This is a genomic window from Halorubrum rutilum (genome assembly GCF_042665015.1).
GTDB lineage: Archaea > Halobacteriota > Halobacteria > Halobacteriales > Haloferacaceae > Halorubrum > Halorubrum rutilum.
Genome location: NZ_JBHTBL010000004.1, coordinates 47,422 through 101,866, shown reverse-complemented (window position 1 = coordinate 101,866; position 54,445 = coordinate 47,422). Strand labels below are relative to the sequence as shown.

Annotated in this window: 58 protein-coding genes and 1 pseudogene (1 of these 59 cut by a window edge); 28 read left to right on the top strand and 31 right to left on the bottom strand. The window is 72.5% G+C overall.

Translation table 11 applies throughout. The annotated features are described in order from the left end of the window. A protein-coding gene (gene pyk, locus ACFQMF_RS04765) for a pyruvate kinase (RefSeq protein WP_256408701.1) crosses the window boundary here: on the bottom strand, nt 1-405 show its start. The gene continues 1,353 nt to the left of window position 1, outside the view; only the first 405 of its 1,758 coding nucleotides appear in the window; it begins with the start codon at nt 403-405; its stop codon lies off the left edge, out of view. A 515-nt stretch (nt 406-920) separates the two neighbouring features. Then, nucleotides 921-1,856: a sulfide-dependent adenosine diphosphate thiazole synthase gene (locus tag ACFQMF_RS04760; RefSeq protein ID WP_256408702.1), complete on the bottom strand. Its 936-nt coding sequence runs from the start codon at nt 1,854-1,856 to the stop codon at nt 921-923. Between the two features lie 443 nt (nt 1,857-2,299). Between ACFQMF_RS04760 and ACFQMF_RS04755 the strand changes: the two genes are divergently transcribed. The 7 genes from ACFQMF_RS04755 to ACFQMF_RS04725 all read left to right on the top strand — a co-directional run bounded on the left by ACFQMF_RS04755 (nt 2,300) and on the right by ACFQMF_RS04725 (nt 4,591). Continuing rightward, nucleotides 2,300-2,566, top strand: a complete 267-nt coding sequence (locus tag ACFQMF_RS04755) for an eL43 family ribosomal protein (protein ID WP_086220860.1) — start codon at nt 2,300-2,302, stop codon at nt 2,564-2,566. Nucleotides 2,567-2,570: 4 nt separating this feature from the next. Beyond that, nucleotides 2,571-2,705, top strand: coding sequence for a DNA-directed RNA polymerase subunit P (locus ACFQMF_RS04750; protein WP_094534055.1), 135 nt, complete (start codon nt 2,571-2,573; stop codon nt 2,703-2,705). Between the two features lie 21 nt (nt 2,706-2,726). Beyond that, entirely contained in the window at nt 2,727-2,978 is a 252-nt protein-coding gene (locus tag ACFQMF_RS04745) for a KEOPS complex subunit Pcc1 (protein WP_256408703.1), read from the top strand. Between the two features lie 167 nt (nt 2,979-3,145). Next, the gene (locus ACFQMF_RS04740; RefSeq protein WP_256408907.1) at nt 3,146-3,532 is read left to right on the top strand and encodes a prefoldin subunit beta; all 387 of its coding nucleotides are present in this window, start codon (nt 3,146-3,148) and stop codon (nt 3,530-3,532) included. 7 nt (nt 3,533-3,539) lie between these two features. Then, complete coding sequence (locus tag ACFQMF_RS04735; protein ID WP_256408704.1) at nt 3,540-3,782, top strand: DUF3194 domain-containing protein; 243 nt, start codon at nt 3,540-3,542, stop codon at nt 3,780-3,782. Between the two features lie 163 nt (nt 3,783-3,945). Beyond that, complete coding sequence (locus ACFQMF_RS04730; RefSeq protein ID WP_256408705.1) at nt 3,946-4,143, top strand: HVO_0649 family zinc finger protein; 198 nt, start codon at nt 3,946-3,948, stop codon at nt 4,141-4,143. A gap of 22 nt (nt 4,144-4,165) precedes the next feature. Beyond that, complete coding sequence (locus ACFQMF_RS04725; RefSeq protein ID WP_256408706.1) at nt 4,166-4,591, top strand: universal stress protein; 426 nt, start codon at nt 4,166-4,168, stop codon at nt 4,589-4,591. Nucleotides 4,592-4,644: 53 nt separating this feature from the next. Here the strand turns inward: ACFQMF_RS04725 and ACFQMF_RS04720 are convergent, their stop codons facing one another. The 5 genes from ACFQMF_RS04720 to ACFQMF_RS04700 form a co-directional block, all read right to left on the bottom strand. Continuing rightward, nucleotides 4,645-5,199, bottom strand: a complete 555-nt coding sequence (locus ACFQMF_RS04720) for a GMP synthase subunit A (RefSeq protein ID WP_256408707.1) — start codon at nt 5,197-5,199, stop codon at nt 4,645-4,647. A 144-nt stretch (nt 5,200-5,343) separates the two neighbouring features. Further along, nucleotides 5,344-6,810, bottom strand: coding sequence for a tRNA pseudouridine(13) synthase TruD (truD, locus tag ACFQMF_RS04715; RefSeq protein WP_256408708.1), 1,467 nt, complete (start codon nt 6,808-6,810; stop codon nt 5,344-5,346). Then, complete coding sequence (gene pth2 / locus ACFQMF_RS04710; RefSeq protein ID WP_256408709.1) at nt 6,811-7,149, bottom strand: peptidyl-tRNA hydrolase Pth2; 339 nt, start codon at nt 7,147-7,149, stop codon at nt 6,811-6,813. A gap of 124 nt (nt 7,150-7,273) precedes the next feature. Further along, nucleotides 7,274-8,074, bottom strand: coding sequence for a bacteriorhodopsin (locus tag ACFQMF_RS04705; RefSeq protein WP_256408908.1), 801 nt, complete (start codon nt 8,072-8,074; stop codon nt 7,274-7,276). A 202-nt stretch (nt 8,075-8,276) separates the two neighbouring features. Then, the gene (locus ACFQMF_RS04700) at nt 8,277-9,800 is read right to left on the bottom strand and encodes a phytoene desaturase family protein (protein ID WP_256408710.1); all 1,524 of its coding nucleotides are present in this window, start codon (nt 9,798-9,800) and stop codon (nt 8,277-8,279) included. A gap of 136 nt (nt 9,801-9,936) precedes the next feature. Between ACFQMF_RS04700 and ACFQMF_RS04695 the strand changes: the two genes are divergently transcribed. The 6 genes from ACFQMF_RS04695 to ACFQMF_RS04670 all read left to right on the top strand — a co-directional run bounded on the left by ACFQMF_RS04695 (nt 9,937) and on the right by ACFQMF_RS04670 (nt 16,254). Then, nucleotides 9,937-10,695: a helix-turn-helix domain-containing protein gene (locus ACFQMF_RS04695; protein ID WP_256408711.1), complete on the top strand. Its 759-nt coding sequence runs from the start codon at nt 9,937-9,939 to the stop codon at nt 10,693-10,695. A gap of 119 nt (nt 10,696-10,814) precedes the next feature. After that, on the top strand, nt 10,815-11,243 hold the full coding sequence (locus ACFQMF_RS04690) for a plastocyanin/azurin family copper-binding protein (RefSeq protein ID WP_256408712.1): 429 nt from the start codon (nt 10,815-10,817) through the stop codon (nt 11,241-11,243). 86 nt (nt 11,244-11,329) lie between these two features. Next, entirely contained in the window at nt 11,330-12,178 is an 849-nt protein-coding gene (locus tag ACFQMF_RS04685; protein WP_256408713.1) for a sulfite exporter TauE/SafE family protein, read from the top strand. A 22-nt stretch (nt 12,179-12,200) separates the two neighbouring features. Then, nucleotides 12,201-14,822 (top strand): heavy metal translocating P-type ATPase, encoded by a 2,622-nt coding sequence (locus tag ACFQMF_RS04680; RefSeq protein ID WP_256408714.1) that lies wholly within the window; start codon nt 12,201-12,203, stop codon nt 14,820-14,822. A gap of 92 nt (nt 14,823-14,914) precedes the next feature. Next, nucleotides 14,915-15,337 (top strand): hypothetical protein, encoded by a 423-nt coding sequence (locus ACFQMF_RS04675; protein WP_256408715.1) that lies wholly within the window; start codon nt 14,915-14,917, stop codon nt 15,335-15,337. Between the two features lie 128 nt (nt 15,338-15,465). Continuing rightward, entirely contained in the window at nt 15,466-16,254 is a 789-nt protein-coding gene (locus ACFQMF_RS04670; RefSeq protein WP_256408909.1) for an aldo/keto reductase, read from the top strand. A gap of 7 nt (nt 16,255-16,261) precedes the next feature. Here the strand turns inward: ACFQMF_RS04670 and ACFQMF_RS04665 are convergent, their stop codons facing one another. Both ACFQMF_RS04665 and ACFQMF_RS04660 read right to left on the bottom strand, forming a co-directional pair. Then, the gene (locus ACFQMF_RS04665) at nt 16,262-17,656 is read right to left on the bottom strand and encodes a PAS domain S-box protein (RefSeq protein WP_256408716.1); all 1,395 of its coding nucleotides are present in this window, start codon (nt 17,654-17,656) and stop codon (nt 16,262-16,264) included. 72 nt (nt 17,657-17,728) lie between these two features. Then, nucleotides 17,729-19,612, bottom strand: a complete 1,884-nt coding sequence (locus tag ACFQMF_RS04660) for a S9 family peptidase (RefSeq protein ID WP_256408717.1) — start codon at nt 19,610-19,612, stop codon at nt 17,729-17,731. 123 nt (nt 19,613-19,735) lie between these two features. Between ACFQMF_RS04660 and ACFQMF_RS04655 the strand changes: the two genes are divergently transcribed. Then, entirely contained in the window at nt 19,736-20,785 is a 1,050-nt protein-coding gene (locus ACFQMF_RS04655) for a glycosyltransferase (RefSeq protein ID WP_256408718.1), read from the top strand. Between the two features lie 60 nt (nt 20,786-20,845). Here the strand turns inward: ACFQMF_RS04655 and ACFQMF_RS04650 are convergent, their stop codons facing one another. Next, nucleotides 20,846-21,481: a halocyanin domain-containing protein gene (locus ACFQMF_RS04650; protein ID WP_256408719.1), complete on the bottom strand. Its 636-nt coding sequence runs from the start codon at nt 21,479-21,481 to the stop codon at nt 20,846-20,848. Nucleotides 21,482-21,662: 181 nt separating this feature from the next. On the opposite strand from ACFQMF_RS04650, the gene ACFQMF_RS04645 reads away from it, so the two are divergent. The 5 genes from ACFQMF_RS04645 (at nt 21,663) to ACFQMF_RS04625 (ending at nt 25,423) form a co-directional block, all read left to right on the top strand. Continuing rightward, nucleotides 21,663-22,172 (top strand): hypothetical protein, encoded by a 510-nt coding sequence (locus tag ACFQMF_RS04645; protein WP_256408720.1) that lies wholly within the window; start codon nt 21,663-21,665, stop codon nt 22,170-22,172. An 88-nt stretch (nt 22,173-22,260) separates the two neighbouring features. After that, entirely contained in the window at nt 22,261-23,199 is a 939-nt protein-coding gene (gene mch, locus ACFQMF_RS04640; protein WP_256408721.1) for a methenyltetrahydromethanopterin cyclohydrolase, read from the top strand. Between the two features lie 44 nt (nt 23,200-23,243). Beyond that, entirely contained in the window at nt 23,244-23,792 is a 549-nt protein-coding gene (locus ACFQMF_RS04635; RefSeq protein WP_256408722.1) for a hypothetical protein, read from the top strand. 72 nt (nt 23,793-23,864) lie between these two features. Continuing rightward, a complete protein-coding gene (locus ACFQMF_RS04630; protein ID WP_256408723.1) occupies nt 23,865-25,070 on the top strand; it encodes a potassium channel family protein in 1,206 nt (401 codons plus the stop codon). Further along, a complete protein-coding gene (locus tag ACFQMF_RS04625) occupies nt 25,067-25,423 on the top strand; it encodes a nuclear transport factor 2 family protein (protein WP_256408724.1) in 357 nt (118 codons plus the stop codon). The genes ACFQMF_RS04630 and ACFQMF_RS04625 overlap by 4 nt, the downstream gene beginning before the upstream one ends. Nucleotides 25,424-25,483: 60 nt before the next feature. Here ACFQMF_RS04625 and mfnA read toward each other — a convergent pair whose 3' ends face one another. The 5 genes from mfnA to ACFQMF_RS04600 form a co-directional block, all read right to left on the bottom strand. Continuing rightward, the gene (gene mfnA / locus ACFQMF_RS04620; protein WP_256408725.1) at nt 25,484-26,551 is read right to left on the bottom strand and encodes a tyrosine decarboxylase MfnA; all 1,068 of its coding nucleotides are present in this window, start codon (nt 26,549-26,551) and stop codon (nt 25,484-25,486) included. A 79-nt stretch (nt 26,552-26,630) separates the two neighbouring features. Next, entirely contained in the window at nt 26,631-28,985 is a 2,355-nt protein-coding gene (ppsA, locus tag ACFQMF_RS04615; RefSeq protein ID WP_256408726.1) for a phosphoenolpyruvate synthase, read from the bottom strand. Nucleotides 28,986-29,257: 272 nt separating this feature from the next. After that, nucleotides 29,258-29,983 (bottom strand): DUF8116 family protein, encoded by a 726-nt coding sequence (locus ACFQMF_RS04610; protein WP_465261786.1) that lies wholly within the window; start codon nt 29,981-29,983, stop codon nt 29,258-29,260. 31 nt (nt 29,984-30,014) lie between these two features. Continuing rightward, complete coding sequence (locus tag ACFQMF_RS04605; protein ID WP_256408727.1) at nt 30,015-30,743, bottom strand: DUF8054 family protein; 729 nt, start codon at nt 30,741-30,743, stop codon at nt 30,015-30,017. Continuing rightward, entirely contained in the window at nt 30,740-31,507 is a 768-nt protein-coding gene (locus tag ACFQMF_RS04600; protein WP_256408728.1) for a nucleotide-binding protein, read from the bottom strand. The genes ACFQMF_RS04605 and ACFQMF_RS04600 overlap by 4 nt, the downstream gene beginning before the upstream one ends. 163 nt (nt 31,508-31,670) lie before the next feature. Here ACFQMF_RS04600 and ACFQMF_RS04595 point away from each other — a divergent pair, with 163 nt between their 5' ends. Continuing rightward, complete coding sequence (locus tag ACFQMF_RS04595; protein ID WP_256408729.1) at nt 31,671-32,984, top strand: MBL fold metallo-hydrolase; 1,314 nt, start codon at nt 31,671-31,673, stop codon at nt 32,982-32,984. A gap of 27 nt (nt 32,985-33,011) precedes the next feature. Here ACFQMF_RS04595 and ACFQMF_RS04590 read toward each other — a convergent pair whose 3' ends face one another. The 6 genes from ACFQMF_RS04590 to ACFQMF_RS04565 form a co-directional block, all read right to left on the bottom strand. Continuing rightward, nucleotides 33,012-33,296 (bottom strand): hypothetical protein, encoded by a 285-nt coding sequence (locus tag ACFQMF_RS04590; RefSeq protein WP_256408730.1) that lies wholly within the window; start codon nt 33,294-33,296, stop codon nt 33,012-33,014. Nucleotides 33,297-33,303: 7 nt separating this feature from the next. Beyond that, nucleotides 33,304-33,576, bottom strand: coding sequence for a DUF7385 family protein (locus ACFQMF_RS04585; RefSeq protein WP_049906210.1), 273 nt, complete (start codon nt 33,574-33,576; stop codon nt 33,304-33,306). A gap of 58 nt (nt 33,577-33,634) precedes the next feature. Continuing rightward, a complete protein-coding gene (locus ACFQMF_RS04580) occupies nt 33,635-34,558 on the bottom strand; it encodes an endonuclease V (protein WP_256408731.1) in 924 nt (307 codons plus the stop codon). Then, nucleotides 34,559-35,548: a rhomboid family intramembrane serine protease gene (locus ACFQMF_RS04575; RefSeq protein WP_256408732.1), complete on the bottom strand. Its 990-nt coding sequence runs from the start codon at nt 35,546-35,548 to the stop codon at nt 34,559-34,561. Between the two features lie 488 nt (nt 35,549-36,036). Then, nucleotides 36,037-36,744 (bottom strand): type I 3-dehydroquinate dehydratase, encoded by a 708-nt coding sequence (locus ACFQMF_RS04570; RefSeq protein ID WP_256408733.1) that lies wholly within the window; start codon nt 36,742-36,744, stop codon nt 36,037-36,039. Between the two features lie 78 nt (nt 36,745-36,822). After that, nucleotides 36,823-37,797: a transcription initiation factor IIB gene (locus tag ACFQMF_RS04565; protein ID WP_092562164.1), complete on the bottom strand. Its 975-nt coding sequence runs from the start codon at nt 37,795-37,797 to the stop codon at nt 36,823-36,825. Between the two features lie 257 nt (nt 37,798-38,054). Between ACFQMF_RS04565 and ACFQMF_RS04560 the strand changes: the two genes are divergently transcribed. From ACFQMF_RS04560 to ACFQMF_RS04550, 3 genes are all read left to right on the top strand, one after another. Next, entirely contained in the window at nt 38,055-38,837 is a 783-nt protein-coding gene (locus tag ACFQMF_RS04560; RefSeq protein ID WP_256408734.1) for a cobalamin-binding protein, read from the top strand. A 65-nt stretch (nt 38,838-38,902) separates the two neighbouring features. Beyond that, a complete protein-coding gene (locus ACFQMF_RS04555) occupies nt 38,903-39,457 on the top strand; it encodes a DUF84 family protein (RefSeq protein ID WP_256408735.1) in 555 nt (184 codons plus the stop codon). A gap of 166 nt (nt 39,458-39,623) precedes the next feature. Then, nucleotides 39,624-39,878 carry a DUF7123 family protein gene (locus ACFQMF_RS04550; RefSeq protein ID WP_256408736.1) on the top strand — a complete coding sequence of 85 codons (255 nt, stop codon included), beginning with the start codon at nt 39,624-39,626 and terminating at the stop codon, nt 39,876-39,878. Nucleotides 39,879-39,922: 44 nt separating this feature from the next. Here ACFQMF_RS04550 and ACFQMF_RS04545 read toward each other — a convergent pair whose 3' ends face one another. The 4 genes from ACFQMF_RS04545 to ACFQMF_RS04530 form a co-directional block, all read right to left on the bottom strand. Further along, nucleotides 39,923-40,540, bottom strand: a complete 618-nt coding sequence (locus tag ACFQMF_RS04545) for a winged helix-turn-helix transcriptional regulator (protein WP_256408737.1) — start codon at nt 40,538-40,540, stop codon at nt 39,923-39,925. Nucleotides 40,541-40,629: 89 nt separating this feature from the next. Then, a complete protein-coding gene (locus tag ACFQMF_RS04540; RefSeq protein ID WP_256408738.1) occupies nt 40,630-41,769 on the bottom strand; it encodes an SPFH domain-containing protein in 1,140 nt (379 codons plus the stop codon). Nucleotides 41,770-41,901: 132 nt separating this feature from the next. Then, nucleotides 41,902-42,351 (bottom strand): SRPBCC family protein, encoded by a 450-nt coding sequence (locus ACFQMF_RS04535; protein ID WP_256408739.1) that lies wholly within the window; start codon nt 42,349-42,351, stop codon nt 41,902-41,904. Nucleotides 42,352-42,371: 20 nt separating this feature from the next. Next, entirely contained in the window at nt 42,372-44,375 is a 2,004-nt protein-coding gene (locus ACFQMF_RS04530; protein ID WP_256408740.1) for a bacterio-opsin activator domain-containing protein, read from the bottom strand. Nucleotides 44,376-44,494: 119 nt separating this feature from the next. Between ACFQMF_RS04530 and ACFQMF_RS04525 the strand changes: the two genes are divergently transcribed. Then, the gene (locus tag ACFQMF_RS04525; protein ID WP_256408741.1) at nt 44,495-45,538 is read left to right on the top strand and encodes a Brp/Blh family beta-carotene 15,15'-dioxygenase; all 1,044 of its coding nucleotides are present in this window, start codon (nt 44,495-44,497) and stop codon (nt 45,536-45,538) included. A 99-nt stretch (nt 45,539-45,637) separates the two neighbouring features. Next, nucleotides 45,638-46,390, top strand: a complete 753-nt coding sequence (locus tag ACFQMF_RS04520; RefSeq protein ID WP_256408742.1) for a protein sorting system archaetidylserine synthase — start codon at nt 45,638-45,640, stop codon at nt 46,388-46,390. A gap of 124 nt (nt 46,391-46,514) precedes the next feature. Here the strand turns inward: ACFQMF_RS04520 and psmB are convergent, their stop codons facing one another. Continuing rightward, nucleotides 46,515-47,246 carry an archaeal proteasome endopeptidase complex subunit beta gene (psmB, locus tag ACFQMF_RS04515; protein WP_256408743.1) on the bottom strand — a complete coding sequence of 244 codons (732 nt, stop codon included), beginning with the start codon at nt 47,244-47,246 and terminating at the stop codon, nt 46,515-46,517. Nucleotides 47,247-47,439: 193 nt separating this feature from the next. Further along, nucleotides 47,440-47,613 (bottom strand): hypothetical protein, encoded by a 174-nt coding sequence (locus ACFQMF_RS04510; protein ID WP_256408745.1) that lies wholly within the window; start codon nt 47,611-47,613, stop codon nt 47,440-47,442. 337 nt (nt 47,614-47,950) lie between these two features. On the opposite strand from ACFQMF_RS04510, the gene ACFQMF_RS04505 reads away from it, so the two are divergent. Then, nucleotides 47,951-48,622 carry a uracil-DNA glycosylase family protein gene (locus ACFQMF_RS04505; protein WP_256408746.1) on the top strand — a complete coding sequence of 224 codons (672 nt, stop codon included), beginning with the start codon at nt 47,951-47,953 and terminating at the stop codon, nt 48,620-48,622. A gap of 374 nt (nt 48,623-48,996) precedes the next feature. Here the strand turns inward: ACFQMF_RS04505 and ACFQMF_RS04500 are convergent, their stop codons facing one another. From ACFQMF_RS04500 to ACFQMF_RS04485, 4 genes are all read right to left on the bottom strand, one after another. After that, the gene (locus ACFQMF_RS04500) at nt 48,997-50,214 is read right to left on the bottom strand and encodes an asparagine synthase C-terminal domain-containing protein (RefSeq protein ID WP_256408747.1); all 1,218 of its coding nucleotides are present in this window, start codon (nt 50,212-50,214) and stop codon (nt 48,997-48,999) included. Between the two features lie 6 nt (nt 50,215-50,220). Beyond that, the gene (locus tag ACFQMF_RS04495) at nt 50,221-50,904 is read right to left on the bottom strand and encodes a PHP domain-containing protein (protein ID WP_256408748.1); all 684 of its coding nucleotides are present in this window, start codon (nt 50,902-50,904) and stop codon (nt 50,221-50,223) included. A 438-nt stretch (nt 50,905-51,342) separates the two neighbouring features. Beyond that, nucleotides 51,343-51,609, bottom strand: coding sequence for a DUF7513 family protein (locus ACFQMF_RS04490; RefSeq protein WP_256408749.1), 267 nt, complete (start codon nt 51,607-51,609; stop codon nt 51,343-51,345). After that, the gene (locus ACFQMF_RS04485) at nt 51,606-53,228 is read right to left on the bottom strand and encodes a Na+/H+ antiporter NhaC family protein (protein WP_256408750.1); all 1,623 of its coding nucleotides are present in this window, start codon (nt 53,226-53,228) and stop codon (nt 51,606-51,608) included. Before ACFQMF_RS04485 ends, ACFQMF_RS04490 begins: the two co-directional genes overlap by 4 nt. Nucleotides 53,229-53,590: 362 nt before the next feature. Here ACFQMF_RS04485 and ACFQMF_RS04480 point away from each other — a divergent pair, with 362 nt between their 5' ends. Continuing rightward, nucleotides 53,591-54,061 (top strand): 30S ribosomal protein S15, encoded by a 471-nt coding sequence (locus tag ACFQMF_RS04480; protein WP_256408751.1) that lies wholly within the window; start codon nt 53,591-53,593, stop codon nt 54,059-54,061. Between the two features lie 78 nt (nt 54,062-54,139). Continuing rightward, nucleotides 54,140-54,445 (top strand): annotated as a pseudogene (locus ACFQMF_RS04475) (exonuclease RecJ); the annotation flags it as partial.

Below are 54,445 nucleotides of genomic sequence, written 5' to 3'. Positions count from 1 at the left end.
CGACTCGCCGTCGACCCGCTCGACGCGACACTCGATCCGCCCGTCGTCGAGGAGGATCGTGTCGCCCGGGGTCGCGGCCCCGATCGAGTGCGTGAGTCCCACGCGCTCGGGCGTGGCGTCGTCGCCCTCGGCGAACGTCACTTCCGAGTCCGTGGCGAGCCGGATCGGCTCGTCGAGCTCGGCCGTGCGGACCTCCGGCCCCTTCAGGTCGACCATCACCGCGAGCGGGTCGTCGATCGCGTCGTCGACCGCGCGGGCCCGTTCGATGACCTTCTCGCGGTGGGCCGTCGTCCCGTGGCTGGCGTTCAGCCGGACGACGGACATCCCCGCGTCGGCGAGGGCGCGGATCGCGTCCCGCCCGTCCGAGGCGGGACCGATCGTACAGACGATCTTGGCGTTGCGCATACCGCCGGGTTCGACGCACGCCCGCAAAAAGGCACACGGTTGAGTCGGGAGCGAGTGAACGTTCGTGAGGGACGGTTACGATGCGGGTTCCGGGCTCGGAATGCTGCGACCGTTCACAGATTACCACGCGGTCGGCGCGTACCTGCGAGCGGCCGAAGGCCGCGAGCCAGCACGCGCGAGGGACGCGGCGAACGCGAGCGGCGTAGCCGCGAAGCGTGAGCCGCGAGGCTGGGGAGGCGTGAGGTGCGGTTGCGGTGCTGTGCGGGGTGGGACTCAAAGGGGCAGCCGCGAGGGCGAAGGCGCGCGACGCAAGCACCGCAACGAGGGAGCGGAGCGACCGAGTGAGGAGCACAGCGAGCGCACCGAGCCCTCGCGGCTGGGGCTTTGACGGTGTTCTGGTCAGCAGCGATCACGTACCACCGAGCGACTGAGGCTTCGGAGGGCTCCGGTGCCGGAGCGTCAGCGGTAATTCCCCGATAGGCGACCGAAATTTCGACTCTTCGTCTATTTCCGTCTCAGTCGTCTGCGGGCGCCGGCGCGCCGCCGGTCGACAGCTCGACGTCGGGGCCCTCGACGCCGAGCTCGTCGAGCGCGGCCTGTGCCGCGCGCTTCCCGGAGACGAGCATCGCGCCGAACGTCGGGCCCATCCGCGGGAGGCCGTGGGCGGTCGCGACCGCCATGCCGGCGGCGATCAGGCCGTCGTGGACGACGCCGGTGTGCTCGACGACCTGGTCCTCGCTCTCGCCGACCCACATCGAGTCGTGGCCGGGCGAGTCGTGGCCGGGGGCACCGTACTGGTCGTCGCCCGTCTGGTCCATTCCGGTGTTGTGCTCCTTCGCGTGCTCGATGCCGGGCGCCGAGAGGACGCCGCGCTCGTCGAGCTTGCTGATCGCGACCGCGTCGTGGCCGGTCGCGTCGATGACGAGGTCGGACTCGACCGCGATCGGGTCGACGCAGGTGATCTCCCGCGGGAGCGCGTGGACCGGCGTCCAGTTCATCACGATCCCGCCGACCTCGTGGTCGTCGCGGACGACGAGGTCGGTGAACTCCGTCATGTTCTGGACGCGCGCGCCGGCGTCGCAGGCGGCCTTGATCAGCCCGGAGCAGGCCTCCGGGCCCGCGGCGGTGTAGAGCCCGTCCACGTCCTCGACGGGGTCGTAGTCCACGTCGAGGTCGTCGAGGATCTCCTGGGCCGGGTCGCGTACGGTGACCGTGTTCATCAGGAACCCGCCGAGCCAGAAGCCGCCGCCGAGGTAGTTGTTCTTCTCGACGATCATCACCTTCACGCCGCGCTCGGCCAGCTCCTTGGCGGCCATCAGCCCGGAGGGACCGCCGCCGAGGACGATCACGTCCGAGTCGGTGAAGTCGAGGAACCCGTCCGTCCACTCGTTGCCGATCGCCTTCGTCACGTCGGTCTCGCTCACGTCGCTGAAGCCGTCGAATCCGTGCATACAACTTAGTAGTATTACTTGGTTGTGAAATGCGTTGCGGTCGAGACCGAGTCGTATCTATGCTGGCTGTCGGTAGATCGACGGTGAACACCTCCAAAGCCCCAGTCGCGAGGCGGGCGCACGCTCGCTGTGCTCCTCGCTCAGTCGCTGCCGCTCCTTCGCTGCGGTGCTTACTTCGCCTGCGCCCGCCTCGCGACTGCCCCTTCGAGTCCCACCCCGCACAGCACCGCAACCGCACCTCACGCCTCCCCAGCCTCGCGGCTCACGCTTCGCGGCTGCGCCGCTCGCGTTCGCCGCGTCCCTCGCGCGTGCGACTCGCGCCCCGCGGGCGCTCGTCGGCACGCGCCACCCCTTCCGTCATCCGTGTTCCATCGTCACCGGACCGCTTCCGACCGCCGCAACTCGCAGCCTTTTTACCCGCGCTGGCGGTAGACGGACTTACTATGGCTGAGGACAAGGCACGAAGCACCGGTAGTGCGGGCCGATTCGGCGCTCGCTACGGCCGGGTCTCCCGCAAGCGGGTCCAGGACATCGAAGAGGAGATGCGCAACGCGACCGTCGACGGCGACGACGTCACGCGCAAGGGCACCGGCATCTGGGTGAACGAGGAGACCGGCGAGACGTTCACGGGCGGGGCGTACCGCCCCGAGACGCCCGGCGGCCGCACCGTCCGCCGCTCCATCCGCGCCGCGCTCGCCGACGAGGAGTAGGACGATGAGCTACAAGTGCTCCCGCTGTAAGCGCGACGTCACCCTCGACGAGTACGGCGGCGTGCGCTGCCCGTACTGCGGCCACCGCGTCCTCCTGAAGGAGCGCGGCGGCGACGTGAAGGAAGTCGACGTCGAGTAACGTCGGCTGGTTTTCCCGACCGTGACGGCGTCCCGCGCACACGAGACGGTCCTCTCGTTCGCCTACCCCTCGGAGCGGCGCGCACGGCTCGTCGCCGACGCGCTCGCCCCCGAGGTCGGCGAGATCGACGACGCGCGCTCGGCCGCGACCGTCTCCCGCGACGGCGACGCGGTCCGGGTCCGCGTCGCCGCGGACGACCTCGTCGCCCTCCGCGCCGGGATCAACAGCTGGTCCCGGCTGGTCGAGGTCGCGGAGCGGGTCGGGACCCGGTGAGGTCGCGGGGCGAGCCGAGGCCGGACCCGCGCGCTGGGACCGTCGATTCGGTTCGACCATCCGGCGGGAACGGTCCGTTCACGGCTCCTCACGGCCGTTTGGTCCGAGAGGCGAGAAGACGTGGGTTTTTCCGTCCGGGTCGCCTCGCTTCGCCCATGCAAGGGAACATGCCGCCCGAGGCACAGGAGAAGATCGAGGAGCTCCAGGAGCTGCAGGAGACCGCACAGCAGGTCGCCGAGCAGAAGGAGCAGGCGCAGGCCGCGCTCAACGAGTCGAAGACGGCGCTCGACGCCCTCGAAGACGTCGACGAGGACGCCGGAATGTACCGCGAGATCGGCGAGGTCCTCGTCGAGACGGACTACGAGTCCGCCTACGACGACCTCGAGAACAAGGTCGACTCGCTCGAAGTCCGCGTCGAGCAGCTCCAGAAGCAGGAGGAGCGCGTCGAGGAGCAGTTCGACGACCTGCAGAGCGAGCTCCAGCAGATGCTCCAGGGCGGCGCCGGCGGCGGCGGTCCGATGGGTCCGGGCGGTCCGGGCGCGGGCGGCGCGTAAGCGGTCGATGAGCGACGAGCCGACGGACGACGAAGTGGTCCGCACCGCGGCCGAGGCGGCGGAGGGCGTCGTCTTCGCCCGCTACGACCAGTCGGCGGTGACCGACCTCGACGTCACGGTGACGTTCGAGGAGGGCGTGCTCGACGTCGACGTCTACCTGAACGCCCCGGAGGACCCCGACCCCGACGCGGTCGCCCGCGAGGCGGCCGAGGCCGCCGGCGAGGCGGTCGACGAGCTGTTCGCGGAGTAGGCGTCGGCTCCTCCCGATTTTTCGACGGGTCCGGCGACCCTAGCGACGGCTCCGACCGGCGCGACGCCGACGCGCGGCTCGGGTCCGGGGGCGACGGTCGGGAGCGGCGCGGCGCGAGTCCCCACCGATAGCTATTAATCGAAGCGTTGTGAACTGTTACCGCATGTCACGAAGCCACGGCGGAACGTCGGCCTTCGAGCGGCTCCGCGCGCGGCTCGACGAGGGGTCGGACGCCTGCGAGGAGTGCGGGTTCGTCGACGACGCCGGCGAGTGGGAGGCGGTCACCACGGGGGCGACCGTCGAGTACCGCCGGGAGTGTCCGAGCTGCGGGACCGAACGCGTCCGGCGGTACCGGCTCTGAGCCGGGGTTGGAGTCGGTATCGATGTACGACGAGATCCTCTGTCCGACTGACGGGAGCGGCGGGAGCGACGCCGCCGTCGAGCACGCGTGCTACCTCGGGGAGCTGGCGGACGCGCGAGTCCACGCGCTGTTCGTCGTCGACGAGGGGATCGCGGGCGCCGACGGCTGGGACGTAGTCGTCGAGCGCGAGGAGGCGCGCGGCGAGCGCGCGCTCGACGCCGTCGCCGCGGCCGGCGCGGAACGCGGCGTCCCGGTCGAGCGGCACCTCCGGCGCGGCCGCCCGCACGAGGAGATCCTGGACGCGGCGGCCGACTACGGGGTCGACCTGATCGTGATGGGGACCCACGGCCGGACCGGCGTCGGCCGGTTCCTCGCGGCCGGATCGGTCGCCGAGCGGGTCGTGCGACACAGCGAGGCGCCGGTGTTGACCGCGCGGTTGGAGGAGTGACGCGGGCGGCCCGGAGAGCGGCGCGGGCGGTTCAGAGAGCGGCGCGGGCGGTCCTACGCCGACTCGCAGATCGCGACGAAGTTCTCGAAGACCTCCTCGCCGCGCTCGGTGTGCGCGACCTCCGGGTGCCACTGGACGCCGTACAGGTCGGCCTCGGGGTTCGACATCGCCTCGATGCCGCAGACGTCGGAGGTGGCGGCCCGGGTGAACCCCGCCGGGAGCGACTTCACCTCGTCGGCGTGCGAGGCCCAGACGCGGGTCTCCGGCGCGAGCGACCCCACGAGGGGGTCCTCGTCGTCGACGATCTCCACGTCGACGTCGGCGTAGCCGCCGTAGTCGCCGCCGCCGACCTCGCCGCCGAGCTCGGCCGCGATCAGCTGCATCCCGAGGCAGATGCCGAAGACGGGCACGTCGAGGTCGAGGTAGTCCGGCGCGTTGCCGACGCGGTCCATGTCGGGGCCGCCCGAGAGGACGACCCCGTCGGCGTCGACCTCGTCGGCCGGCTCGTCGGCCGAGACGATCTCGGTGTCGACGCCGATGTCGCGGAGCGCGCGCCGTTCGAGGTGCGTGAACTGGCCGTGGAGGTCGATAACGACGATCCGGGTCATGGCCTCGATTGCGGGCACCCGCACAAAAACGGCTCGGAACGGGACACAGTAATGTGGTGGTTTCGGGGCGCCCGGACGCTCGATGATACACGAACGCGGATCATACCGGCGGCCGCCGGGCGCAGGAGGCGCCGTCCGCCGCGGTCACAGGTCGAGCGGTCCCCGCTTGAGGAACTCCCGGAGCAGCACGGTCGCGTACGACCCGCTCGGGAGCGCGAACGCGAACCGCGGGTCGCCGCCGTCGACCGTCGCGTCGAGGTCGGTGCGCAGGAGGATCGCCCGCCGGGTGCCGGCGGAGTCGAACTCGCCGGGGAGCGCGAAGTCGCCGGGCTCGATCCCCGCGTCGGCGAGGACCTCGCGCTCGATCTCGCCGGGCTCGCCGCCCCCGAGCTCGGTCTCCGTGCCGACCAGCGGCGCGGTGACGAACGCCCGGCCGCGCTCGCAGTGGCGGGTGACGGTGTCGACCCGTCCCTCGTCGACGCGCTGGAGCCGATCGGTGTCGGGCGCGTACAGGTCGTCGGGGGCGTCGCCGTCGGCGAAACAGACCACGTCGCCGGCGACGGGGCGGTCGAAGGGGAGCCCGCGGCGGAGCCGCTCGCTCAACACGCGGTTGAAGAGGAACGACTGCGCGGCGTTGACGAACAGCCGCCGGAGGTTCGACGGCACCGCCTCCAGCGCGTGCCACCAGTCCTCGTCGTCGGGCGGCGCGTCGGGGGCGACGCCACGGTCGGCGAGCCGGTGGACCATCGAGCGCTCGAACCGGAGCTTGCCGGGGATCGCGTCGAGGCAGGCGGCCCAGTCGCCGTCGCCGGTCCCGTCGGCGGCAGGGTCGAGATTCCCCGTCACTCCGAACGCCGCGTCGACGCGGTCGCGGGCGGCCCGCGTGTCGTCGGGCTCCGTCTCGGCCGGGTTGCCCGCGTACAGCCGCACCGCCTCGCGCGGGTCGTTGCGGGCGATCGCGAGCCCGACGACGTGGGTAACGGGGCGCCGGCTCCCGAAGCGCTGCTGGCCGAAGTAGTTCGGGACGCCGACGGGCGCGCCGATCGCGAGGTCGCCGTCGGCGCCCGCGGCGTCGGCCGACTCGCCCCCGGCCCCCGCGAACGCCCGGAGGTCGCGGACCGTCTCGGCGACGCGCTCGGGCGCTTCCGCGACCGCGTCGGCGACGCGGATCTCGAAGGCGTTGCCGGCGAGGTCGCCGAAGGAGAGCCGCCGGCCCGCCCGGCCGAGCGGCTCGATCTCGGCGCCGCGGATCGTCGGGAGGTCGTCGGGGTCGACCTCGCGGAGGGTGAACAGCTGCGTGGTGACGGCGCGCTTGTCCTTCGTCCCGGCCCAGGAGACGCGCTCGCGGCTAATCTGTAGCGCGTCGGAGATCCGGCGCGCGAAGTCGTTCGTGTCCCAGTCGCGCAGCGTGACGCGGACGACGAGCTCGGGGTAGCTCCCGCGGTCGGCGCCGAGCGGCTCCGCGTCGAACGCCTCCAGCTCCCGGACCCGGAAGTCCTCGGGGGACTCCCGGAGCCGGCCGCCGATCCCGTCGGCGTCGCTGACGTAGTACGCCACGCCGACCGCGCGTTCCGTGGGATGCGCCTCGCGGAGGGTGTGTTCGGCGACCATCTAATAGAGCGAGAGGTCGCCGGTCACGCGGTCGACGCTGTCGTCGCGGCCGGGGCCGACCGCGAGCGCGGTGACGGTCCCCGGCTCCAGCTGCGTGTGGCCCGCGTCCCGGACGATGGCGTACGGGAGTCCCTCCGTCTCCGCCTTGTCGGCCAGCGCGAACAGCTGGCTCTCGGAGTCGCCCCTGAGCACGACCTTCTTCTGTCCCTCGCCCTGCCACTCCTTCCGGGCGCGCCGCGACGCGTCCTGGTACGCCGACAGCGACGCGTGCGCGACCTGCGCGGCGAGCTTCCCCTCGCCCATGCCGATGTCCGTCCGGGCGACGATGGCCTGTTTCATGTTCCGATTCACCGCCGCCGCGGGTTTAGCGCTTCGCTCTCGGCGGCCGTGCCGGGGGCTGGCGGCGTGAGAACGCGCGAAAAGAGAGTCGCGGAAGAGAGCCGTGACGCGGTCGCCGTCGGCCTCAGTCGTCGGCCGGGGCCGCGCCGCCGCGGGAGGCCGAGCCGAGCCCGGACGCGATGTCGGCGATCGTCCGCTCGTTGTCGACGACCCAGCGCAGCAGGAGGAACGCGAAGAGGTACTTCGCGATGATGTCCATCCCGCTGTAGGCCCACGAGGTGATCGCGACGTCGAGCACCGCGAGGCCCTCGGCGCCGAGGGCCCAGAAGATCGGGTAGCCGAGCCAGAGGACCACGGTGAGCACCTTCAGCGTGTTGAAGATCTCCGCGGTGCCGGCGGCCTCGGCGTCCTCGGCCCACTCGGCGAGCAGGATGTAGAGGACGACGACGAAGAACGCGCAGCTGATGACGTACCAGACCCAGCGCAGCATGTAGGAGGAGGTCGTCAGGGCGGCCGCGAGGCCGGTGACGCACATCCCGATGTCGGCCACGACGGCCGTGAACAGCTTACTCAGGTTCGTTCCGGCGAGGAGGCCGAGCGAGATGAGGATCATCGGCGTCGACAGCGCCCACGTCAGATACCGTCCCCACGGGGTGAGCACCTCCTGCCCGGCCAGCGCGTGACCGGGCGGCATCTCGAGGAAGCTCACCGTGAGCCCGGAGACGAGGCCGGTGTAGCTGGAGATGGACACCAGCGGTACCATCAGCGCGGCGACGAAGATCAACTGCGCGCGCGGGTCCTGCACGTCGCGACCCATGTAGACGAACAGGAGGATCGCCAGGCCCGCGAGGGCGATGTTTATCCAGAGCGACGCGCTCAGGAGCGCGTCGGACTGGATCGCTTGGAATATCTCGGTCTGCGTCATTTCGAGCGGGACTGTGCCGCCGGCGAGTACGTCAGCCGCTGCTGTTTCGATCATGCGACACCGGAGGGTATGTGTCTATCTTATTAAAGGTGCTAACCTGACAGGTAAGGGTTTTCTGACGGATTTCGATCTCGGACGGGATTATTTGAGATGTTCCGATTATGCGAGAGAGAAGTGGACGCTAGATTTCGTATCTGGCGTGTCAACGCCCGATCATCGGGAACCGGTCGAGCGGCCCGCGAGCGACGTCGGCGGCGACCGCCTCGGCGCAGTGTTCGCCGCTCAGCAGGCACATCGGGACGCCGATCCCGGGGTTGCTGCTCCCGCCGACGTAGTAGAGCCGGTCCACCCCGCGGACCCGCGGGCCGGGGCGGAGCGGCCCCGTCTGCGTCACCGTGTGCGCGAGCCCGAGCGCGCTCCCCCCGGGCCGGTCGAACCGGTCCGCGAAGTCGGAGACGCACGCCGACTCCTCGACGACGATCCGGTCGCGGAGCTCCGTCCCGGCGTACGACGCGACCGCGTCGAGGACGCGCTCCCGGAACGCGGCCCGGCGGTCGGGGCCGTCGTCGAGCCCGGGCGCGAGCGGGACGAGCGTCACGACCGCCTCGTGGTCCTCCGGCGCGACGGAGGGGTCGGTGCGCGAGGGGACGTTCACGTACACCGTGGGGTCCTCGGGCCACGCGGGCGACTCGAAGATCGCGTCGAAGTGGGGCTTCCAGTCGGTCGGCAGCGCGAGCGTGTGGTGCGCCAGCGAGTCGAGCGACCCCTCGACGCCGAGGTACAGGAGGTACGCGCTCGGGCCGTACGTCCGGCGGTCCCAGTAGTCGCCGAACCGCGACACCGCGCCGTCGGGGAGCAGCTCGCGCTCGACGTGTTCCGGCGGCGCGTTGCAGACGACCCGGTCGTGGACGTAGCGGTCGCCGCCGAGCTCGACGGCGATCCCGTCGGCCCCCGGCTCGATGCCGGTCACGCCGACCCCGGTGTGAACGTCGGCTCCGCGCTCGACCGCGACCGACTCGATCGCCTCGATCACCTCGTACATCCCGCCGAGCGGGTAGTACACGCCGAGCCCGAAGTCGACGTGGCTCATCAGCTGGTACAGCGCCGGCGTGTTGTACGGCGAGCCGCCGAGGAAGACGAGCGTGTACTGGAGCAGCTGGCGGAGCTTCGGGTGCTCGACGTACGACCGCACGCGCTCGTCGAGCGTGCCGAACAGGTCGAGCTTCCGCCCGCCTGCGAGCACGTCGGTCGACAGGTAGTCGCGGAGCCGCGAGCGCCCCGGGAGCACGAAGCGGTTCATGCCGACCTCGTACGCCGTCTCCGCGTCGTCGAGGTACCGCCGGAAGGCGTCGCCGGCGCCGTCCTCGTACGACTCGAACAGCCCCGCGGCCGCGTCCGGGTCCGCGGGGACGTCGACGCGGTCCCCGTCGTCCCAGAACACGCGGTAGTGCGGGTCGAGCCGCTCCAGCTCGTAGAAGTCGCTCGGTTCGTGACCGAACCGCTCGAAGAAGCGCTCGAACACGTCCGGCATCAGGTACCAGGAGGGGCCGGTGTCGAACCGGAACCCGTCGCGTTCGAGCCGGCCGGCGACCCCGCCGACGCGCTCTCGGCGCTCGTACAGCGTCACCTCGGCCCCCGCGTCGGCGAGGTGCGCGGCCGCGGAGAGCCCGCCGACGCCGCCGCCCACGATCCCGATCGAGACCCCGTCGAGCCCACGCGCTGTCATCGTCGATCGAAGGGCGGCCGGCCGGGAGAGTCGTGTCCGTCCCACGACGGGGTTTTATAAATCGACCGCGGGGCGGCAGCCGGGGACGTACTCGTTCGGGGCCGTTTTTTTACCGGTTCGTCGGCAGGATTCGAACATGTCACGGGGGTCACGTCGCCCGGTGTCCGCCGACGACTCGACCGATCCCGTCGGCGGCGGCTCTCCCGACGGCGACCCGCCGGACGACCCGTCGAGCGGCGACCCCGACGACGCGGTCGCCGAGGGAGCCGTCGGTCGGTCGCGAGGCGTCCGCGCTCGGCTCGCCGTCCGCGACCCGCCGCACGCGCCGGTCGCGGACGCGCTCCCGGAGGGGGCGGTCGCCACGGACGTGGAGCGCGTCCGGCTCGACGACGCCGTCGTCTCGGAGTTCCGCACCGACCGGGAGATCGGCGCGGAGCCCGTGTTCGCGGCCGACGGCGAGTACGTCTACCGGACCCGGAGCCCCCCGACGGAGCCGTATCCCTGTCGGTCGATCGAGTCCCTCGGCCACCCGGTCTCCGACGTCACCGTCCGGACGGGCCCCGACCGGATCCTCCTGACGCTCTCGCTGCCCTCGGTCGACCCGATCGACGAGATCGTCGAGACCGTCGAGGCCACCGGGGCGTCGGTCACGCTCGAACGGCTCACCCGCTCCGGCGGATCGGCCGGCTGCGACCCCGTCGTGATCGACCGCGGGCGGCTCACCGACCGACAGCGCGAGGTCGTCCGGACCGCCCAGCGGCTCGGCTACTTCGAGTACCCGCGCGGGGCCGACGCGGAGGCGGTCGCGGCCGCCGTGGGGATCGCGCGCTCGACGTTCGCCGAGCACCTCGCGGCCGCCCAGCGCCGGGTGTTCGGCGAGTTCGTGGACCCGTGACGGGCGCCGGGTTCGCCCGGGAGCCCGCGCGCGCGACGACGGCGCTCGCGAGGTCCGAGCCGTTCCCGTGCGGTGGGTCGAACCGCGGTATTGAAACGCGCGAGGGCCCAACCGACGGTATGCACCGCAGACGGTTCCTCCGACGGGTCGGCGCGGCCGGGATCGGGACCGGATCGACGGTCGCGCTCGCCGGCTGCACCGGCGTCGGCGGCGAGCCGGACTACGACGTCGGGATGGTCGCGTCGGCCTATCGCCCCGCGGAGCTGACCGTGTCCGTCGGCGACACCGTCGTCTGGGAGAACACGAGCGCGCGGGCGCACACCGTCACCGCGACGGCGGGCGGAATCCCCGACGAGGCCGAGTTCTTCGCCTCGGGCGGCTTCGACGACTACGCGGCCGCCGAGGCGGCGTGGCAGTCCGACTTCGGCGGGAGGCTGGAGAGCGGCGACCGGTTCGAGCACACGTTCACCGTCCCCGGCGCCCATGAGTACGTCTGTATCCCCCACCGCGAGGGCGGGATGTACGGGACGGTCCTCGTGGAGGAGTGATGCGCCGGCACCGGTCCGGACGGTCCGACCCGGGACCGACGAAACCCATTACCGCCCGCGACGCCAAGCCGAGGTAACGCACGGCCATGGATATCTCGACGCTCCTGGGGACCGACGTCCTGCTGTTCCTCGCCATCGGGCTGCTCGGCGGCGCCCACTGCATCGGCATGTGCGGCCCGCTCGTCACGGTGTACGCCGGCCGGATGCGAGCTGAGGGCGGCCGGACCGACGGCGGGGGCGCGGCGAGCGACGGGGCCGGCGGCGCCGCGTCCGCGGCCGCCGACCGCCGCGGCGGCCACCTCTCCACCTACGAGGTCCGCCAGCACGCGCTGTTCAACCTCGGGCGCGCGGCGAGCTACACGGTCATCGGGGCCGCGCTCGGCGCGCTCGGCGGCGTCGTCCTCGTCACGACGGCGACGCTGACCGGCGCGGCCGAGGTCGTCCGCGGCGTCGTCGGCCTCGGCGTCGGCGCGGCCGTGATCTTGGTCGGGGTCCGGTACGCGCTCGGCGGCGCGACCGGCGGGGTCCACCTCCCGGGGCTCGAACGGGTCACCGGCTGGCTCACCGGCCACGTCGACCGGCTCGCGAACGGTCCCGGGATCGTCGGGCTCGGCGCGGTCCACGGGCTCCTCCCCTGCCCGATCCTCTACCCGGCGTACCTCTACGCGTTCGCCAGCGGCTCGGCGGTCAGCGGGGGCGTCGCGCTCGCGGCCCTGGGAGTCGGCACGATGCCCGCCGTCTTCCTCTACGGCACCGTGATCGAGAGCGTCGACGCGGTCCACCGGCGCCGGGTCCACCGGCTGCTCGGGGTCGCCTTCGTCGCGCTCGGCTACGTCCTGTTCGCGCACGGGCTGATGTCGGTCGGGATCCACGTGCCGCACCCGCGGCTCCCGTTCTGGAACCCGCTCGACGCCGGGATGACGGGGGGACTGTGACGATGACGGAGGCGATCGACCGATGAGCGCGCCCGACTGCACCCTCTGCGAGCTCCCGACCGACGGCGTCGACGTGGTCGACGACGCGGGCAACGAGTTCTGCTGTCCCGGCTGCCGGGACGTGTACGCGGCGCTCGGCGACGCCGAGGTCGACGCCGACGCGGTGCGCGAGCGACGGCGCGCCGGCGAGGCGGGAGAGGAAGCGGGCGCAACCGGTGACGGACCGGGCGACGAGGTCCCCGCCGACCACGAGGCGACGTTCCTGGAGGTCGACGGGATGCACTGCGCGACCTGCGAGGCGTTCATCGAGACGGTCGCGACCCGGACCGACGGCGTCAGCGCCGCGAGCGCGAGCTACGTCACGGACACGGTGCGGATCGACCACGACCCGGAGTCGGTCTCGACCGACGACCTCGCCGAGGCGGTGAGCGGGCTCGGCTACAGCGCGTACGACCGCGAGGACGCCTTCTCGCGCCGGCGGGCCGACAACATGGCCACGGCGCGGCTCGCGGCCGGCGTGCTCGTCGGGATGGCCGTGATGTTGCAGTACATCGTCATCATCTACCCGACCTACTTCGCGTTCCCGTTCTACAACGAGCGCACCCTGGAGTATCTCGGCCAGGCGATGTCGTCGACGTCGGGGACCTACTTCTTCATCGTGATCGCGGTGCTGACGACCGTCGTCCTCTTCGTCACCGGGAAGCCGATACTGCGGGGAGCGTACGTCAGCGCGAAGACGCGGTCGCCGAACATGGACCTCCTCGTCGCCATCGCGGCCGTGAGCGCGTACGTCTACAGCACGCTCGCGGTGATCTTCGTCGAGTCGCCCTCGGTCTACTACGACGTGACGGTCGCGATCATCGTGATCGTCACCGTCGGGAACAGCTACGAGGACTCGATCAAGAAGCGCGCGACCGAGCTCCTCTCCGACCTCACCGCGGTGCAGGTCGACAGCGCGCGGCGGGTCGTCGGCGGGGACGACGCGGGCGGCGGCGACGCGCCGGACCCCGCCGCGACCGGCGAGACGGAGGAGGTCGCCATCGACGCGCTCGACCCCGGCGACCGCCTGCTCGTGCGCGCCGGCGAGCGCGTCCCGGTGGACGGTGAGGTCGTCGCCGGCGACGCCGCGGTCGACGAGTCGGTCGTCACCGGCGAGTCGATGCCGGTCCGGAAGACCGCCGGCGACGACGTGGTCGGCGGCTCCGTGGTCGCGGACGGCTCGCTGACGGTGGCGGTGGGTCCGGACGCGAGCTCCAGCCTCGACCGCGTCGCGGAGCTCGTCTGGGACCTCCAGAGCGGGAACCACGGCGTCCAGAAGCTCGCCGACCGGCTCGCGACCGTCTTCGTCCCGGTCGTCCTCGCGGTCGCGGTCGCCGCCGCCGCGGCCAACCTCGCGCTCGGGAACGGGGTCACCGAGGCGATGCTCGTCGGCCTCACGGTGCTCATCGTCTCGTGTCCCTGCGCGCTCGGGCTCGCGACCCCGCTCGCGGTCGCCGCGGGGATCCGCGACGCGCTGGAGCGCTCGATCGTGATCTTCGACGACACCGTCTTCGAGCGGGTCCGCGACGCGAGGACCGTCGTCTTCGACAAGACGGGGACGCTCACCACCGGCGAGATGGAGGTGATCTCCGCCGACGTCGACGACGACCTGCTCCGGCTCGCGGCCGCGCTGGAGGAGCGCTCGGCGCACCCGGTCGGCCGGGCGATCGCCGCCGCGCGAGCGAGCGCGGGCGAGGGGCCGTCCGCGCTCGCGGGCGGCGACGAGACGGCCGGCGGGGGGACCGCGGTCGCCGACGGCGGGTCGGCGGAGTCGGCGTCGCCCGGCGGCGGGGCCGACGGGGGAGGCGCGAGCGCCGACGACGCCGGGGACGCGACCGAAGCCGGAGACGCCGGCGACGCGGTCGCGGTCACCGACTTCGAGAGCCACGCCCGCGGCGTCTCCGGGACGGTCGACGGGACCGAGATCGTCGTGGGCCATCCCGCCCTCTTCGACGAGCGCGGCTGGACCGTCCCCGACGCGATCCGCGAGGCGGTCGCCGAGGCGCGCGACGTGGGCCGCGTCCCCGTGGCCGTCGGCCGCGACGGCGCCGCCGAGGGCGTCGTCGTGGTCGGCGACGAGCTGCGCGAGGGGTGGGAAGAGACGGTGACGGCGCTCGACGACTCGGGCGTCGACGTGGTGATCCTGACCGGCGACGACGAGCGCGCGGCGACCGTCTTCGCGGAGCACGACGCGGTCTCGTCGGTGTTCGCCGGCGTCCCGCCCGAGGGGAAGGCCGAGACGATCGAGCGGCTGAAGGCGAGGGGGCTGACCGTGATGGTCGGCGACGGGACGAACGACGCGCCCGCGCTGGCCGCCGCCGACCTCGGGATCGCGCTCGGCGGCGGGACGGCGATGGCGGCCGACGCCGCCGACGTGGCGATCGTCGACGACGACCTCGGCTCGGTCGCGACCGTCTTCGAGCTCTCGCGGGCCGCGGGACGGCGCGTGAAGGGGAACGTCGGCTGGGCGTTCCTGTACAACGCGGTCGCGATCCCGCTCGCGGTGACCGGCCTGCTGAACCCCCTCTTCGCCGCGGTCGCGATGGGCGCGTCCAGCCTGCTCGTCGTGACGAACTCCTCGCGGGCGCTGCTCTCCGAGGAGTGACCGCCGCGCCGGCGTCCTCGACTGGGACGCCGCCCTCGGCCGAGACGCAGCCGGCCCCAAGACACATGTCGTCGCCCGCGGTGGACCCCGACATGCCACTCGGCGAAGCCGAGCGGCGCGGAAGCCGCCGCTCGACGCCCTCCGACGACGCGACGACCGAGGAGTCCGACGACCGTCGGGTCGGTGTCGCCCTCGTCGCCACGGTCGGCCTGCTCAGCGGGCTGGCCGACCTCGGCACCGGACTGCTGATGAGCCTCGGCCCGCTCTTCGTCGTCGGCGTCCCGGTCGCGGGCATCGGCGCGGTGAAGTGCTGGGCGGCGATCGGCCTCTACCGGCTTCGACCGCGGGCGGTCGGACTCACGGCGCTGTTCTTCGGCGTCGCCGCCATGCTGGCGGCGGGTCGGGTCCTGTTCGCGCTCCGCGCCGGCGACGGCGTCGCCGCGCCCGCCATCAACCTCGCGATCGACCTCGCCGTCGTCGGCTACGTGCTCGTGCTCGTCGACGAGGTCGACTGACCGTCGGCGCTCGCTCCGGTGCGACCCGGCCGCGCCCGCCCCTACCGCAAACGACTTTCGGCTCACGCGAGTAGCCACGGACGATGACGGACCAACAGCAGCAGCCCGCGGTACCGACCCGCGACGGGATGCCCGTGCTCGGGCTCGGCACGTGGGAGAACGACGACCCCGCGCAGTGCACCGAGTCGGTGAAGACGGCGCTGGAGACCGGCTACCGCCACGTCGACACCGCGCAGATCTACGGCAACGAGGCCGCCGTCGGCGACGGGATCGCCGCGGCCGACGTCGACCGCGACGACGTGTTCCTCGCGACGAAGGTGTGGATCGACCAGCTCGCGCCCGAGGACGTGGTCGCGTCCACCCGGGAGAGCCTCGAGAAGCTCGGCACCGACTACGTCGACCTCCTGTACGTCCACTGGCCGGCGGGCGCGTACGACCCCGCGGAGACGCTGCCCGCGTTCGCGGAGCTCCGCGACGACGGCCTGATCGACCGGATCGGCGTCTCGAACTTCGAGCCCGAACACCTCGACGCCGCGACCGACGCGCTCGGCGAGGCGCCGTTCGCGAACCAGGTGGAGATGCACCCGCTCCTCCGGCAGGAGGAGCTCCGAGAGTACGCCGACGCCAACGGGATCGAGCTCGTCGCCTACTCCCCCTTGGCCCGCGGCGAGATCCTCGACGACCCGGCGATCGCGCACATCGCCGAGAAGCACGGCGTCAGCGCCGCGCAGGTGAGCCTCGCGTGGCTCCGCGAGAAGGGCGTCACCGCCATCCCGAAGGCGACGGGCGGGGACCACATCGCCGACAACTGGGCGAGCCTCGGACTGGAGCTGGACGACGAGGACGTCGAGGAGATCGACACGCTGGGCCGGACCGACCGCCAGCTGAACCCCGACTTCGGCCCGGACTGGGAGTAGGTCCCGGTCAGTCGACGACGCGGGGCAGGGTGATCGCGACCTCGTTTCCGCGGTCGGCTCCGGACTCCACGGCGACGCTCCCGTCGGACAGCTCCACGCTCCAGTAGACGAGCCAGAACCCCAGCCCGCTGCTGTGGTACACGTCGGTCATGTCGTGGTCGCCCGTGAGCACGTCGGCCTCGACGGCCGGGATCGGGGCGTGGTCGTCCCGAACGGTGATCTCCGCGCCGGCGGGCGTCCGGCGGAGAGCGACGCCCACCGTCGGGTCGTCGACGTCGGCGTGGCGGACCGCGTTCTCCAGCAGCTCGATCACCGCGGCGCGGAGCTCCGGACGCCCCTCGACCGCGATCGGGTCCGGCGTCGAGGCCTCGATCGAGGCGTCCGGATGCCGGTCCCGGACGGTGTCGACGCACTCGGCGACCGCCTCGCGGAGCTCGATCCGCTCGCACCCCTGCTTCTCGGTGATCAGCTCGATGATCTCGCGCTCCTTCTCGGCGGTCCTGAGGAGCCCGTCGCCGACGCGCCGGATCAGGGCGGTGTGGGCGGCCGCCTCCGGCGCCTCGGCCTCGATGCGCTCCGCCGTGCCGAGCATGACGTTGAGGTCGTTCCGGAGGTTGTGCCGGAGGAGGTTGTCCATCACGACCAGCTGGCGCTCGCGGCGCCGCCGGTCGGTGACGTCCTTGGCGAACCCCGTGATGCGGACGACCTCGCCGTCCTCCGTGATCGGCTCCGCCTGCACCCAGACCCACCGGTTGTAGTTCTCGTCCGGGTTCACGCGGTACTCCATGTCGATCGACTCCCCGGCGGCGATCCGTTCCATCGCCGCCTCGACCGCCGGCACGTCTTCCGGGTGGATCGCGTCGAGGAACGTCTGCGGGTCGTCCTCCAACTCGTCGACCGACCCCCCGTAGATCTCCTCGTACGCGGGGTTCACGAAGCGCAGCTCCGTCCAGTCGGCGTCGAACATCCACAGCACGTCCCTGGAGACGGTCGCGATCTCCCGGAGGTGCGACGCCGTCTCCGCGCGCTCCCGCTCGGCCCGCACCCGGTCGGTGACGTCGCGGGAGCTGACGACGTACCCGTCGAGGGCGTCGTCGGTGAGGTTCGACATCCGGCTCTCCAGCCAGGCCCACGAGCCGTCCGCGGTCCGGTGCCGGTACGTGATCGACTCCTGGGTGAACCCGTCGCCGTCGACCGTGCGGCGGAACGCTCGCTCGACCGCCTCCCGCTCGTCCGGGTGGACGTACTCGAAGGCGACGTCGCCGCGGAGGTCCGCCGGCGCGAACCCGAGGATCCGCTCCGCCGCCCCGTTGACGTAGGTGAACCGCCCCGCCTCGTCGAGCAGGGCGATCTTGTCCTGCGCCTGATCGAGCAGCAGCTCGAACGGCTCGGATCCGGTCATTATCTCGCCGTCTCTCACGGAGAAAAATAACGGTCACGACGCTCACGCCGGCGTTCGCGGCCGTCCGGGGGATCAGACGTGTTCCGCGAGGAAGTCGACGACCGCGCGGTACGCCTCGACGCGGTTCTCCAGCTTCGAGAAGCCGTGCCCCTCGTCGTCGAAGATCAGCTTGCGGACGGGGACGCCCTGCTCGCGCGCCCGCTCGACGATCTGCTCGGCCTCGCCCACCGGCACCCGCGGGTCGTTCGCGCCGTGGAGGACGAACAGCGGCGACTCGATGGCCTCGATGTTGTTGATCGGCGAGATCGACTCCAGGAGCTCCCGATCCTCGTCGAGCGAGCCGTACTCGGCCTCGCGCAGCTCGCGGCGCCAGTCGCCGGTGTTCTCCAGGAACGTGACGAAGTTCGCGATGCCGACGACATCGACGCCGGCGGCCCACAGCTCGGGGTACTCGGTCAGCGCGGCGAGCACCATGAACCCGCCGTAGGAGCCGCCCATCGCGACGACGCGGTCGGGGTCGACCTCGGGGTGGTCATGGAGCCACTCGACGCCGGCCCGGACGTCGGCCACCGAGTCCATCCGCTTCTCCACGTCGTCGAGCGCGGCGTACGCCTTCCCGTACCCCGAGGAGCCGCGCACGTTCGGCTCGAACACCGCGTAGCCGTTGTTCAGCAGGTACTGCTTCACGGAGGCGAACGACGGGCGGCGCTGGGACTCGGGCCCGCCGTGGATGTCGACGACGACCGGGTAGCCGTCCTCGGGCGGCTCCGTCTCCGGGACGGAGAAGAAGGCGGGGATCTCCCGGCCGTCGAAGGTCGGATAACGGACCAGCTCGGGCTCGACGAACGTGTCCGGCGGGATCCCGGCGGTCGAGGCCGCGGTCCAGCGCTCCGCCTCGCCGGTCGCCGCGTCGATGACGTAGGCGTTCGCGTTGTGCGTGCTCCCGGTCGCGGTGACCGCGAAGCGGTCGCCGTCCGGTCCGAAGCTCACGCCGCCGGCGACCCCCCTCGGGAGGTCGGGCGTCGGGAAGGGATCGATCCGGTCGGGTTCGACCAGCTCGCCCGCAGTGAGCTCGGTGTAGCCGTCGACGTTCCGGGAGTAGACCACGCGCCGGGACTCCTCGTGGACCGCGACGCCGTCGACGTTCCAGCCGTCGTCGCCGCCGGGCTTCGCGGGGGTCGCGCCGGCCTCGTCGTCCCCGTCACCGTCGTCGTCCGCCGCCCGTCCGCCCGTCCCGGACGCGACCACGGCGAACTCCCCGGTCGCGAGGTCAAGCCGCTCCAGGCGGAGCGTGTCGCTGTCGCGGTCGGTGACGAGGTAGAGCGCCTCGCCGTCCGGTCCCCACTCCGGGCTGCCGTACCGCACGTCGCCCTCGTGGGGCGTGTGGTGGAACAGGTCGCCGGACGCGACGTCGAGGGTGTACACGTCGTGGTCGAACGAGGAGTGCGCCTCGTGGACGATCAGCCGGTCGTCGCTCGGCGACCAGCCCGCGACGGAGAGCCAGCCGTCGCCCTCGTACACCAACTCGGCGTCGTCGCCGGTCGCGTCGCGCGCCTGCACGTACACGTCGAACACCGACTCGTCGCGCCGGTTCGAAGCGAACGCGAAGCGGTCGCCCTCGGAGTCCCAGCCGCCCCAGCGGTGCTTCGCCTCGGGGCGCTCGGTGAGGTCGACGATCTCGCCGGACTCGTAGTTGAGCCGGTAGAGCTGCGCGCGCTCGTCGCCGCCCTCGTCCATGCCGAAGACGGCCTCGGCGCGCTCGGGCGACGAGTCGACGAACGAGACCGCCTCGTCGAAGAACGTGTGCTGTTCGGGCCACCCCAGCGGCTCGTCGAGCGACCACACCTGCCCGGTGCCGGTCGCGTTCAGCAGGAAGGAGAGCCGCCCGTCGGGGCCCAGGTCCGCCCCGCCGGCGCTGCGCACGTTGAGGTACCGCTCGATGTCGTATCGATGCATGGAGTCCGGTTCCGGCCGCGGTGGGAAACCGTTTCGGGTGGGGACGGACGCGCGCGCCTCGGTTCCGCCGGACGACGCCGCGATGCCGTGTCTTTTTATCCGGCCCCGCCGTCCGGTCGGCGTATGCGCGTCGCGTTCGTCTCGCTCCTCGCCCCCGGTCACGGCGACACGCCGGCCCGGGAGCGGACGCGACGGGTCGCCCGGGGGCTCGCCGCCCGCGGCCACGACGTGACCTGGCTCTGCGCGCGCTGGTGGGGCGGCGACCACGACGCCTTCTCCGAGGACGGGATCGAGTACCGGTCGGTGACGGTCGACCCGTCGCCGACGGCGTTCGCGGCGCGGCTCCCGCTCGCGCTCCGCCGGGTCGACCCCGACGTCGTCCACGCGGTCAACAGCCCCCCGACGCCGGGGCTCGGCGCGACGGTCGCGGGGACGCTCGGTCGGACGCCCGTCGTCGTCGACTGGTGGCGCGACCACCCCGCGGACGCCGCCCGGCGCTACCGGCTCCTCGCTCGGGGCGCCGACGCGGTGACGGCCCCCTCGCGGACGACGAAGACGCGGGTCCGCGAGCACGGCGCCGACGGCGACGACGTGCGGGTCGTCCCCGAGAGCGTCGACTTCGACCTCGTCGAGTCGGCCGGCGTGGACGACCGGTTCGACGCGGTGTACGCCCGGCGGCTGGACCGCCACGCCAACGTCGAGACGTTCCTGCTCGGGCTCGCGGAGCTCCGCGGGCGCGACTGGACCGCCGCCGTCGTCGGCGACGGCCCCGAGCGCGAGCGGATCGAGGCGACCGCGAGCGACCTCCGGATCGCCGACCGGGTGTCCTTCCTGGGCGACCTGTCGCGCCGCGAGCGCGTCGAGCTGTTCAAGGGGACCCACGTCGTCGCCGCGACGGCGACGTGGGAGACGTTCGCCACGGAGCTGCTGTGGGCGCTCGCGTGCGGCTGCGTCGCCCTCGTCGAGTACCAGGCCGACTCCAGCGCCCACGAGCTCGTGGAGGGCCGCGAGCGCGGCCGGCTCGTCACGAGCCCCGCCGAGCTCGCCGACGAGTTCGTCGCCGTCGCCGACCTCGAACGGAAGTCGATCGAGCGCGACTTCGCGGGCTACGACCGCGGCGCGGTGTTGGACCGGTACGTCGAGACGTACCGGGAGCTCCTCGGCGACGGATAGCTCGGGAACGAAGACGGACGACTCGAAAGGCGGGCGGGCGTCGGGACGCCCCGAACGCGGCTACTCCTCCTGCGTGATCGTCCCGCCGTACTTCATGAAGACGAACGCCAGCCCGAGCGTGCTCACCATCGCGATGAACGTCGCGACGCCGAGCGCGCGCGCGCCCTGCGGGACGAAGACGGCGTTCGAGCCGCCACCGCCGCCGGTCGACTCGGTCTCGACGTCGCCGCCGACGGCGAGCCCCCCGTGCATGCCGACGGCCGTGTGGGGGACGCAGTGGTAGTGGGTGATGCCGGCGTCCTCCTCGGTCACCTCGTACTCGTAGGTCGCTCCCTCCTCGCCGACCGCCTGGCCGCTGTCGAGGCTCGCCGGGCCGCCGCCCTCGACGGTCCGGACGTTGTGCGCGCCGCCGTTCCCGGTCCACTCCCACGTGATCGTGGTGCCCGTGTCGACCCATAACTGGGTCGGGTCGAACGCGAGCCCGCTGTCGCCCGCGCCGACCTGCACGGTCACCTCGCTCTCGCCGCGAGCGTCCTGATACGACCCGAGGTTCCCGCTGGTGACCCCGCTCGGCCAGACCGGCTGTTCCTCCTGTGCCGCCGCGGTCCCCGTCGTCGCCGTCGCCGCTCCGGCTGCGGCGGTCGCGCCGCCGGCGGTCCGGATGAACGCGCGCCGGGAGACGTCGTCCGAGCTCATACCACCCGGTTCGTGACGGGCGGTAGTGAATATGTTGATCCGGACGCGGTCCGCGCGTCGTGGTCGAGCGCGACGGAGGCGACGCGGCGCGCCGGCGGGGACCGCGCGTCGCCGGCGAGGGTATGTCCCGGCACCCGCGCGTCGCCGACGGGCGTATACAGGCGGGGCTCGTACGTCCGCCGTGAGCTATCCGGTCACCTACTACTGTCCGCACTGCGGGACCATCGTCGAACTCGAACGCGACGGCTACCTCGCGGACAAGGCGGTGACGCCGTACCCCTTCGAGGGATGGACGTACGTCGCCCCCGCGGAGCCGTTCGAGGACGAGCGCGACGTCGACGGGGTCCGGTTCGTCTGCGGCGAGAGCGACGGCGCCGTCTGGGACCCGCGCGACGGGGTGCGCGGGACGGACGTCGGCGGAGAGGCGGCGAGCGTCGGCGGGAAGGAGGCGGGCGTCGGCGACGGATCGAACCGCGACGGCGACGGCGGAGACCGCGACGGCGACGATCCCGGCTGCGGCGAGCCGTTCTACCTCTCGTTCGTGCGGTACGACGAGGGGCGCGAGGTCGACCCGCGCGCCGAGAGCGAGCTCGTCGAGATCGACCCCGACCCGCGACCGAGCGGGCCGCGGGGACCGGGCGGCCCGAGCGGGGTCGGGGACGCCGGCGACTCCGACGGCGGGTTCTGGTGAGGCCGGTCGGGAGCGCGAGTCGGTCTCGCTCCGGGACCCGGCGACCGCGACGGACAACCCCTTAACCGGGGAGCGAGAAGTATCGGCCATGGAAAGCATCAATCGGACCGCGATCGAGCTCGTCGACGAGGCGCTCGACTTCGCCGGCGAGCTCGACGTCGTCGGCTACGAGCTGGACAACGGCGCCACCGTCGTCGACTTCGGGATCGACGCCGCCGGGGGCGTCGAGGCGGGGCTGCTCCTCGCCGAGATCCAGACCGCCGGCCTCGCGAACCTCCGCACCCGCGTGGGCGAGGTCGCCGGCGCGCCCCGCCAGTACGTCGAGCTGTCGACCGACCACCCGGCGGTCGCCCTGCTCTGCTCGCAGAAGGCCGGCTGGGAGCTCGGCTTCGAGTCCGGCTACGAAGGGCTCGGCTCCGGGCCCGCCCGCGCGCTCGTCGGCCAGGAGGCGGAGTTCGAGCGCGTCGGCTACTACGACTCCTCGGAGTTCGCGACGCTCGCGGTGGAGTCGACCGAGCTCCCGACCGAGGAGGTCGCCGAGCACGTCGCCGACCTCGCCGAGGTCGACGCCGAGGGCGTCTTCCTCCCGGCGTACGCGACCGGGTCGACCGCCGGCTCCGTCGCCACCGCGGCCCGCGCCGCGGAGCTCGCCGTCTTCCGCCTGCTGGAGCTGGGCTACGAGCCGACCGACGTGCTCCACGCCTCGGGCGCCGCGCCGATGGCCCCCGTGACCCGCGACGAGGACCTCGCGATGGGGCGGACGAACGACGCCCTCGCCTACGGCGGCGAGGTCCACCTGCAGGTCGCGCGCGACGACGACCGCTTCGACCGGATCGTCTCGACCGCCCGCGAGGAGTACGGGACCCCCTTCGTCGAGGTGTTCGAGGACGCGGACTGGGACTTCTACGAGGTCGACGAGGCCGTCTTCGCGCCCGCAGAAGTGACCGTCGACGTCGTCGACGGCCCCGTTTACACGGTCGGCGAGACGGACGAGGCGCTGCTCGCCGAGTCGTTCGACTACCGCTGAGCCGGTCGCGATACCCGACTGACACGCAATCGACGAGGACCACCGTGCGAATCAAGCCCGTCCCCGACCCCCCGACCGAACTCGGCGAGCTCCGCGAGCTGCGGCGAGCGGTGCCGCTCGTCCCCGGCAGCACCGACGACTGCTGCGCGCGCCTCCGCGACCGGTGCGGGCTCTCCGACCGCCGGACCGCGAACGACTGGCTCGCGTTCCTCCGCGCGCTCGGGCTCGTCCGCGAGACGCCGCGGGGGTTCGTGCGCGCCGACGCGGAGCCGACCCCCGAGCGGGTCCGCGAGGGGCTGCGCGAGGGCGTCCTGCTCGTCCCGGAGGCGCTCGCGGCGCTCCGGGACGCCACCCGGGAGGACCCGCTCACGCCGGACGACCTGTTCGAGGCGACCCGGGAGTCGGTCCCGCGACACGACCGCGCCCGCGACCCGGCGTGGGAGGCGACGTGGCGCGACCGCGCGGCCCGGCTCCTGGGGTGGCTCGCGCTCGTCGACCTCGCGGAGCGCGTGCCGGCCGGCAGGGCGGGCGACGGGGACCCGAGAGAGCCGCCCGCCTACGTCGCCGGCGACGCGGTCGGCGGGACGGACTGAGCGCGTTCCGCTCGGGAACCGGCCGAACGCGCCGCAACAAGCCTTTTACTCGGTGCCGGAGACGGTGTTCGCATGGGACGATTCGACCGGCGGGAGTCGCCGCTGTCGGTCACGTACGAGCCGACGAGCGTGAAGGACCTGCTCGTGGAGATGAAAGACACCGCGGAGCTGCTGATCGACCTGTCGTACTCGGCGGTGCTCCACGGGAGCCCGACCGTCGCCGAGGAGGTCGTCGAGCTCGAACACCGGATGGACGTCCTCCAGATGCGCGCGCGGATGAGCCTCATGCTCGCGGCGCGGAGCCCCGACGAGGCCGAGACGCTCGCGCCGGTGCTCGGCGTGGTCGGCGCGGCCGACAAGATCTCCGACGCCGCCGGCGACATCGCGAAGATCGTCACCGAGGAGATCGGCCTCCCGGACGCGATGCGCGGCGCGCTCACCGAGGGCGTCGAGACGCTCGTCCGCGGCACGGTCGCGCCGGACTCCGCCTACGCCGGTCGCACCCTGAAGGCGATCGACCTGGAGTCGGAGACGGGGGTCCGGGTCATCGCGATCCGCCGCGACGACGACTGGATCCTCAACCCCGGCCCGAAGACCCGGATCGAGGCCGGCGACGTGGCGCTCCTGCGCGGCCCGGAGACGGGGGTCGCCGAGGCGTACCCCGAGCTGACCGGCGAGCCGTTCGAGCCGGACGAGCCGGTCGAGCCCGCGATCGACGACTTAGAGCGCGCGGTCGACTCCATCGTGCTGATGAAGAACCTCTCTGAGCTCGCGGTCGACCTCGCGTACGGCTCCGTCCTGTTCAACAACGAGGAGCTCGCCGAGGAGGTGTCGAACCTGGAGATCGAGGTCGACGCGCTCCAGTCGCGGTTCGAGGCCTGGACGCTCCGCGCCGCGCGGGAGGCCGACGACCCCGTCTCGCTCCGCGGGCTGATCCACCTCGGCGTCGCCACCGAGGAGATCTCCGACGCCGCCCTGGAGATCACCGAGGGCGTCGCGCGCGACCTCGGCGTCCACCCGGTCGTCGAGATGGCGGTCCAAGAGTCCGACGAGATCATCACGCGCACCGTGGTCCGGGAGGGGAGCGACCTCGCGGGCACGGCGGTGGAGAACGGGATCCCGACGACCGACGTCTCGACGAGCGTGATCGCGATCCGCCGCCCCGACGACGGGTGGCTGATCGGTCACGACATCGACACCGTCCTGCGTCCCGGCGACGCCGTCATCTCGAAGGGGACCCGCACGTCGGCCGAGGAGTTCGGGGCGCTCGCGTCGTGACCGCCCCGCCGACCGCGGACCCCGAGGGGCTCGCCCGCGCCTACTACGACGCGATCGACGCCGGCGACTACGAGCGGCTCCGCGGGCTGCTCGACCCCGACTTCGTCCAGCGCCGCTCGGACCGCACCTTCGAGGGGCGCGACCGCTTCGTGACGTTCATGCGCGACGAGCGGCCGATGACGGACACGACCCACGTAGTCGACGCGGTGTACCCGAACGGCCCCGGCGTCGCGGTCCGCGGCCGGCTGCTGGACGCCGACGGCGACGAGCTGTTCGCGTTCGTCGACGCCTTCGACGTCGCGGACGGGAAGCTGGCGGGACTGGAGACGTACGCGGGCGGCGGCGGGGAGTAATGTAGACCGCCGAGAGCGGAGCGAACCGGGCCGCCGCGGTGGGGGCGACTCGGACCGCGTTCACGCCCGGATCCGGTCGAGGTCGGCGACGAACGCCCGGAGCGCCTCGCGGCTCACGTGCGGCATGCAGACGACGCGGAGCTCGCCGGCCGCCGTGCGCGACACCTTCCAGCCGGCCTCGCGGAGCGCGTCGAACTCGGCCTCGGGGAGCGCCGCGGCGACGAGCGGGAGGGTCGGCTCGACGACGTCGTAGCCGCGCTCGGCGAGGGCCTCGGCGAGCCACGCGGCGTTCCCGGTCGCGCGCTCGGCCGCCTCGCGGTAGCCGTCGGGCCACAGCGCCTCCATCGCGGCGACCGCGCCGGCGACGCCCGCGCCGCTCCGGGTGCCGGTCAGGGTCGCCTGCGACCGGGTCTCCAGGTACGGCGTGTCGACCGCGAGGGCGTCGAGCGCGGCGTCCTCGCGCGCCAGCAGGCCGCCCGCCGGGACCGGCGCCTGCCCGAACTTGTGGGGGTCGATCGTCAGCGTGTCGACCGGGGCGTCGCCGAACGACCAGTCGTGGTCCGAGAAGGGAAGGAGGAACCCGCCCCACGCGGCGTCGACGTGCATGAACGCGCCGGCGTCGTGGGCAATCTCGGTCAGCGCCGGGATGGGGTCCACGCGCCCGTACTCCGTGCTCCCGGCGACGCCGACGACCAGCGCGGTGGCGTCGTCGACCGCGGCCGCGACCGCGTCGGTCCGGGCCCGGTAGTCGCCGTCGACGGGGACCGTCCGGAGCTCCACGTCGAGCAGCTCCGCGGCCTTGTGAAAGGAGAAGTGAGCGCTCTCGGGGACGACGACGTTGGCGTCGCTCGCGTCGCGTCGGTTCCGGGCGGCGCGGACCGCCTGCACGTTCGCCTCGGTCCCGCCGGAGGCGACGTAGCCGGCCGCGTCGGTCGGGGTCGGGTGGTCCGCGAGCGTCGCGAGCAGCTCGACCGCGCGGTCCTCCAGCGACGCGACCGCCTCGTAGGTGGCCGGGTCGCCGGGGTTCGTCGCGAGGTAGCGCTCGGCCGCCTCGCGGGCCGCGGGGTGCGGCTCGGTGCACATCGAGGAGAGCACCCGGTCGAACGACTGCGGCTGGGGGCGCTGCATTCGGCCGAACGTCGCCGCGGAGACGCTTACCCGTTCCGTTTTCGGCGCTCTCGGCCGCGCGACGGGGGACCCGGAGGCGTTACCGCACCGAGTCGAGGAGGAGCCGCTGTTCGGTCCGCTTCACCTCGTGTTGCACGTCGCGGACGGCGTCGATGTTCGCCGAGATCGAGGAGACGCCCTCGTCGACGAGGAACTCGACCATCTCCGTCTTCGAGCCGGCCTGCCCGCAGATGCTCGTGTCGACGCCGAGCTCGCGGCACGTCTCGATCGTGTCGCCGATCAGCTTGAGCACGGCCGGGTGGAGCTCGTCGAACCGGTCGGCGACGTGCTCGTTGTTGCGGTCGACCGCCAGCGTGTACTGCGTGAGGTCGTTGGTGCCGAAGGAGGCGAAGTCGATGCCGGCGGCCGCGAGCTCCTCGATCTGCAGCGCGCTGGCGGGCGTCTCGATCATCACGCCCCAGCGGTGGCTCTCGGGGTCGATGCCGGCCTCCCGCATGTGGCCCTTGACCCCTTCGAGGTCGGCCGCGTCGTTGACGAGGGGGAACATCACCTCCAGGTTGTCGTACCCCATGTCGAAGAGGCGCGCGAACGCCGCGAGCTCCTGCCGGAACGGGGCGGGCTTGTCGAGGCTGCGCCGGATCCCGCGCCAGCCGAGCATCGGGTTGTGCTCGTTCGGCTCGCCCTCGCCGCCCTCCAGCTCGCGGAACTCGTCGGTGGGCGCGTCGATGGTGCGGACGCGGACCGGTCGCGGGTAGAACTCGTCGGCGACGCGGCGGACGCCCTCGATCAGCTCGTCCTGGTACGCGCGGGCGCCGTGCTCGGCGATGTACCGCTCGGGCGTCTTCCCGAGCGAGAGCACCATGTGCTCGATCCGGAGGAGTCCGACCCCGTCGGCGCCGGTCGCGGCCGCGCGCTCGGCCGCCTCGGGGATCGAGACGTTCACCTTCACCTCCGTCGCCGTCATCGGCTTCACCGGGGTCTCCGGGCGGGCCGCCTCCACGGGCTCGAACTCCTCGCCGGGCTCGGCCTCGTCGTCCGTCCCGGCGCGGACGGTCCCCTTGTCGCCGTCGAGGGTGACCCGCTGGCCGTCTTCGAGGACCCGCGTCCCGTTCCCGCTCCCGACGACGGCCGGGACGCCGAGCTCTCGGGAGATGATCGCGGCGTGGCTCGTCATCCCGCCCTCGTCGGTGACGATCCCCGCGGCGCGTTTCATCGCCGGGACCATGTCGGGCATCGTCATCTCCGTGACCATCACGTCGCCCTCCTGGACCTGGTCGAGGTGGTCGAGCTTGTGGACGAGCCGGACCGCGCCGGAGACGACCCCGGGGCTCGCGCCGAGCCCGTCGACGAGGACGTCCTCGTCGTCGCCGGCGGACCCGCCGTCGGCCGTGCCGGGTCGGCCCGCCGCGTCCCCGACGGCGGACTTCTTCGGGGTCTCGCCGCCGGTCCCGCCGGCGTCGGCGTCGTCAGCGTCGCCCTCGCCCTCCTGGATCGTCGTGATCGGGCGCGACTGGAGCATGTAGATCTCCCCCTCGCGGATCGCCCACTCGACGTCCTGCGGGGTCCCGTAGTGGTCCTCGACGCGCTCGCCGAGCGCGACCAGCTCCTCGATCTCCGCGTCGGAGAGCACCCGGGCGGTGCGGCGCTCCTCCTCGACGTCGAGCCGGACGGTCTCCCCGGTCTCCGGGTCCTTCACCATCTCGACTTTCTTGTCCGCGACGGTGACCTCGTCGACCTCGCCGCGCCCGCGGTCGTACACGTAGTTGTCGGGCGAGACGGTGCCGGAGACGACCGCCTCGCCGAGCCCCCACGCGGCCTCGATGGTGATCTGCGGGTCGCCGGTCGAGGGGTGGCTGGTGAACATCACGCCGGACTTCTCGGCGTCGACCATCCGCTGGACGACGACCGCGATGTCGACGTCGGCGTGCGGGAACCCGCGCTGCTGGCGGTAGTAGATCGCCCGCTGGGTGAACAGCGAGGCCCAGCACTCCTTCACCCGGCGCAGGAGGTCGTCCTCGCGGACGTTGAGGAACGTCTCCTGCTGGCCGGCGAACGAGGAGTCCGGGAGGTCCTCCGCGGTCGCGGAGGAGCGCACGGCGACGAACGCCTCGTCGCCCTCGCCGCCCATCGACCGGTACCGCTCCAGGATCTCCTCGCGGACCTCGTCGGGGAACGGCGTCTCCAGGATGAGCTCCTCCGCCCGCTCCTCCGCCGCGCGGAGCGCCGCGGAGTCCTCGGGGTCGACGTCGACGGCGGAGAACAGCTCCTCGTCGATTCCCGCCTCCTCGATGAAGGTCCGGTACGTGCCCGCGGTGACGGCGAACCCCGGCGGGACCGGGAGTCCGGCGCCGATGAGTTCACCGAGCGAAGCGGCCTTCCCGCCGACGGTCCCGACGTCGTCGGCGTCGACGTCCTCCAGCCAAAGTACTGCCATTCGTGTACCCGGAGGATCCGGGAGCCGACCTATGAAGCTTCCGGCCGGTGCAACGCTGAATAAAAGATTACTCAGTCGCGAGTTACGGAACGTTCAAAGGCGGAGGGCCGCCGGGTCGGTCGAACGTGGAGAGGGCCGAAGCGGTCGGGAGCCACGAACCGGCGGTCGGTCCGTATCGGTCGGTACGCGTCTTCCCGTCCTATACTTATCCTCGGACAGCTGAATCGGTTTCCGTAACGTGTTACGAGTCCTGTAACAGCTCGGGTCGACGGTCACTCGCCGGCGAGCCGCTCGCGCTCGTCGCGGAGGATGTCCTCCCAGAGGGCGAACAGCCGACTGTGCAGGTCGTAGCGGTCGTTCACCCGGCGGACCCACGCGTCGTCGGCGAACAGGAGCCGCTGGAACCGGCGGACCGCCGGCGAGAGCGACTCCCGATCGCCACCGTAGTACGACAGCGACTCCCGCCGGGTTCGCGCGACGAGGGCGGACGGGACCTCGATCCCGTCGGCCGCGGCGGCGTGGACGAACCACTCCAGGTGTAACAGCGCGTCGGCCAGCAGGAAGCGGTCCCGGAACCCAGAGACCCGGGCGAGCGCCGGCCGCCCGTCGATCGTCACGTCGCGCGGTCGGGAGAACCGGGGCGCCGTGACCGTCACGCCGGCCGCCCCGGCGACCGCCGCGGCGACGCGACGGAGGCGACGGTCGGCGTACCGCACCGGCGCGATCAGCGCGAGCTCGTACCACGCCGGCAGCCACTCGCAGTAGGGCTCGGAGAAGGCGCCGTCGGCGAGCAGGGTCGCCGCGACGGACCGCGCCTCGGCCGGCGACAGCGCGGCGTGGTCGGTCCGGAGGCGGTCGGCGGCCCGCGCGCCGTCGATCGCGTCGGCGCCGGCGAAGTCCATGCCCTCGGCGACGCGTCGGGTGTACGCGCGGCTCGCCGCGTACCAGTCGGCGAAGTCCGCGGGCGCGGTCAGTCGGAGGAGTCGGAGGACCGTGATGCCGTCCGTACGCTCGCCGCCGACAAAACGCTCACCGTTCCGGGCCGCGGTCGGCGCCGACTCCGCCGCCGTCGTCGCCGTCGGGACCGTCGTCGTCGCCGTCGGGACCGTCGTCACCGGGACCGCCGGGATCGGGACCGTCCGCGAGCGCGGCGTCGAGCCCCCACTCGTCGGCGCGCTCGGCCGCCTCCTCGCGGGCCCGCTCGCGGATCGCCTCGATCCGGTCGTCGTCGTCGAGGAACGCCGCGACGGCGTCGGCGTCGTCCGCCTCCGGGTCGGCCAGTCGCCCGTCGGGCGCCGCCTCGCGGGTGCGGTCGGCGAGGGCCGGGTCGTCGGCGAGCTCCGTCGCCGCCGCGCCGGGCGCGACGCGGAGCGCGTCCGCCTCGTGGGCCGCGTCGAGCCCGTCGTCGTCGACCGCGTACAGCTCGGCGCGGTAGGGGCCGGGCACCGCGAGCTCCGCGAGGGCGTCGGGGCCCCCGCTGTCGGTCACCGTGTTGTACGCGAGCACGGGGACCCCGTCGGCGAACGTGAGGACGCCGCGCGCGTCGCCCTCCAGCAGGAGCGTCTCCTGCGGAACGAGCGTCGCGTAGCCGGTCAGCTCGCGGTCGAGCGCCCGCGAGAGCGTCGTGGCCACGTCGGAGACGACCCGCGACCGGAGGAGGGCGCCGCGGGGGATCCGGAGCTCGGGGGCCTCGGTCGACTCCGTCCCGTCGGTCCGCGGCTCCCTCGGTCCCCCGGTTCCGTCCCCGGGATCCGTCATGGCGTGTCCGGCACGACCGCGCTGCGGAAGCGGTCGGCGACCGCGTCGCCGTCGCCGTCGCGCACGTCGAGCCGGGCCGCCGCCCGCCGGTAGCGGGCCGCCGCGTCGCTCTCCGGCGCGTACGCGAGGAGGGGCTCGCCGGCGCGGCGCGCGTCCCTGACCGCGTCGCTGTCGGGGACGCGGGCGAGCACCGGTCCGCCGAAGTGGCGCTCGGCCCGCTCGGCGACGTCGGCGGCGTCGTCGCGGACCTTGTTGAACAGGACCCCCGCGGTCTCGGTGCCGTACGAGCGGGCGTACTCCTGGACCTTCAGCCCGTCCGAGAGCGCGGGGATCGTCGGCTCGACGACGACGGCGACGCGGTCCGCGAGGACGACCGGCAGGACCGCCGACTTCGAGCCGAGCGCGGCCGGCGAGTCGAGCAGGAGCACGTCGGTGTCGGCCGCGAGCTCGGCGACCACGTCGCGGAGGCGGGTCGGCTCCGCGGCCTCGAAGCCCGCGAGCGACGTGCCGCAGGGGACCACCGAGAGCCCGAAGCGGTCGTACGTCGCCTCGGCGACGTCGGTCGCGGTCCCCTCGACGAGCAGGTCGTGGAGGGTGACCGCCGCGTCGTCGAGCCCGGCGTGAAAGAGGAGGTTCGCCATCCCCGTGTCGGCGTCGACGACGGTGACGTCGTGCTCGTCGGCCAACGCCAATCCGAGCGCGAGCGTGCTCGTCGTCTTGCCCGTGCCGCCCTTCCCGCTGGCGACCGCGAACGCCTCGACCATGCGCACACCTGTCCGGGCGGTCGGCTAAAGCCTGTCCATCGCGGGCGCGCCGGGAACGGCCGTCGCGGGCGCGTCGAGGGCCGTCGCGGGCGCGTCGAGGGCCGTCGCCGCGGCCCGACCCCCCACCGGACAGCGTTTTGCCGTTCGGCGCAGAACGTCGACCATGCCGACCGTCATCGACGCCGACGCGTTCCGCGACCGGATCGACGAGCGCCGGCGCGGCGAGCGCTCGTTCGCCGTCGTCGACACCCGCCCCCGCGAGAGCTACGAGGGCTGGCGGATCGCCGACTCGGTTCACTACTTCCACAAGCCGTTCCGCGACTTCGACGTCGACGACTTCGAGGCCGAGACCGGGCTCGGTCCCGACGACGCGATCGTCACGACCTGCGCGAAGGGGAAGGCGTCGCTCGATCTCGCCGAGGAGCTCGAGGCCGCGGGCTACGACGACGTGACGGTCGTCGCGGACGGGATGCGCGGCTGGTCGGGCGTCTACGACCGGACCGCGGTCCCCCTCCCCGACGCCGGAGACGACCCCCTCGACGTCGTCCAGATCCAGCGGCGCGCGAAGGGGTGTCTCGGGTACCTCGTGGTTGGCGGACGGCCGTCCGAAGGGGGAGCCGAGCCCGACGGCTCCGACCGCGTCGCCGTCGCTGGTTCCGACGGCTCCGACCGCGTCGCCGTCGCTATCGACGTCTCGCGTCACGGCGACGAGTGGCGGGCGGCGGCCGCCGAGCGCGACGCGTCGATCGCGGCGGTCCTCGACACCCACGTCCACGCCGACCACCTCTCCGGTGGCCGAGACCTCGCCGACGAGCTCGGCGTGCCGTACTACCTCCCGGCGGCCGCCGCCGAGCGCGGCGTGGCGTACGACTTCGAACCGCTCGCGCGCAACGAGACGCTCGACGTCGGCGGCGTCGACGTGAAGGCGCTCGCGACCCCCGGGCACACCGACGACGCGGCGAGCTACCTGATCGGGCGGTCGGCGGTCCTCGCCGGGGACACGCTGTTCACCGACAGCGTCGGACGGACCGAGTTGCAGTTCGCGGCGGGCGGCGACGGAGGGGGCGAGTCCGCCGGCGCTGCGACCGGCGCCGAGCGCCTCTACGACTCGCTCCACGGGACGCTGCTGGCGCAGCCCGACGAGGTCGTCGTCTGTCCCGGCCACTTCGCGGTCGCGAACGACGGGACGACCGGCGACGTCGTGCCCGGCGAGCCGGTGGCGACGACCGTGGGAGCGGCGCGCCGTGGACTCGGCGTGCTCGGGCTCGACCGCGAGGCGTTCGTGGAGCGGGTCACGGCGACGCTCCCGGAGAAGCCGCCGAACTACGAGTCGGTCATCGCGGCGAACCGCGGCGTCGAGTCGCCGCCGGACGAGACCGCGGCGGTCGAGTTGGAGCTGGGACCGAACCGGTGCGCGGCGGACGCGGGCGGAGAGTCGACGGCTGACGCGGACGGGGAGTCGACGGCGGACGACTGATACGGCGGTCGTCGAGACCGCCGTCGGTCACCCGCCGTCCGACCGGTTCGCGATCCGAGTCGCGAGCTCCCGCGCGGCGTCGACGCGGTCGTCGGCCTCCGGGTCGCCGGTGTCGTCGACCTCCGCGAGCAGCGTCCGGATCTCCGCGGCCCGCCTGACGACGGTCGCCTCGTCGACGTCGCCGTCGGCGATCTCGGCGGCCAGCGCCTGCGCCTCGCCGAGCCGCCAGCCGGCCTCGCGCTCCACCGGGCGCTCCTCGGTGGCCGCGAGGTGGTCGCGCAACGCCGCGACCGGACCGAACGCGTCGCTCACGCTCGCGTCACTCGTCGTGGATGAAGACGAGCCGCTTTGTCTCGGTGTTACACAGGCAGAGGTCGATCCCGTCGCGGGTCGCGCCGATCTGCTGCCAGCCGTGGTCGCTGACGAACAGCGTCTGGAACACGCCGCGGTCGCAGTCCGGGTTCGGGCAGCCGACGCCGGCGGCGTTCTTGTACACCGTCGTCCCCCCGCCGGAGCTCTGGCGCACCAGGCCGTCGCGCAGCGATCGGAACTCCTCCGCAGACATCGGTCCGTCCGTGTCTTCGTCTCCCATACCTCCGCGTTCGCGGGCCATCGTAAATAAACCGACGGGCCGAGTCGCCCGGCCGGGATCAGTCGCGCTCGCGCTTCGGGTCGATCCCGCGCTTCGCGTCGTCGGCGTGCGCGTCCGCGAGCCGAGTGGGCTCGGGCAGTTTGTACCGTGCGCACAGCGCGTCGACGAGCCCGACCGCCGTCTCGGCCGAGACCCGGTGGCCGGGGCTCACGTACAGCGGGTTCACGCGGCGGCTGTTCGGGTACTGCCGCGACTGGAAGGCGTGGCCGATGACGGTCGCGTCGTCGGCGTCGGCCGTCGACCGCGTCCCCGCCGTCTCCACCGACCCGTCGGCGCGGACCGGCGTCCGCCACCCCTCCGGCCGCTCGTCGGTCGGCTCGTCCGGCTCGCCGCACAGCAGGTTCTTTGCGACGCCGACGCTCGGGACGTCAAGCAGGACGCCGACGTGGGTCGCGATCCCGGCCTCCCGGAAGTGGATCCGGCCGGAGCCGTCGCATACCAGGAGGTCCGGATCCGCGTCCAAGGCGTCGAGCGCGGCCAGCATCGGCTCCCCCTCGCGGAACGCGAGGAGGCCCGGGACGTAGGGGACCCGGAGGGGCGTGACCGCGCTCGCGCACTCGATCACGTCGCCGCCGCGGATCGCGACCGCGGCCGAGACCGCCTCGTCCTCGCCGTCGTCCGGGGTCAGGAACGCCTGGTCGACGCCGACGACGACGGGGGCGTCGCAGTCGTCCGTGTCGTCCCCCTCCGCGTGCGTCCCCGGGAGCGACCCCTGACGCGCGTCCGGCGGTCCGTCGGTCAGGTCGGCCGGCTCGTCGATCGCGACCGCGGCCGGGTCGAGGGCGTGGGCGTCCGCGAACGTCGCCGTCGCGGCCAGCTCGCGCTGGAGCGACTCCATCTCGGCCCGGGAGAGCGCCGGGTCCGGGAGGAACTCCGGGCGGGCGACGGCGTCCGGATCGACGCCGGGGACCTCGCCGGACATTCAGCGGCGCCCGCCGGGACCGCCCGGACCGCCGGGACCGCCCGGACCGCCCGGGCCGCGAGCCCCGCCCACGTTCATCCCGCCCATGCCGCCCGCGGAACGCGCGAGGCCCTCGTTGCGCTTCCCGAACGCGAGCCCGATCGCGAAGCCGATCAGGTGCGCGAGGTGGGCGATGTTGCCCGCGGTGCCGGCCCCGCCGGCCAGGACGCTCTGGACGACGAGGACCGCCGAGACGACGGCGATCCCCCACGTGAGGTACTTGATCTTCATCGGGATCACGAAGAAGAGGAGGACCTGCATGTTCGGTCGCCAGACGGTGAGGACGCCTAAAATCGCGAATCCGGCGCCGCTGGCACCCAGCACGCCGGTCGAGGTGGCGCCCATCCCGAGCGCGAACAGGATGTGGCCGAGCCCGGCGACCATCCCCGACACGAAGAAGAACGCGGCGAAGCGCTTCGACCCCACGGCGCGCTCGACGAGCGGGCCGAAGAAGAACAGGACGACGCTGTTGCCGAGGATATGGTAGATCCCGACGGGCGAGTGGGACAGGACGGCGGTCACCCAGGTCCAGACCCGCCCGATCGCGTCCGCCCGGAGCACGAACAGCTGGTCGTGGAGCGCGGGGCTCACGCCCCAGAAGACGACCAGCTGCGCGAGGAACGTGACCCAGATCGCCAGCAGGATCGCGTACGTCGCGTTCCCGCGGAAGTAGCTCACGAGCCCGCCCGTGCTCGTCTCGCGGTCGACGCGGCGCTTGACGCGGTCGACGACGCCCGCGTCGCCGCCGGCGTCGCCGGTCCCGCCGGCCGGTCCGCCCTCGACGCCCTCGTCGAAGCCGCTGTCGAAGACGCCGCCCGGGTCGTTCCACTCGGAGAGCCCCGGGCAGTCGTGGTTCTCCGGAAGGCGGTGTTCGGCGCAGAACGTCTGGCCGCACCGCTTACACTGGTACGGGAGGTTCTCGTACTCCCCGCACGCGTCGCACGTCGCCATTGGCGTCACTTACGGGGGCGGTCGTAAAGCGGTTTGGCTCCGTACGTGGTTTACGATGAGCCCGTCGGCGGTCCTGATAACGGCTTATAAATCGTATTTGATCGTGTTGCTGGGAACACTTCCAAAGCCCCAGCCGCTCAGTTATAAATGGCCGCTGTGGGATCGGCGGAGAACACCTCCAAAGCCCCAGCCGCGAGGCGGGCGCACGCTCGCTGCGCTCCTCACTCGGTCGCTCACGTTGCTCGCTCCCTCGTTGTGGTGCTTGCGTCGCCTGCGCCCGCCTCGCGGCTGCCCCTTTGAATCCCTCCCGACCCGCACAGCACCGCGCCTCACGCCTCCCCAGCCTCGTCGCTGGCGCCGTCGGCGCCAGCGACTCCCTCGCGCGTGCGCCTCGCGGCCGCCTTCGGCGGCCACTCGGAGGCACGCGCCACCGCACCGTGTTCATCTACAAATAGTCGTCGTAGCTGCGGTTAGTCGTTTATAAATAACTACTCGCCCGCTCCGCCCTCCCGAAGCCCGTCGACGAGCTCCCTGAGCGTCGCGAGCGGGTACTGACCGGGCGCGGTCGCGTTCGCGGGATCGACGGGCGCGTACCCGATCTTCGAGCCGTAGAGGGGCGTGACGGCGCGGGTGTGGCGACCGGGTTCGCCCATGCACATCGTCGCGACGCGGTGCCCGGCTTCGGTCGCCTCGTGGGTCGCCTCGATCATCGCGAGCGCGTCGGCCGGCGCGGTCGCGGTCGTCGCCAGCTTCCCCACGTCGCCCTCGCTCGCGGCGTCGGCGAGCAGATCGACGAGCGCGGCCGGCTCGGGCGTCGACTCGAAGTCGTGGACGGACGCGACCACGTCGACGCCCGCCTCGCGCGCCGCGTCGCGGAGCGCGGTCGCGTGCGACTCCTCGGCCGGGTCCGGGTGCGTCCCGCGCAGCGCGGCGAGCTCGACGTCGACCGCGGCCACCGCGTCGCGCCCGAGCGCGTCCGAGAGCGCGTCGTAGCGCCCGAGCCCCTCGGCCTCGCCGCCCTCCCACGACGCGCGGTTCGTGACGAGCAGCGGGAGCTCGCCGCCGTAGCTCGCGAGCTGGTCGAGCGGCGACTCCGCGAGGTCCATCCGGAACTCCACGGCGTCGGCGTGCTCGCGGGCCGCGGGCTCCTCGGAGAGGTCGGCCGTGCTCGCGGTCAGGACGAACGCCTCGAACATGCGCGAGCGTTCCGGGGCCGGGGACTTAGCTGTGTGGCCCCGGGCGGAAGCGGGTCCCTGAAAAAGCGGCGCGCGTCCTCAGGCGACGAGGCCGTCCTCGGCCTCTAACAGCTCGTGGTACCGGTTCCGGATGGTGACCTCGGAGATGTCGGCGACCTCCGAGACCGCGGCCTGCGTCGTCTTCTCGTTGGTGAGCAGCGCGGCGGCGTAGACGGCGGCGGCCGCGAGGCCCACGGGCGACTTGCCCGAGTGGACGCCCTTCTCCTTGGCGTTGCGCAGGAGGCTCTTCGCGCGCATCTCGGACTCCTCGGAGAGCTCCAGGTCGGAGGCGAACCGGGGGACGTACTGCTCGGGGTCGGCCGGCTTCACTTCGAGCTTCAGCTCGCGGACGACGTAGCGGTACGTCCGGGCGATCTCCGCCTTCTCGACCCGCGACACGTCGGCGATCTCGTCGAGGCTGCGCGGGACGCCGGCCATCCGCGCGGCGGCGTACACGCAGGAGGTAGAGACGCCCTCGATCGAGCGGCCGGGCAGGAGGTCCTCGTCGAGCGCGCGGCGGTAGATGACCGAGGCGGTCTCGCGGACGTTGTCCGGGAGCCCCTGCGCGCTCGCCATGCGGTCGATCTCGCCGAGCGCCTGCTTGAGGTTGCGCTCCTTCGAGTCGCGGGTGCGGAACCGCTCGTTCCACTTGCGGAGCCGCTGCATCTTCTGCCGCTGGCGCGCGCCGAGCGACCGGCCGTACGCGTCCTTGTCGCGCCAGTCGATGTTGGTCGACAGCCCCTTGTCGTGCATCGTGTTCGTGGTCGGAGCGCCGACGCGGCTCTTCTCGTCCTTCTCGCGGGAGTCGAACGCGCGCCACTCCGGGCCGCGGTCGACCGAGTCCGCCTCGACGACGAGCCCGCAGTCGGCGCACACGGTCTCGCCGTGCTCCTCGTCGGTGATGACGTTGCCGTCGCACTCCGGACAGGTCAGCGTCTCGTCGGTGCGTTCCGATTCCTCTTCGTCCGTCTCCGTTCGGGAGCGACTCCCCCGCGTGTGTAGTCGTTCACTCATGGCTAAACCCCCTCTCGGTAACTGAACACGGTCCGAGAGCGATCTTACCCAGTAGACGGCGGAACCGAACTTAAAACGACCGGAACGTGTCGCCGGAGACCCGACGAAAGGACACGATCTATCACGCGTTTTCGGCGGCGACGGGACCGGGGAGGCGACCCGGTCGTCGCTCGGGCGACCGCCGGACGACCCGGACGGTCCGGACGACCGCCCGCCGACCGAAACGTTTGGGCCGCCGGCGCACCGAGACCGAAGCGATGACCGCTCCCCGCGTCGTCTCGCTGGCCCCGAGCGCGACCGCGACCGTGACCGCGCTCGGCGGCGCCGAGACGCTCGTCGGCGTCACGCACCACTGCGACCCGCCGGCCGAGGCGGGGTCGGCGCACGGCGGGGAGTCCCCGGTCGGCGTCGGCGGCTGGCTGAACCCCGACCTCGACCGCGTCGCCGACCTCGACCCCGACGTCGTCCTCACGAGCGACGGCCTCCAGGCCGACCTCGCCGACGCGTGTCGCGACCGCGGGTTCGACGTCCGGCACCGCGAGCCGGCGACGCTCGACGAGGCGGTCGCGTCGTTCGCCGCCCGCGGCGACGACGTGGGGCGTCCCGAGGCGGGCGACCGGCTCGCCGAGGAGTCCCGAGGGCGGCTCGATCGGGTCGCCGAGGCGGTCGCCGACCGCCCGCGCCCGACCGTCTACTGCGAGGAGTGGTCGGACCCGCCGATGGCGGCCGGCAACTGGGTGCCCGACGCCGTGCGCGCCGCGGGGGGTCGTTACCCCTTCGTCGACCCCGGCGAGCGCTCCCGCGAGGTCGACCTCGCGAGCGTCGAGGGCGCCGCCCCCGACCACCTCGTCGTCCACGTCTGCGGTCACGGCGACCGGGTGGACCCCGCGACGGTCGCGGAGCGCGACTGGGCCGTCGACGCGCCCGTCCACGTGATCGACGACTCCCTGCTGAACCAGCCGAGCCCGGCGCTGATCGACGGCGTGGAGCGGCTGGCCGCGCTGTTCCACCCGGAGGCGTTCCCGGGGGCGAACCCGTAGCCGCGCGGGAGCCGTCCCCGAGCCCGACCCGACGCCTATTCGTACCCCGTCGCCCAACCGCCGGTATGCGAGTCGGCGTCGGCAGCGGCAACCCGGTGAAGCGGCGCGCGGTCGAACGGGTCCTCGAATCGTCGCGGGGGCGCGACCTGGCGGACGAGCTCTCCGGGGACCCGGCCACCGTCGCGGTCGCGTCGGTCCCCGTCCCGTCGGGCGTGAGCGAGCAGCCGACGGGCCACGCGGAGACGGTCGCGGGCGCGGAGAACCGCGCCGCCGCGGTCCTCGACGCCGGGGCGTACGACCTCGGCGTCGGGATCGAGGGCGGCGTCGCGCGGTTCGGCGGGGCCGACGAGCTGTTCCTCGTCATGTGGGCGGCGGTCTCGGACGGGTCGCGGACGGGGCGGGGGGCGGGTCCGAGCGTCGCGCTGCCCGACGACATCGCCGCGCGGATCGACGGCGGCGAGGAGCTCGGCCCCGTGATGGACGACGTCCTCGACGCGTCGGGCGTCGCGCGGCGCGGAGGCGCCGCAGGGGCGCTCACGGCCGGCCGCGTCGACCGCGCCGACGCCCTCGCGACCGCGGTGGCGGGGGCGCTCGGGCCGTTCGTCTCCGACTCGTACTGAGCCGTCGGTCGCCGGCCGGAGTCGGAGCGCCGGCGGTTCGGTGTTCGTACCGGAATCGGAGGCTGAGAGGTCTCCCCGAACGGCGCTCGTGGGAGGAACCGCCCGACTGCGGCGTGTTAATCGGGTCTACCAACCCGCTTATGAACGGACGCCGCCTGTGTCGGGTATGAGCACTGCCCACCCGGACGCGGTCGCCGTCGAGTCCGCCGGCCTCTCCGCGAAACAGGCGCGCATCTTGCGGTACCTGCGCGAGAACGCCGGCGAGCGGACGTACTTCAAGTCGCGACTCATCGCCGACGACCTCGACCTCTCCGCGAAGGAGGTCGGCGCGAACATGGGCGCCGTCGCCGACGCGGCCGCCGACATCGACGTCGAGAAGTGGGGATACTCCTCCGGGACGACGTGGATGGTCACGGAGTAGGCAGAGAGAGGGTCGAGAGGGCGGCGTCGGCTACGGCTCGTCGGTCACGGGTCGTAGGCGACGAGCTCGGCCGCGTCGTCGGCGAACGCGACGGCGTCGGCGTCGAAGGAGTCGGCGTACCGGACCGCGAGCGTGAGCAGCCGCTCCGGCTCGGTCAGGGCGTAGCCGTCGCTGCGGTCGAGCAGCCCGGCGTCGTCGAGCGCGGCGGCCGCGGCGCTGATCGTCGGCCGCGAGACGCCGAGGTCGGCCGCGAGTTCGGCCCCGGTCGCCCCCGGGTCGCGCAGCAGCGCGAGGATCATCCCGCGGGGGGTGTCGCGGCGGAGGTAGCCGAGCGCGCGCTTGTCGAGGTCGTCGAACCGGTCGGCCGGGAAGTACCGGCGGTAGTCGGCGTCCTTCGCCGACTCGATCTCCCCCGCCTCCTCCAGCTTCCGGAGGTGGTACTGCGCCTCGCCGGTCCCGAGCCGGAGGTCGTCGCGGAGCTTCGAGAAGTGCGCGCCGGGGGTCGTCGGCACGTAGCCGCGGATCGCCTCGCGGGTCTCGTTGGCGTCGGCCCCGTCGCTCCCGGCGTCGGCGCTCGCGGTCCCGACGAACGGCGCGGCGGCTCCGATCGCGGCGAACCGTCGGAGCGTCTCGCGCTTCCGCCCGTCGAAGCCGTCAGTCACGCAGGTCGCTAGTCGTCGGCTCGACAAAAGCACTTCGTTCGGGGCGACCGCGGCGGATCCGAGCGGCTATCGACCCCAGGCGCGGCCGATTAGGTCTCGCGCTCGACCTCGCCGTCGGTCGGCTCCTCCTCGTCCATCTCCTGGATGACCTCGTCCGCGGACTTGATATCCGCGCCCGCGCCGCCGGCCTTGACCGCCTCGGCCTCCTTCTCCAACTCCTCGACGTCCATCTCGGCCGACTCCTCGATCTGGCCGAGGATCTCGTCGATGTCGTCGAGCCCGAGCATCTTCCGGGTGTCGTCGTCGAACTCCTTCCCGTCGAGCCCCTCCATCTCCTGGACGTCGGAGCCGGAGAGGGCCTTCCCGTAGCGCCCCACCAGACTCGTGAGCTCCTGCGGGAGGACGAACGTCGTGGACTCGCCTTTCCCGATCTCTTCGAGGGTCTCCATGCCGCGCTCGATGATGGCGCGCTCGCCCATCGACTCGGCGGAGCGCGCGCGCAGCACCGTCGAGATGGCGTCCCCCTGCGCCTCGAGGATCTGGGACTGCTTTTCCCCCTGTGCGCGGATGATGTTCGACTGCTTGTCGCCCTCCGCCTGCTCGACCGCGGAGCGGCGTTCCCCCTGCGCTTCGAGGATCATCGCGCGGCGGCGGCGCTCGGCGGAGGTCTGCTGCTCCATCGCCTGCTGGACGTCCTTTGAGGGATTGACCTCGCGGACCTCGACGCTCTCGACGCGGATCCCCCACTCGTCCGTCGGCTCGTCCAGCTCCTTGCGGATCTTCGCGTTGATTTCCTGGCGCTTGTTCAGCGTGTCGTCGAGCTCCATGTCGCCGAGGACCGCGCGGAGCGTGGTCTGTGCGAGGTTCGAGACGGCCTTCTTGTAGTCGTCCACTTCGAGGAACGCCTTCTTCGCGTCCATCACCTTGATGTAGACGACCGCGTCGGCCGTCACCGGCGAGTTGTCCCGCGTGATCGCCTCCTGACGGGGCACGTCGAGCGTCTGCGTCCGCATGTCGAACGGGTAGGTACGGGAGACGAACGGCGGGATCAGGTTGATCCCCGGTTCGAGCAGCTTCCGGTACTCTCCGAACACCGTGAGCGTCTTCTTCTCGTAGGCGTCGACGATCTCGAACGACTGCCAGAGCGTGATGACCACTAAGAGCAGGAAGAGCAGGCCGATGCTCACCAGACCGAAGCCGAAGCCGAACTGGAGGGGAGTCGGATCCATGCCCCGAGGTTAGGCTATCCCGTTCTTAATACTTCGCCCGAATCGCCGCCTGCGCCGCCGATACGCGGCGGCGGTGGGGCGGCGGCGGCGTGGCGGCGGGGCGGTGGCGGTGGTTCCGCGGGTCGGCGGCGCTCACGTCCCGTCCCCGTCACCCGTCTCGAACCGCTCCGCGACGGCGTCGAGCGTCGCCCGCACCTGCCGCTCGTTGAACCGGCGGACGACCGGCTCGCCGAGGGCGGTCAGCGCGTTCTCGGGGAGGTCGTACTCCGCCGCGTAGGTCAGCCGCGTCCCGCCGTCCGTCGGCTCGAACGTCAGGTCGATCGTCCCCGTCAGCCGACCGCGGAGCTCGAAGGTCATCCGCTCGTTCGGCTCGTGGACCGTCTGGACGATCTCCCCGTCGATCCCGAGCCCCGCCATCCGGTAGGTGTACGACAGTCGCTTCCCGCCGTTGGGGAGTCGTTCGACGTCCCTGACAGCTTCGAGCCGGGGCGTGACGGCGGCGTGGTTGTGCGGGTCGTCGAGGAAGGCGAAGACGGCCTCCACGTCGGCGTCGATCTCGGCGGAGTCGCGTGCGGTGAACATGGGTCGTCCGAGCCGTCGCTTCAGTTCCGCGAGCGCGGGTCCACGTACGCCTCGACCAGCTTGCGCTCGGCCGCCCGGAGGTGCTGGTGGAACGTCTGCCGGGTGATCCCCATCCGCTCGGCGATCTCGGAGCCGTCGACCGGCCGGGGCCACTCGAAGTAGCCGTTCAGCTCGGCCGTCTTCAGCGCCGACCGCTGGCGGTCGGTGAGCCGGTCGTCCACCGCCGCCGCGAACTCGGTCAGGCTCCGGTCGCGGCTCTCCCGCTCGACGCGGGAGCGGAGCTCGACGCCCTCGTACTCCGCGCGGAACACGTCGAGCATCCCGCGCACGTCCTGCTCGGGCGGCGCCTCGATGGTCAGGTTCGCGCTCGTGGCGTCCGCGGTGGCCTCGACGACGACGCCGCCGAACTCCGCGAGCCGCGTCAGCGGCGGCGACTCGGTCGCGGTCACGGCGAACGTGACGTCGCCGTTCGTCTCGGACACCAGTCGGACGGACTCCACGAACGGGAGCGCCTCGACCTCGCTCACGGCCTCCGCGGGGTCCGTCACCCTGAGGTACAGCTCGCAGGCGTCGTCGTCGAGGCGCGTGGTCCCGAGGTGTTCGATCCGACCGCCGACCGCGTCGGCGACGCGCGAGAGCGAGAACGAGCGGTCCCCGATCGCGACCTCGAGCTCCACGACCCGGTCGGTCGTGAGGATCCGGGTGGTCTCGACCGAGTGGAGGCCGTTGGCGATCATCTTCCCGACCGACTCGCACACCTTGCGCTCGCGCCGGTCGAGGGCGTTCCCCTCGCTGCTGTAGATGCCGAGGAGACCGTACCGCCGGTGACCGTAGGTGATCGGGACGACGAGGAGGCGGGGGGCGCCGACCGCGCTCGGCGCGAGCCGGCTCTCCGAGCCGCTCCCGGCCGCCCGCCCGTGGACCTCCTCGGTCTCGATCGCCTCCCGGACCTCGCTGGGGGTCTCGTCGAGGGCGAACGACGCGTCCGGCTCGATCGGGATCCCGCACGTCGCGGTCAGGTCCAGCCGGCCCGTGGCCGACGACACCTCGCCGATCCAGCCGCCCATGTACCCCGGCTCGTCGGCGATCTCCTCGCAGACGCGCTCGGCGATGGTCTCCGAGTCGCGGCTCTCGACGAGGATCCGGCTGATCTCGCTGAGCAGCCCGTTCACCCGACCGAGGACCCGGTCGAGGGCCTGTCGCTCCGTCGCGAGCTTCTCCGCGCGCTCCTCGGCGAGCTGCTCGGCGCGCTTGCGGTCGGTGACGTCGTTCTGGAACCCGACGTAGTGGGCCAAGTCGCCGTCGGCGCCGTACACCGGGGCGACCGTCAGCTCGTTCCAGAACGGCGTCCCGTCCCGGCGGTAGTTCCGGATCTCGACGGTCACCTGCTCCTCCTCGGAGATCGCCGTCGAGAGCCGGTCGACCGTCTCGGGGTCCGTTCCGGGACCCTGCAGGAAGCGGGGATTCCGGCCGAGTGCCTCGTCGGCCGGGTACCCGGTGTGCTCCTCCCACGCGTCGTTGACGTAGACGAGCGGGTAGTCCGGGAGTTCGGGGTCGCTGAGGCTGACGCCGACGGGCGCCTCGCGCACGGCCCGGCTGACCTCCTCCTCGCTCGGTTCGTGTCCGGAGACGTCCTGCTTGGCGCCCGGCGCCCCCTTTCGGGAGCAGACCGTGGAGACGTCGGTCACGAGCCGGTCGATCGAGGCGGAGCCGTTCTTGTGGAGGAACTCGTCGACCCCGTTCTCGAAGGCGGCCTCGAGGACCTCGTCGTCCTCCACCGCGGAGAACATCACGACCGGAACCCGCGCGTCGGACTCCTCGATCGCCTCCGCCAGCGCGAGACCGTCGTCGCCCGGCAGGGAGTACTCGCTGACGATGCAGTCGTACTCCCCGGTGGTCACCTTGGCGATCGCCGACGTGGCGCGGTTGACCGTCGTCACGTCGAACCCGGCGGCGCCGAGCGCCGACGTGATGCGATCGCTCCCCTCCTCCGGATGGACCAACAGGGCCCGGGAACCCGGCATGGCTTGCCCTTCGTCGGCGGACGAATTAAGGTTTGATACTCTTGGCCGTCGGAAGATGTTATTAAAAGACTCCATAATTTCGGCGTGCACACAACACCCCCGCACCCGTACATATGGATATGTCCACGCGAGCCGTGAGCCGCGCCCGTCGCCGACTCCTCGGAGAACCGGAACGGACCGCCGTCGACGCCTCGCGCGCCGCGCTGCTGGTCCTCACCGTCGCGTTCGCCGGCGTGTACGCGACCGGAAGCGAGCCCGCACTGCGGACGCAGATGCTCGTCTACCTCGTCGGGATGGTCGCGCTGAACCTCCCGCACGGCGGCTACGAGCACTTCTCGAACCTCCGGCGGCGCGGGCTCCCCTTCGGCGCGCGCTACGTGGGGCTGTACCTCGCGTTCGTCGTCGGCTTCGTCGGCCTGTTCGTCGTCGCCCCGCTGCCGGCGCTCGCGCTCGCGTTCGGCACGGCGGTCGCGAAGGGCGGCCACGGCGACCTCCACGTGATGGACGCGCTCGTCGGCACCGACCACCTCGCCTCGCGGCCGCAGCGCGCGCTCGCCGCGCTCGTCCGCGGCGGCGCCGTGATGATCGTCCCGGCCGTCGCGTGGACGGAGACGTTCTACGGGTTCACCGGGTACATGCTGACCGTGTTCGACGGGGCGCTGGCCGGGCCCGCGGTGAGCTCGCCCGAGGCGTTCACGACGGCCCTCGGCGCGGTCTACGGCCTCGGCGTCGCCCTCCACCTCGGCGGGGGGCTCGCGACGAGCGGGGGCGTCACGCGCTCGTGGCTGCTCGACGCCTTCGAGACGCTGCTGCTCGTCGCCTACTTCGTCTTCGTGCCCGTCGTGATCGCCATCGGGCTCTACTTCCCGCTGTGGTACTCGCTGCGGCAGTCCGCCCGGAGCATGGTCGTCGAGGAGGAGCGACCGAGCCGGACCGAGGGCGTCTCCGTCGTGATGGCGTGGGGCGTGCTCGTCGTCGGCGCGCTGGTGACCGCGCTGGTCGCGACGTCGCTGTGGGTGGTCGCGCCGAACCCCCTCGCCGGCGGGTCGCTGCTCCCGGGGGCGGTCGCCTTCTACACCATCTTCGTCTGCATCATCGCGCTCCCGCACGTCGTCGTCGGGGAGTGGCTCGACTTCGGCCGGGGGATCTGGTACGTGCCCTGAGCCGGGAGCGCGCGTCCCCGAACCGGGACCTCGCGTCCCCGCGGGCCGACCGCTCGACAGATAACAAGCACTAAAACCCGCCTCGTCGACCGATCCGGTATGCGTTTCCGGTTCGTCGGGCGGCTCGGGCTCGCGGACGCGGTGACGGTGGCGAACGCGGCCGTCGGCTTCCTCGCCGTCGTCGCGGCCGCGGTCGACCTCGAACTCGCGGCCCGGCTGGTGTTGCTCGCCGCGGTCGCCGACGGGCTCGACGGCGTGGTCGCCCGGCACCGCGGGTCGACGGACGCCGGGCCGTACCTCGACTCGCTGGCCGACGTGGCCTCGTTCGGCGTCGCGCCCGCGGCCCTCGTGGCGGCCGCCGTCCTCGGCGCCGGCTCGCTCGCGAGCGACCCCCTCCTCGTCGGCGTCGGCGTCGCCGTCGCGGCCCTGTTCGTCGCCGCCGCGGTCGCTCGGCTCGGGCTGTACACGGCGTACGACAGCGACGCCCGCGAGACGGTCGGCGTGCCGACCACGCTGGCGGCGACGATCCTCGCGGCCGCGGTGATCGCCGGCTACACCGACCCCGCGCTCCTGACCGCGGCGACCGCCGCGTTCGCGGTGCTCATGGGGACGACGGTCACGTACCCGGACCTCCACGCGCAGGACGCGCTCGTGATGGGCGTCGTGCAGGCCGCCGTCATCCTCACGCCGGCCGGCCACATGGCCACCGCCGCCCTCCCGGCGTGGATCGGCGAGGGGTTCGCGTTCGCGCTCCTCTTTTTAGCGTGCGGCTACCTCCTCCTGGGCCCGCGGTTCTACTGGGGCGACGGGATCCGGTCGCCGCCCGGCGACGCGGGGCGGCGTCGGGTGTGACCGGCCCGAGTGCGCGGACCCGGAAGGGATCCCGGGCGGGAAAGTCCGCAGAACCCGCGGCTCGAAGGAACGAGTTCGGAAGGAAGTGAAACGCGAGTCGTCGAGGCGGCGCGGATGGAGCCGCTTACAGCAGCTCGTCGAACTCCTTGTGGCGGGTGATGTCGACGCCGTCCTCGGTGACGACGGCGACGTTGATCCCGTTGCCGGACGCGAGGTCGCGCTCGACGGCGGACTGGATCGCCTTCGCGGCGATGGTCTTCGCCTCGTCGACGGTGACCTCGTCGTGGTACTCCTGTTCGAGGACCCCGAGCGCGTACTGGGAGCCGGAGCCGGTGACGGTGTACTCCTCCTCGGTGGTGCCGCCGAGGGCGTCGATGGAGTAGATGTGGGCGCCGTCGTCGTCGACGCCGCCGAGGATCGGCTGGACGATGAAGAACGCGCCCGTCCGGAGGAGGTTCCCGGTGAGCGTCGACAGCGCCTCCATCGACATGTCCTTGCCGCGGCGGGTCTCGTAGAGGCTCGTCTCGGCCTTCAGCGTGGAGATGAGGTTCTGGGCGGCGGAGACGGAGCCGGCGATCGTCAGGGCGCCGCGGGGGTGGATCTCCTCGACCTTCTGGACGTCCTTCGAGGAGACCATGCCGCCGAGCGAGGCGCGCATGTCGGTCGCCATCACGACGCCGTCGGCGGTCTTGATGCCGACGGTCGTCGTGCCGGTCTTCATCTCGCCCTCGCCGTCGGCCTGCGCCGCGCGGCGCTCGCTGTGTTCGAACTCGCCGAGCTCGGGTCCGAAGACGGGCTGGTCGCGGCCCAGCTCGTCGGCCGTCCCCTCGGAGAGGTCGCCAGTCGGTGTTCGCATTACGACTCCGTTGGCCCGGCGCGCTGATAAAGGCAACCCTTCGGGGACCGCCCGCCGGTTCCGACGGGCCTATTCGTCGCGGGCCGTCGCGGTCCGCGCGTCGCCGTCGCATCCCCGTGACACCTCCGTCGCGTCGCCGGCGGCGCGGTCGCTAGGGGGGGGCGACGAACGGTTCGGATCGGAAGGGGATCGCCTACTCCTCGACGCGCTCGTACACCTCGCCGGTGGTCTCCACGAGCCGGCCGACGGGGACGTTGATTCCGAGGCGCGTGCGAGCGAAGACGGCCACCGGGAACAGCGAGATACCGATCGCGACGGTCGCTTGGTGGATCCCGAAGAGGGCCGCCGAGCGGATGCGGTCGAACATGGGTCTTCGGACGACCGGAACGGAGGAGTATATAAATACTTTCCGGGGCGCGTTCGTCGAGAACCTCGACGCTGTCGTGCGGTTTCGGGTCGTAAATTAACGATTATGAAATATAACCGGCGGGGCGTCGGAATCGGGATATCCACGGCGGTGTGAACCCCGCTCATTTCCGTAAGTTACGCGTAACCATCGCGCCTCGTGCGCCTCGCATCCGGGGCTCTCGGGGACCCGAGGGAGCCCTCGCGGTCGGTGTGGCGGGGGCGGCGGCGGAGCGGCGGCGAGGGCGTCCGGCCGCGGACCGAACGGGATTTATTCTGGGCGTCGCCTACGGTGTGGCGTGCAGAACGTTACGGACCGGACCCGCAACCCCTTCGGGATGCGGCCGGACTGCGGGTCGTTCGTCCCGGGCTACGGCGACGCCAACGCCGACTTCCACGTCGTCGGCGACCACCCCGGGACCCACGGCGGCGTCGGGACGGGCGTCCCGTTCACCGGCGAGCCGTGGTCGCCGGCGTTCCTCTCGGCGCTGACCGAGGGGGGACTGATCGCGGGAGTCGCCGAGGGCGTCGCGCCGGACGGGACGGGCGGAGACGCGGAGTCGGAGCCGGTCCGCACCGAGCGCACGTACCTCTCGTACCTCCACATGTGCGTGCCCGACGGGGAGCCGACCGCGGCGTCGTACGACGACATGGAGCGGTTCTTCGACGCCGAGCTCAGGGCGATCGCCGCGCACGTCCTCCTCCCGGTCGGCGCCAGGGCGACCGAGCACGTCCTCGAACAGTACACGGCGCGGGCGTGGAAGACCGAGGTCGACATGGCGGCGCTCCACGGCGAGGAGCTCCTCGGCTCCGGCTGGCTCGTCCTCCCGATCAGGGACCCCGCCGAGTGGGAGGCGGGCGACGCCGACCGGCTCGTCGACGCGCTCCGAGAGCTCCGGTCGACCGACTTCCGTCGCGAGAGCGACCTCGGGCGCTTCGTCGCGGGGAGCGACCCGTACCTCGTCCGGTGAGCGCTCGGTCGGGACCGAGCCCGTCGCGGTCGGCCCGCGGTCGACCGCGCGTAGCAGTCGGCCCGCGGTCGACCGCGCGTCGATCGCGGGTCGGATACGCGTGCGGTTTCGTTTCCCTTCCGACACGCAGACCGGCGTATCTGACTCGAAACCGCCGTTTCAGTGCCCGATCGTCAGCTATACGCCGACCGCGACAGTCATATTTGTCACTACTCCCCGTATTTTATACCGGTCCCCGTCATTCGTCACCAGACGCCCGAACGATCGGGCGTCGGCCGTAGGACTGGTACTCCATACGGCGGCTTGGTCAGCAGCGGCCCTCGCGGGCCGTTTTTCGTCGAACTCCGTCGAACGCGGAGCGACCGCGTCGCGAGTCAGTCGCCCGCCAGCAGGTCGTCGAGGTACCGCCCGACGTGGTCGTCCATGCGCCGCTTGAACCCGGCCCGCCGCGCGAGCCGGTCGAGCTCGCGGGAGACGTACGTCCCGTACTGGACCGCCTTCTTGTCGGCCGTCCGGACCGATTCGGGCACGCGCCCGGTCGCCGCCCGCCGGAGCGCGACCTTCCGCTCCCCGTCGCTCGCGAGCAGGTCGCCCGGGAGCGCGAGCGCGGTGGCGACGACCCGGTCGTCGAGCAGCGGCGCGACCGGGTCGACCCCGGCCGCGCGGAGCGCGGGGACGTCGCGTTCGAGCTGGTCGGGGAGCGTGCGAACGGTCTCGGTCCGGGCGCCCCGCACGGTGTCGGCGTCGACCCGGTCGTCGGCCACGGGGTCGACGACCTTGCTGTACCCGCCGAACAGCTCGTCGGCGCCCTGACCGACCGCGAGCCGATCGATTCCGTCGGCCGCGGCCGCCTCGGCCGCGAGGTACAGCGGCGCCGCGATCGCCAGGTCCATCGGGTTGCGGCGGCCCGTCGCGGCGGCGACCTCGCGGACGGCGCGCAGGAGCGTCCCGTGGGTGATCTCGACGACGCGCAGGTCGCGGTCCATCGCCGCGGCCGCCTCGCGCGCCGCCGCGACGTCGTGGCACTCCTCGAAACCGGCGACGTAACAGGGCGCGTCGGGGGCGCCGGCGGCGACGAGCCCGGAGTCGACGCCGCCGGAGAAGGCGACCGCGAGGTCGGCTCCGCCGCCTTCCGTTTCGGGACCGGCCGCATCGGAACCGCCCGCGCCGAGGTCGTCGAGCGCGGCGTCGAGCGCGTCCTCGACCGCCGCCTGCGCGGACTCCGGATCGGCCGGCTCCTCGCTCGGAAGCGACCAGACGCGCTCGGTCTCCGCGTCCGACGCGACGCTCCCGGCCGGAACCGGCGTCGGGTCGTCGAGGGCGGTCCGGTCGAAGCTCCACGCGCCGGGGGCCGTCGGATCGCGCCCGGCCGCGGACCGGTCCCCGGATTCCGGCTCCGCCGCGCCCCGCTCGACGAACAGCGGCCGGCGGCCGAGCGCGTCGCGGACGAGGACCGGGCCCTCGCGGTCGGGGGGATCCGCGAGCAACCCGGCGAAGCCGCGCCCGCCGGGGAAGGGGTCGCCGTCGCGGAGGGCGTCGCGAACGGTCTCGGGCGACGCGCCGCGCAGGTCCGAAGAGAGAGTGTCCGCCATCGCGGGCTACCGGAGCGCGTCGAGCGCGCGGAGCGCGCGGCGCTTGGCGCCGCCGCCGAACTGGCGGAGCGAGACGCGCCACGGGGTGCGCTTCCCGACGACGCTGGTCCGGCCGTCGCGGATCGCGGAGAGGATCGCGTCGGCCGAGCGCTCGTCGGCGCCGACCTCGGTCACGGCCTGGCCGACCATCTCCGAGATGTGGGCGTCGCTGCCGGCGGTCATCGGGATCCGGTTCCGGAGCGCGAACTTCTCGGCCTGTCGGTTCGAGCGGCCCGTGAACAGCCGGGAGTTGTACACTTCGAGGGCGTCGGCGCCCGACAGCTGCTCGTCGGTGATGTGGGCGGCGACGCCGTGGCGGGACTTCTGGAAGGGGTGGGGGACGACCGCGATCCCGCCCTGGTCGCGGATCCGGTCGAGCGTCTCGTCGAAGGGGAGCCCGCTCTCGACGCGCTCGTCGATGCCGAACGCGAGCACGTGGCCGGCCGCGCAGGTCACCTCCATGCCGACGATGCCGACGAGCCCGTAGTCGGAGGCCCGCTCGGCCGCCTCGACGCTGGCGTCGATCTCGTCGTGGTCGGTGACGGCGAGCGCGTCGAGCCCGACCGCGGCCGCCTGCTCCAAGAGCAGATCGACCGGGTCGCGCCCGTCGTAGGACAGCGCGGAGTGCGCGTGGAGCTCGACCGATAGCACGCTCCGTACTTCGGTAGTCGACTTAAAAAGCGCCCCGGTCCGCGGCGATTCGCGTCGGTCGAGATGGAAGCAATGCGGTGGCGCGCGCCTCCGAGCGCCCCTCGGGCGCGAGGAGCGCGTGCGAGGGAGTCAGTCGTCCGGAGCGAAGCGGAGGACGACTGACGAGGCTGGGGAGGCGTGAGGCGCGGTGCGGTTGCGGACGGGCGGGATTCAAAGGGGCAGGCGCGAGGACGAAGCCCGGCGCAGTAAGCACCGCAAGGAGCGAGTGAAACGAGCGACTGAGGAGCGCAGCAAGCCGCGCGAGTCGTCGCGCCTGGGGCTTTGGGAAAGGTCACCGCGAAGTCAGCGATCACGTATAGCCGAGCGGCTGGGACTTTGGAGGGCTTCACCGTCGACTCGCAGCCATCGAATTCGAGAAAAGGGAGTGACGCGAGCCGATCAGAACGCGCTCTCGCCGACCGTCTCCCTGTAGGTCCCGGTGCCGCGGTGGGCCGTCTCGTCCCACGTCTCGACCGCGACCCGGACGCGAGTGTCGAGCGCGTCCTCGGGCGCGCCGTCGATCCGCAGCGTCGAGTCGCCGATGCGGGCGACGGCCCCGTCTCCCTCCGCACCGGTGACCATCACCTCGATCACGTCGCCGGGCTCGTAGTCGGGGGTCGAGCTCCGGAGCGACCAGCCGGCGAGGAACTTCTCGAAGCGGCTCACGCGCGCGACACCTCCTCGGAGATCCGGTCGGGGATGTACTCCCGCCCGAAGCCGGTGACCGCGGCCAGCAGGAAGACGATAACGAGGAACCAGCCGTGGAACACGTACGGCACGACCTCGATCGGGTTGACGACCATCTCGGGACCGTACTGCTCGCCGAGCCCGTCGGGGCCGACCATCACCTGGTACCCCACCAGCACGCCGCCGGCCCACGGGAAGATGTACCCCAGCGCCGAGGTGTTGGCGTCGAGGATGTTCGCGCGCCGGTAGCCGTTGATGTTGAACTTCTCGCCGAGCCGGGCGATATACGGGGCGATCGCGATCTCCGCGGCGGTGTTGATCGTGATCATCCCGTTGATCGCCGCCGTGCCGAGCACCATCGTCAGCTCGGCGCGGCGGACGGTGGTCGCGACCGAGTCGAGCAGGAACTCCAGGATCGCCTCGAAGCCGCCGCCGCGGATCATGATCTGCGCCATCGCCACGATCAGCAGGGTCAGGACGATGAGCGGGAAGAAGCCGACCGCGCCCGAGTAGAGGCTGCCGCCGACGCCCGCGGTCTCGCCGACCCGCACGAACGGGAGCGCCGCGGCGGGCGTCGGCTCGGTCGTCGTGAACACGAGGACGTCGGCGACCGACGAGAGCCCGAACGCGAGGTTGAACGCGACGGCGACGATCAGCCCCCACGAGATCGCCTCGACGATGTGGCGGCCCGCGACCGCCGTCGCGATGACGACGCCCATCGAGATCAGGTGGACTAGTCCGGGCGCCGTCGCGGACTCGCGGAGCGCGGCCGCCCCCTCCAGGCTCGCGCCCGAGAGCACCGACCCCATGATCAGGTACGCGGCGAACGCCGGCACCGCGGCGAGGATCGCGTACTTGAACCGCGAGGCGACGACGCCGCCGATGTCGGCGTCCTGGGTCACCGCGCTCACGATCGTCGTGTCGCTCACGGGCGCGAGATTGTCGCCGAAGACGGCACCCGAGAGGATCGCGGCGAACAGCAGCACCGGGTTCGCGCCGAGGAGGACCCCGGCCGGGAAGAAGAGGGTGACGAACGCGACGGTCGCGCCGTACCCCGTCCCAATCCCGGTCGCGAGCAGGCCGCAGAGGACGAACGCGGCCGCGGGGAAGGTGGTCGCGCCGACGTTCAGCGCGTCGGCCGCGAAGATGAGCCCCTCCACGAAGCCGCCGACCTGCAGCGTCTCGGCGAACATCCCGGCCCACAGCCACGCCACGATCGCGGTCGCGGCGACGCGCTGAGTCATCCCCTCGAAGATGGTGTCGGCGTACGCCTTCCAGTCCCCGCGCACGAGGAACATCCCGAGGATGGTCCCGACGAGCGCGCCGATGACGAGGCCGTTCGTGTCGCCGATGCCGAGGACCCCGCTCTGGACGATCGCCCAGGCGATGAAGAAGGCGATCGGCACCGTGCTCGCCCACTTGCCGCCGTAGAAGCTGATCCGGGGGCTGTCCGTCGACGCCGACTCGTCGGCGAATCCGCCGTCGGCGACGGGGACCGGCTCGCCGGTCGCGTCATCGGGTGCGTCCGCGGGTGGTTCGCCACCGGGCGGTTCGTCGTCGATCCGATTTCGCGTCTCGTCGTCTGGGGGACCCGTCATGCGTTTCTCCTACGCGCTCGGAGACGGAGGGTCCACCTAAACCCTCCTTTTTCGGGTCGGCCACCCGGCGGCCGGATCCCGAATCGGTTTCCGCCCGGACACGCCGCGATCCACAAGAACACGCTTAAGAACCCCGCCGGCGTCGTCACGGACGGGAACAGCACAGCTGCAAATCCGACTCGCCGGGGCCTCTTCGCCCGCGGCTTGGGAATGTAGCAGTGCACCGACGCCTCCGGCGTCGCGGCTCGGGCCGGTCCGTTCGCGCGGATCGGCCCCCGACCGCTCGCTCGACGCGAGCGCCCGACAGCCGCGCCGCGCGGAGCCGCGGTCACGTTGTGGTTGTGCCGTTCCAATTTCAGACAATGGCACGAATGCACACGCGCCGTCGCGGTTCGTCCGGTTCGGACAAGCCGGCGACGGACGAGAACCCGGAGTGGAGCGACGTCGACGCGGAGGCGATCGAATCCCGCGTCGTCGAACTGGCGGAGCAGGGCCACGACCCCAGCGTCATCGGCCTCAAGCTGCGCGACGAGGGCGTCAAGGGCGTCCCGGTGCCGGACGTGAAGCTGGCGACCGGCAAGAAGGTCACCGAGATCCTCGAGGAGCACGACGCCGAGCCGGAGTACCCCGAGGACCTCTACAATCTGATGGAACGCGCCGTTCGCCTCCGCGAGCACATGGCGGACAACGGCCAGGACCACCAGAACAAGCGCGCGCTCCAGAACACCGAGTCGAAGATCCGCCGCCTCGCGAACTACTACCGCGGCGACGAGATCGACGAGGAGTTCACGTACACCTACGAGCGCGCCGCCGAGCTGGTCGGCGACGAGTAACGACGCCGGGCAGCGACACCGACGAACCGAGAGGTAACCGGAGACGACGCGACACGCAGACCACACGAACCCGTACCCATGACCGAAGCGACGACCGCCACGCCCGCCCCCGACGCCCTCGCCGACGTCCTCGCAGACGCGCCGTTCGCCCGGCTCGTCGCGACCGACGACGGCGACGCGCTGGCGGCCGCGGGGCTGCTCGCCGGAGCGCTGCGAGCCGTCGGCACGCCGTTCCAGGTCCGGGTCGCCGCCGACCCCGTTCCCGACGACGCCGACGACGGCGTCGCGGTGACCGTCGGCGCGGCGCGCGGGGCGCACGCGATTCCCGGCGCCGGACGCCCGGCGAGCGCGGACGCGTTCGCGGTCTCGCGCGCGCTCGGTATC

Bases quoted from the DNA above. Each gene is read 5' to 3' on its own strand.
- ACFQMF_RS04520 (WP_256408742.1), top strand. From the start codon at position 45,638: ATGCGTTTCCGGTTCGTCGGGCGGCTCGGGCTCGCGGACGCGGTGACG.
- ACFQMF_RS04540 (WP_256408738.1), bottom strand. From the start codon at position 41,769: ATGGATCCGACTCCCCTCCAGTTCGGCTTCGGCTTCGGTCTGGTGAGC.
- ACFQMF_RS04675 (WP_256408715.1), top strand. From the start codon at position 14,915: ATGCCACTCGGCGAAGCCGAGCGGCGCGGAAGCCGCCGCTCGACGCCC.
- ACFQMF_RS04560 (WP_256408734.1), top strand. From the start codon at position 38,055: ATGACCGCTCCCCGCGTCGTCTCGCTGGCCCCGAGCGCGACCGCGACC.
- ACFQMF_RS04655 (WP_256408718.1), top strand. From the start codon at position 19,736: ATGCGCGTCGCGTTCGTCTCGCTCCTCGCCCCCGGTCACGGCGACACG.
- ACFQMF_RS04690 (WP_256408712.1), top strand. From the start codon at position 10,815: ATGCACCGCAGACGGTTCCTCCGACGGGTCGGCGCGGCCGGGATCGGG.
- ACFQMF_RS04500 (WP_256408747.1), bottom strand. From the start codon at position 50,214: ATGGCGGACACTCTCTCTTCGGACCTGCGCGGCGCGTCGCCCGAGACC.
- ACFQMF_RS04530 (WP_256408740.1), bottom strand. From the start codon at position 44,375: ATGCCGGGTTCCCGGGCCCTGTTGGTCCATCCGGAGGAGGGGAGCGAT.
- ACFQMF_RS04485 (WP_256408750.1), bottom strand. From the start codon at position 53,228: ATGACGGGTCCCCCAGACGACGAGACGCGAAATCGGATCGACGACGAA.
- ACFQMF_RS04580 (WP_256408731.1), bottom strand. From the start codon at position 34,558: ATGTCCGGCGAGGTCCCCGGCGTCGATCCGGACGCCGTCGCCCGCCCG.
- ACFQMF_RS04670 (WP_256408909.1), top strand. From the start codon at position 15,466: ATGCCCGTGCTCGGGCTCGGCACGTGGGAGAACGACGACCCCGCGCAG.
- ACFQMF_RS04720 (WP_256408707.1), bottom strand. From the start codon at position 5,199: ATGACCCGGATCGTCGTTATCGACCTCCACGGCCAGTTCACGCACCTC.
- psmB (WP_256408743.1), bottom strand. From the start codon at position 47,246: ATGCGAACACCGACTGGCGACCTCTCCGAGGGGACGGCCGACGAGCTG.
- ACFQMF_RS04510 (WP_256408745.1), bottom strand. From the start codon at position 47,613: ATGTTCGACCGCATCCGCTCGGCGGCCCTCTTCGGGATCCACCAAGCG.
- ppsA (WP_256408726.1), bottom strand. From the start codon at position 28,985: ATGGCAGTACTTTGGCTGGAGGACGTCGACGCCGACGACGTCGGGACC.
- ACFQMF_RS04565 (WP_092562164.1), bottom strand. From the start codon at position 37,797: ATGAGTGAACGACTACACACGCGGGGGAGTCGCTCCCGAACGGAGACG.
- ACFQMF_RS04725 (WP_256408706.1), top strand. From the start codon at position 4,166: ATGTACGACGAGATCCTCTGTCCGACTGACGGGAGCGGCGGGAGCGAC.
- ACFQMF_RS04575 (WP_256408732.1), bottom strand. From the start codon at position 35,548: ATGGCGACGTGCGACGCGTGCGGGGAGTACGAGAACCTCCCGTACCAG.
- ACFQMF_RS04735 (WP_256408704.1), top strand. From the start codon at position 3,540: ATGAGCGACGAGCCGACGGACGACGAAGTGGTCCGCACCGCGGCCGAG.
- ACFQMF_RS04595 (WP_256408729.1), top strand. From the start codon at position 31,671: ATGCCGACCGTCATCGACGCCGACGCGTTCCGCGACCGGATCGACGAG.
- ACFQMF_RS04550 (WP_256408736.1), top strand. From the start codon at position 39,624: ATGAGCACTGCCCACCCGGACGCGGTCGCCGTCGAGTCCGCCGGCCTC.
- ACFQMF_RS04730 (WP_256408705.1), top strand. From the start codon at position 3,946: ATGTCACGAAGCCACGGCGGAACGTCGGCCTTCGAGCGGCTCCGCGCG.
- ACFQMF_RS04600 (WP_256408728.1), bottom strand. From the start codon at position 31,507: ATGGTCGAGGCGTTCGCGGTCGCCAGCGGGAAGGGCGGCACGGGCAAG.
- ACFQMF_RS04525 (WP_256408741.1), top strand. From the start codon at position 44,495: ATGTCCACGCGAGCCGTGAGCCGCGCCCGTCGCCGACTCCTCGGAGAA.
- ACFQMF_RS04685 (WP_256408713.1), top strand. From the start codon at position 11,330: ATGGATATCTCGACGCTCCTGGGGACCGACGTCCTGCTGTTCCTCGCC.
- ACFQMF_RS04585 (WP_049906210.1), bottom strand. From the start codon at position 33,576: ATGGGAGACGAAGACACGGACGGACCGATGTCTGCGGAGGAGTTCCGA.
- pth2 (WP_256408709.1), bottom strand. From the start codon at position 7,149: ATGAAACAGGCCATCGTCGCCCGGACGGACATCGGCATGGGCGAGGGG.
- ACFQMF_RS04755 (WP_086220860.1), top strand. From the start codon at position 2,300: ATGGCTGAGGACAAGGCACGAAGCACCGGTAGTGCGGGCCGATTCGGC.
- ACFQMF_RS04605 (WP_256408727.1), bottom strand. From the start codon at position 30,743: ATGACGGATCCCGGGGACGGAACCGGGGGACCGAGGGAGCCGCGGACC.
- ACFQMF_RS04760 (WP_256408702.1), bottom strand. From the start codon at position 1,856: ATGCACGGATTCGACGGCTTCAGCGACGTGAGCGAGACCGACGTGACG.
- mfnA (WP_256408725.1), bottom strand. From the start codon at position 26,551: ATGCAGCGCCCCCAGCCGCAGTCGTTCGACCGGGTGCTCTCCTCGATG.
- ACFQMF_RS04750 (WP_094534055.1), top strand. From the start codon at position 2,571: ATGAGCTACAAGTGCTCCCGCTGTAAGCGCGACGTCACCCTCGACGAG.
- ACFQMF_RS04535 (WP_256408739.1), bottom strand. From the start codon at position 42,351: ATGTTCACCGCACGCGACTCCGCCGAGATCGACGCCGACGTGGAGGCC.
- ACFQMF_RS04705 (WP_256408908.1), bottom strand. From the start codon at position 8,074: ATGACGCAGACCGAGATATTCCAAGCGATCCAGTCCGACGCGCTCCTG.
- ACFQMF_RS04570 (WP_256408733.1), bottom strand. From the start codon at position 36,744: ATGTTCGAGGCGTTCGTCCTGACCGCGAGCACGGCCGACCTCTCCGAG.
- ACFQMF_RS04740 (WP_256408907.1), top strand. From the start codon at position 3,146: ATGCCGCCCGAGGCACAGGAGAAGATCGAGGAGCTCCAGGAGCTGCAG.
- ACFQMF_RS04700 (WP_256408710.1), bottom strand. From the start codon at position 9,800: ATGACAGCGCGTGGGCTCGACGGGGTCTCGATCGGGATCGTGGGCGGC.
- ACFQMF_RS04695 (WP_256408711.1), top strand. From the start codon at position 9,937: ATGTCACGGGGGTCACGTCGCCCGGTGTCCGCCGACGACTCGACCGAT.
- ACFQMF_RS04555 (WP_256408735.1), top strand. From the start codon at position 38,903: ATGCGAGTCGGCGTCGGCAGCGGCAACCCGGTGAAGCGGCGCGCGGTC.
- ACFQMF_RS04660 (WP_256408717.1), bottom strand. From the start codon at position 19,612: ATGCATCGATACGACATCGAGCGGTACCTCAACGTGCGCAGCGCCGGC.
- mch (WP_256408721.1), top strand. From the start codon at position 22,261: ATGGAAAGCATCAATCGGACCGCGATCGAGCTCGTCGACGAGGCGCTC.
- ACFQMF_RS04480 (WP_256408751.1), top strand. From the start codon at position 53,591: ATGGCACGAATGCACACGCGCCGTCGCGGTTCGTCCGGTTCGGACAAG.
- ACFQMF_RS04650 (WP_256408719.1), bottom strand. From the start codon at position 21,481: ATGAGCTCGGACGACGTCTCCCGGCGCGCGTTCATCCGGACCGCCGGC.
- ACFQMF_RS04630 (WP_256408723.1), top strand. From the start codon at position 23,865: ATGGGACGATTCGACCGGCGGGAGTCGCCGCTGTCGGTCACGTACGAG.
- ACFQMF_RS04680 (WP_256408714.1), top strand. From the start codon at position 12,201: ATGAGCGCGCCCGACTGCACCCTCTGCGAGCTCCCGACCGACGGCGTC.
- truD (WP_256408708.1), bottom strand. From the start codon at position 6,810: ATGGTCGCCGAACACACCCTCCGCGAGGCGCATCCCACGGAACGCGCG.
- ACFQMF_RS04665 (WP_256408716.1), bottom strand. From the start codon at position 17,656: ATGACCGGATCCGAGCCGTTCGAGCTGCTGCTCGATCAGGCGCAGGAC.